Origin of the sequence: Pseudomonas vranovensis DSM 16006 (assembly GCF_000425805.1) — a bacterium.
Classification (GTDB): domain Bacteria; phylum Pseudomonadota; class Gammaproteobacteria; order Pseudomonadales; family Pseudomonadaceae; genus Aquipseudomonas; species Aquipseudomonas vranovensis.
On record NZ_KE384454.1, the window covers coordinates 277673 to 335343 of the forward strand.

The following is a 57671-nucleotide window of genomic DNA, read 5'->3' on the forward strand; positions in this document are numbered from 1 at the left end:
CCTTGGGCAAACGGTCGACCAGGACCAGCGTTGAAAAATCTGAATTAGTGTTGATCTATCTCTCGGCGGGCAGATCGGCACTGGCTTGTGGTGCCCTCTCCCCCTAATGCTTAAGGAGCGTCTTGCAGAATGCGGGCAATTCCATAGGCGAGGAATCTTTCCCGCCGAGAGGCCATTTTCCAGTCCAAGGCACAAGCCAGGGTCATGGCCAGTGGAGACTTGCTCACCTGGTCAAGAGCTGGCAGCGCATCATCGCTGTGCTGACCACCAGGATGAATGGCTGGGGCATGGCTTTGTGGTTCGAATCATCCAATTCGTATTTGGCGGGTAAGCTGCCGAAAGACGTTCTATCCTCGGATCCAGACGCGGTTGTCAACGCCGCTCTGGACGAGATTGGTGGCAGTTCGCATGGGTAGCACTGCTAGGGATTGGAGGTCTGTCCGATGAATGCGCGTCATCGCTAGAACTGAGAGACAAAACCGCATTATTTAGCTACGCCCTCCTCCATCCAGGCTCCAAGCCTGCAGCCTTTCGCCAGTGCTAGTCAGGATTCCTCCACGATTCTCGATACGGTCGCCTAAACAAGCCAATTGAAAAACGGAGAGCAGCGGCGGTGGCCATAGGCATTTGAATGTAGAAGGGGCCACCTTAGCCATGGAATGATCTACGCATGACTACGCTGCTCCCGGAAGCTGGTTCTCAGTGAGCAGCGCGATAGTAGTCGTTTCAGGATGGCATGAACACTATAGCGCTCATTTTGGGCACTGGATCGACCTTCAAGGCTTGAGAGCCTCCTTTTTCACCTGCTTGATCAGCCCGTCTAAGCCAACATCGGGATCTTGGATAAGGTACGCAGACACAATGAGGCTGAGTGGGTGGATACCCATGCGGCTGGCCAGCTCTTCAATTTTTTGAATAGTCGGCGACTTGAGTCCGCGTTCGAGGGAGCTCACGTAGGTTCGGCTACTGACTACGGCGAAATCTTCCTGGGTCAGGTCGTGAAGAATGCGCATGCGCCGCAGTGCCTCACCCAGGGATTCACGGATTTCCATCATCATTCCTCTGAAAAGGAATGATGAAGCGCTATCGAACACGATAGGGCTACAATCTATAGTGTTCATTGTGGGATAATTTGAGTTTTCCAGCCCTGGTGACTGGTCGCCTAGGGATATGCAGCGCTCAGTGGAGCCCGTTTTGATCTATTTGTCCGAATCTCACACCCGTACTGTCCGTATAGGTTCTTATTGTGAAATTGAGGGGATGTGCTTTTGGGTGACCTTGCGGTCGCTTTTCAATGGTGAGAGCGAGCGAGCAGCTGTTGTGGAAGATGCCTACGAACTCAACGTTTTCCTCACCCAGGCAACGGGCGTCGAGATCGCGCAGGTACAAATGCTATGCCCTCCATCCATCAGCGGACGTCCGCACTGGAGCCTGGAAGAGCTTCGTAAGATTGTGATTCACCGTGGGCTTGAGTGCTCGCAAAGCGCGGTGATTTACGAGACTGAGGTGGCCACCTACAAATTAGGAGATCTCGATTTACGCCTGCGGAAACGATCACATGCGTTGTACTCGGCGCGAAGCCTGAATGCGCGAACCACCAGCGTGGCCCTTCCACCTAAACCTGCTGACGAACCGCAGTTGTACGCACACTTTTGATGCAGAAGCGCACACCGTCATTGGCCGTTAAAACCCGGCTGGAATACGGTTTGGGTTCTGCGAGTGTGAGCCTGGCTATTTCGGCACGAGGCGCCCGTAACGGCTGTGCACTTAATAAAGTCAATTCCGATGCCGCTCGCGACCGTTATCCTGACAGGCTTCCCTGCCCCGCGTTAGGGTGATGAATACCCATGGACAACCTAGCAAAAGCCGCTGAGGCACTGCGGTCAGCGCAACATATCATGGTGTTTACCGGCGCTGGCGTTTCTGCCGGAAGCGGGATTCCGACTTTCCGCGACGAACTGACCGGGTTGTGGGAGCGCCAAGACCCGCAGCGTTTAGAAACGGCGCAGGCATTCCGCGAAAATCCGGCGCTGGTTTGGGGCTGGTACCTATGGCGGCGCCAGCAAGTAATGCAAGCCAAGCCCAATGCGGCACATCAGGCGATCCATCGGTTATCTGGCAGCGGCCGGAGTGTCACCGTGGTCACTCAGAATATTGATGATTTGCACGAGCGGGCAGGCAATCAGGAGGTGCTTCATCTCCATGGCAGCCTGATGCGCCCCAAGTGTTTCGCCTGTCATCGATTCGTCGTGGAACCGCTGGTGTTTCCGATCATTCCAGTGGAAGGCGCATTGATAGAACCGCCCCGCTGCCGCCGATGCAACGGCCGCTTGCGTCCAGCTATCGTGTGGTTTGGTGAGGACCTCCCGCCAGGTGCATGGAAAACCGCCAGCCAAGCAGCACGACAGTGTGACGTCCTGCTTTCTATCGGGACTTCCGGTGTGGTCAGGCCTGCTGCTGACTTACCAGATATCGCGTTAGAGTCTGGTGCAGTGGTCATACACGTCAATAACGTAGATGTATCCATGAATGGGCCGAACGAGATCATGCTGATAGGCCCTGCTGAGAAAATACTGCCACAGCTGATTGCTCTGGGGTTGACATGACCATCCACTACCCGGCAAGGAGAAAGTTTTGAAACGCTCTAAGCCTTTATAACTAGCTGTACAAAGGACTAGGTGGCAATGGCATTCACCCCGTACATCACCCAAGATAAGGCCACGGAGGAGCTGCTGGAACAAATCATCCAGATCATGAGGCTCGACGAGACCCTTCACACCGGGATTCCAGCCTCATTACGCGTGCCTATGATGAATCTGGTACAGCTTGTAAATTCGTACTGCAGCAACAAGATCGAGGGGAATTCAAGCGCACCGATCGACATTCTGAGGGCCGAGGATAGTCCTCATGAGATGGAGGGTGACCAAAGCCTGCAAGAGGTCAACCGCCACATTGAAGCCCAGCGCCGGCTCGTCAATGAGCCATTCAACAAGGTCACCGTGTGTGCGAAGGTCACAATCTCACGCCTACATCGCGAACTCTATGTCGGCGTGCCTGAACGGATGCTGGAAATGCAATCATTCGAGCCAGCGATTTCCGCGCGCATGGTCCCTGGTGAATTTCGCAAATGTGAGGTCCGCGTTGGCCAACACATCCCCCCTACTTCGCAACAGATGCATTTGCACCTCAACGACTTTGAGCGGGTGTACCGTCTAGACTGGATCCACGGGCAATCGCGGCTCTTAGCCGCTGCTGCCTCGCACCACCGCCTGATGTGGATCCACCCATTCATGGACGGCAATGGTCGTACGGGCCGCCTATTCACAGACCAGTACCTCAAGGCTGCTGGCTTGAGTGGGTATGGCTTGTGGTCCATGAGCCGTGGGTTCGCTCGCAATATCGCCGCCTATTACGAGATGCTGTGCGCTGCGGATGCTCCGCGCCAAGGCGGATTAGACGGCCGTGGCGAACTATCGGATAGCGGTTTGTTGCGCTGGACTAGATTCTTCACTGAGACAGCACTGGAACAGTTGCAGTACTTCAGTAAGCTGCTGGAACCGGAAAGGCTAAATGATCGGATCGACGGCTATTTTGAGATGCGGAGCCGCAGCGCGCTGTCAGGCAGTAAAGGCGAGCACCTGCCTGAATTGCAGATTAAGTGCCGTGATATCTACAAAACGCTCCTCTACGTGGGTGACCAGCAACGCAACGATATCCGTGCGCGCCTGGGTCTCGATGAGACTACCACGCACAGCCTACTAAGCCAGATGTGTTTAGAGGGGCTGATCACTTTGGACCGCCGTCAGTCGGTATCCCTGAAGCTTTCGCGGCACTCGATAGATTTTCTGTTCCCCTCTCTCTGGTAGTTTGCCCCCCACGAGCATTTTGGTTATCGAGTAGCTAATTCAAAGCTAGGTTCATCAGCGTCCGCTTTTGACCGACTGCTGCATCCCGCGATGGGCATCTATGGGCCGATTCTGTTGAAAAAGTCGAATTTTCAAATGGCCTGAACTCAGGCACGACCACCACTGGAGAACCTACTCAGGTTTTTCGGCCCTTCGGTGACCTTTGCTGCTCTGTTATTGGGTTAATTTGAGGTTTTTTGCTTGGTGCAGGCGCACCTGTCCCGTGACTGGTGGCCCTTAAGATGAAAATTTGGCCAGCCGTCGCAGGTTCTGCACCGCAGCGGCCAGCGTGAATTCATCCGTCGCGCCACTCATGCCACGTAGCCGGAGGCGATCCACTTTCAGGATGCGCTTGAGGTGGGCAAACAACATTTCGACCTTTTTACGTTCGTGGCGAGAGCGCTGATATGCCGGCGTTGTTGCAATGCGCCGAGCCACATCGCGAGCGGCTTCATGGACGCTGCGAGCGATCTTGCGAATCGAAGTGTTCGGGCAGCACTTGGCTTTCATCGGACATGTCGCGCAGTCGGTCTGCCGGGATCGGAAGATGATGGTGTTGGCTTCGGTGACGTGCGAACGCTCGTTTTTGAAGGCTCGCCATTCGCTGCGCAATGGGTTGCCGGCCGGGCAGCGGTATTCCTCAGCCTCTTCATTCCAGTGGAAATCGTTACTCGAAAAGCTGTTGTTCTTACGCTCGGTTTTGTCCCACACCGGCACATGCGGCTCGATGTCTTTTTCCTCCACCATCCAGGCGAGCATCGGCGCGGTACCGTAAGCGGTATCGCCAATGAGGCGCTCCGGCTTGATGTCGAACTGCGCTTCGACCCGTTCGATCATGGTCTTGGTGCTCTCGACTTCTGCGGTTCGATGAGCCGGTGTGGGTTCCACATCCATGATCACGCCGTGCTCGGTATCGATCAGATAATTCGTGGAGTAAGCGTAGAACGCTGGGCCACCTGGAGCGGTCCAGCGAGCCTGAGGATCCGTCAGCGACAGGCGCTTCGGTAGCGTTTCGGCCAAAGCCTCTTCATCGAGGCCCTCAAGGTACTCACGCACGGCGCGGGTGCTCAGGGATGGAACGCTCCAGTTGACCGGTTCATCTCCCGGTACGCCGCGCTGCCGACTCGCATCCGCTTTGATGATGCTGGCGTCCAAGGCAAAGCCTTCGCCCTTGACCAGACCGGCGTCCATGCAGCGACGCAGCACTTCATTGAACAACCAGCGAAACAGATCACTGTCCCGAAAACGGCCGTGTCGATTTTTGGAAAAGGTCGAGTGGTTGGGGATATCGTCTTCAAGGCTCAACCGGCAGAACCAGCGATACGCCAGGTTCAAATGGGCCTCTTCGCACAACCGCCGCTCTGAGCGAATACCGTAGCAATAGCCGACGATCAGCATGCGGATCATCAGTTCGGGATCAATCGACGGACGCCCAATCGGGCTATAGAAATCGGCGAGGTAATGGCGCAGGTCGCTCAGATCGAGACATTGATCAATGCTGCGCAGAAGGTGATTGGCTGGAATGTGATCTTCAAGGTTGAACGAGTAAAACAGCCGCTTCTGCCCACTCGATAACTGTCCCATCATGCTGCGTGCTTCCCTGCTGGCCAATGCAGAAATTTTGCCGCAGGCCAGACAGGAGAGCTACTTTTTCAACAGAATCGGCCAATTGCAGCCCTTCGCGAGAGGCACGGGATCTATGCCTCGACCCAGTCGGCCACCGGCACGGTGGTCCAAGAGCAATCAGCGGATGTTATGGAAGTCCGAGGAGACTTGCTTAGCCATTCTATCGGGAACCATCAAGCAATTGCCAAAGACCTACGTTGTTGGCTTCAAGTGCCGACCTGACTTGTTCTGTATGTTCGCCACGCATCGGTATCGCCCTCGGCGTAACTATTTGCCCATTGAAACGCGGTGCCGGGTGAGCCTGCAGCATGCCGTCGCGCTGGAAATACACCTCTCTATGTACCATGTGAGGGTGCATGGAAGACTCCTGTGGACTGAGGACCGGCGCGAAACACACGTCCGTACCTTCGAACAGCTCGCACCATTGCTCGCGCGTACGGCTAATAAAGATGGTCTCGAACGCCGAACGCATTTCTTCCCAACGACTCATGTCCCATTGCGGGGCGAAGCGAGGGTCGTCGACCAAGTCCAGCTTCTCCAGAAGTATCGCGTAAAACTGTGGCTCCATGGCCCCAATGGAAACGTACAGACCATCTGCACAGCGGTAAGTGGCGTAGAAATGGGAGCCGTCATGCATGCTCTTGCCCCGCTGTTCCTGAATCCCGCCACGAGGTGCCATCGACATCAACAGCTGCATCATGTGCGCCGAACCATCGACGATGGCGGCATCGACCACGGTGCCTTTACCCGTAGTGCGCGCATTGAGGATGCCCGCCAGCAGACCGATTGTGAGATAAAGGGCCCCACCGCCAATGTCGCCGATGAGTGTGATGGGCGAAGACGGCGCTTCGCCCTCAGTCCCGCAGTAATACATCGCCCCTGACAGCGAGATGTAGTTGTTGTCATGACCTGCCGCCTGAGCCATCGGGCCATTCTGACCCCAGCCCGTCATGCGCCCGTAAACCAGCATCGGATTACGTGCCAGCAGAACCTCCGGCCCCAACCCTAGACGTTCCATCACACCCGGGCGCATGCCTTCGATCAGCGCGTCCGCGCTTTCGATCAGCTTTAGTACGGTCTCGCGCCCATCGGGTGTTTTCAGGTCGGCTACCACGGAGCGCTTTCCACGATTCATCGCGCTTTTAGAAGCGTTCTTCTCACCTGTAACACAGACAGCTTCGCCACGCTCAACAGCGATGACTTGCGCTCCCAGATCGGCCAGATGCATGGCACAAAACGGCCCGGGACCGATGCCGCAGATTTCTACAATTTTGATGTCACCAAGCATGGCTATCCTCTTCTCATCCGGTTGTGCATTGCCGGTCAGGGCCAGGGCATTACCTCGTCAGCGCGTAACCCCGCCCGACCATTCACCCGACACTCACTGGTCGAAGACAATCACCGAACGTGCCAGCTCGCCGCGACGCATCTCGTCGAAGGCGATATTGATGTCTTCGAGTTTGATGCGCTGCGAGATCATCTCGTCGAGTTTGAGTCGACCCTGCATATAGAAATCGGTCAGGCTCGGCAGATCGACCGGAAAACGGTTCGAACCCATGATTGACCCTTGAATGCGGCGGGCCTGCAGAAGCTGGAAAGGATCGATCTCTAGCTTGGTGCCCAGTTTCATCATGCCGATGATCGTCGCGCAGCCACCACGTTTGAGCATGCCGAATGCCTGCTCGGCCGTCTGCTTGAGGCCGATACACTCGAATGAGTGATCGACACCGCCTCTGGTCAGCTCGATGACCTGTTGAACCGTATCGCCGTTTTTCGCATTGATGACATCAGTGGCACCAAACTGCCGGGCCAGTTCCAGCTTCGAATCGATCATGTCGATGGCAATGATGCGGCCGGCACCGGCCAGTACCGCACCGTTGATTGCAGCCAGGCCGATACCGCCACAACCCAGAACAACCACGGTCTCGCCGGGGCGCACTTTGGCGGTGTTGAATACCGCACCGGTCCCCGTTGTGACGGCGCAACCGAGCAGCGCGGCGCGATCCAGCGGCATGTCACGGCGAATGGCAACCAGCGCATGTTCGTGAACCAGCATCTGCTCGGCATAGGCGGACAGGTTGGCAAATTGCGGCATGGGTTTTTGCACGTACGTCAGCCGTGGTTCGTTACCCTTGCTGCGGCGGGTTTCCGGCGATATGCACAGCGACAAGTGGCCAGTGACGCAATGGGCGCAATGGCCGCAGTAGACCGACAGGCACGTGACCACATGATCCCCTGGTTTGACGGTGCGGACGTCCGAGCCCACCTGTTCGACGATACCGGCTGCCTCGTGGCCGAGCACCACGGGGGCCGGATGCGGATACATCCCGTCGACGACATGCAGGTCCGAGTGACAGACACCTACAGCGACAGTACGCACCAGGACTTCACGTGGACCCGGTTTGCTGATCCCGACTTCCTCGATGGTCAAAGGGGAACCCGGCGTGTGGAATACGGCTGCTTTCATGATTTACCTCGATAGAAATTGTTGTTTTTGTTTTGGTTACGCAAGCGCTCAGGCTGCTCACGCGATGAACAGGCAAGATCTTCACAAGCTTCGATCGGTCAGCCCTGCCCAGAAGCCCTCGGAACCCGCGGCAATTGCCGCCTGCCCCAGCACCTTGGCCCAATGTGCATCACTACCGAATTCATCTCGCCAGGACCAAAGGCGACGCGTGGCGAAATGCAGAGTGTGTTCATGGGTAAAGCCGATAGCACCGTGCACCTGATGCGCCACCGAAGCGGCCAGAGTCGCGGCCTCGCCGGCACACACCTTGGCGACGGCGATGTCGAACGCCAGGGTGTTGCTGCTGCCTGCCGTCTTGAGGAACAGGTCGCTCGCGCTGCGCAAGGCAACTTGCACAGCCATTCGCGCAGTGCCGGTGGCACCGGCCATCTGTGCCAGGTATTGCTGCAGTACCTGTTGCTTGCCGATTGGCTTGCCGAATTGCACACGTTCATTGGCATACATCACTGCTTTGTCGACGACAGCTTCAAGCGTGCCAACCAGCATGCAAGCGCGTACCAATGCACCGAGATGCCATACCGGCTCGTGCAGACCGGCCAGTTGCAGTTGACCGGTGGCTTGAGTGCTGGCGTTGGCGAAAACAAGGGCATCGCGCTCTTCATCGGCAAAATTGCTACCGGCAGCCAGGGTGATGGTTGCCTGGCGCAAGTCGACCAGCGCCAGGTGTTGGCCATCAGCAACCACAGCCCACCGACAAGTGCGCGCCCATGGCACGTTGACGACTTGGCCGTCGAGGCGCGCCCCTTCTTTATCCAGTTGCAGATCGCCCAAACGGCCGGCCTGAATCAGGGTGATCGGCCCTTCCGGCACTTCCATACCGGCGTGAGCCAGCAACGCTGCCGCAAGCATGGTTTCCGCCAGTGGAAGTGGCGCCTGCCAGTAGCCAATGGCGCGCAGAACCGGGCTGGCATCGAGCCAGTTGGCACCACTTCCGCCGGCGCCTTCCGGTACTAGCGCACCGGGCAGGCCGTTGTCGACGACCATCTGCCATAACGCGTCTGCGCGGTGGCCGGCATCAAAGCGTTCGAGCAATTCACGGGTGACCTGTTTGGCAAACAGACGCTCGACGCTGTCGGCGATCATGGTTTGCATTTCTGAAGGGACGCCGTCGTCCACACCCTGGTGATCAATTGTTGTATTCATCGCAGTCCAAGACCTCCGGCGATAATGCCGCGCAGAATTTCACGAGTACCGCCACGCAACGAGAAGGACGGCGCACTCTGAGTCAGGAAGCGCATCACCTGGTCGAGGTCGGAACCGGGCTCACGCTGATCGCCGAACAGATCGTGAGCTACGTCCGGAATAGCCTGTTCGAGCAAGGCACCCTGGTCCTTGACCACGGTCGCCTGGATGGCCGGATTCTCCCCACGGGCGAGCATGCCGGCGACGCCCAGCGACATCTGCCGCAGCGCGGCGTAGCGTGCCGCCAAGCGACCGAGGCTTACGGCATGCCGACTGTCTTGCGGGTCGGCCTCGTCGAGCATGGCCAGATACAGCTGGGTGCTACTCAGGTAGCGCTCCGGACCACTGCGCTCCAACGCCAGTTCCGCAGTGACCTGCAGCCAGCCATTGCCCAACTCGCCAATGACGAAATCATCGGGAACGAAGACGTTTTCCAGAAACACTTCATTGAAATCATGCTCGCCGAGCATGTTGTAGATCGGGCGCACGGTCACTCCGGGGGCCTTTAGGTCGATGAGCAGTTGCGACAAGCCTGCGCGGCGATTGCCCTCCTCCTTCGGCCCGGTGCGCAGCAGCGTGATCATGTAGTGGGCCAGATGAGCGCCCGAGGTCCAGACCTTGCTGCCGTTGACGATCCAGCCGCCTTCAGTTTTTTGCGCACGGGTGCGCACAGCCGCCAGGTCGGAACCAACGTCGGGCTCACTCATGCCGATCGCCAAAAGCGTTTCACCGCGGGTTATGCCCGGGACGATCTGCGGAGCAAGGACTTCCGGAGAAAACTTGATCAGCAACGGACCGCTCTGGCGTTCACCGACCCAGTGCGCGCCCACCGGCGCACCCGCCGCAAGCAGTTCTTCCAGCACCACGTAGCGCTCCAACGCACTGCGCTCATGACCGCCATAGCGCTTGGGCCAGGTCATGCCCAGCCAACCACGCTCGCCCAGCTTGCGGGTGAATTCCGGGACGAGGCCGACAAGCCCTTTGGCGCGATCGACCGGTGAATAGTGCTTGAGCTCTTCGGCAAGAAATGTACGGACTTCTGCACGCAGCGCCTGCGTCTTGGCGTCCAGCCTACAAGGCCTGATATCGAGTGCCTGCATGGTGTTTGCTCTTTGAATTTTTAGGGACAGGCGACCAATGTCGCTTGTTGGCTGACCAACAAGCGAATAAGCTATCAGCATTCTTGTAAAGGGATCAAGCGCCATCGATCCAGTCTGTTTTCCTGTCCCATTCGGAGTATCTGATGACCACCCTCGCCTCCTTCACTCCCGGCCGTGGCTTGACCCTTGAATTGCAAGGACACATCGCCACGCTCGAATTCAGCCGTCCGCCGCTGAACTTTTTCGATCAGGAACTGATCATGGATCTGCTCGGCGCACTGAAGTATCTGGACCAGCTGCCGAGCTGCCGCGTCGTTATTCTGCAAGCCGAAGGAAAGACCTTTTGTGCAGGTGCCGACTTCAGTGGATTGGCGCAGACCGGTGAAAAAATCCGCCCTCGTCAGCTGTACAAACACGCCGTGGGCCTGTTCCGCACGGCCAAGCCATTGATCGTCGTGGTAGAGGGTGCCGCCATCGGTGGAGGCCTGGGCCTGGCATTGGTCGGCGACTATCGCGTCACCAGCGAGAAGGCCCGTTTTTCTGCCAATTTCAATCGCCTGGGCATGCACCAAGGCTTCGGCATTTCTGTTACGCTGCCGCGCGTCGTTGGCCTGCAGATGGCGTCTTTGTTGATCGCCACCGGACGTCGCATCGATGGCGCAGAAGCCGTCCGTATCGGTCTGGCGGATGTGCTTGCGGCGCATGGCGAAGAACGTCAGGCTGCTCGCGCCCTGGCTGAAGAAATAGCCCTGAGTGCGCCCCTTGCCGTCATGTCGAGCCGCCAAACCCTACGTGCCGGCCTCGCCGACTCGGTGGATGCAATCATCGACCGCGAAGCCACCGAGCAAGAGTGGCAGGTCCTCACCAGCGATTTTGCCGAGGGCAACAAGGCGATGCGTGAGCGTCGCGTTCCTGAATTCACCGGTAATTGATCATTCGTCCATGAACATGTCCGACCAAAGCACCCCGAACACTGCGCGTCGATCCAAAGTGGAAATGCGCGCACAGGCAGAACGTTGCATGCTGGAGGCTGCACGCCAGATCGTCGCGCGCAAAGGCTGGATTGGCATCACCTTGGCCGAAGTCGGTCTGCAAGCCGGTTACAGTCGCGGCCTGGCAGCGCATCACTTCGGCACCAAGGCTGGCCTGCTGCGTGCTTTGGCCGGGTTCGTAAACACCCGTTTCATGGATGTCGTCGAGGACAAGGCGCCCAGACGCGAGCCGGGACTGGATACCTTGCTCGGCTACATCGATGCCTACTTCCTGCGCGACGACGCGGAGTGGACCAACGCCCGCGCTTTGCTCGCCTTGATGGCAGAGGGTGTGACGGTGGAGTCGGAATCGGCAGTGATACTGGCCGAGTACAACCTTTCAGTGCGAATGACCCTGGCCGAACAGGTGGAAATCGGCATCGCCAACGGTGAGATCCCGGCCGACACCGATCCGCTGACAACCGCCACCCTGCTGATTGGAACGATGCGCGGCATGATGCTCCAGCTGCTGCTCGATCCTTCGACAGCCGACCCGGCGCTTCTGCACAAACAACTGCGCCGACTCATCAAGACCTTGCTGACTTCACCCTGCGATTAATCCTCGCACCTTGCTCGCTCCCACAAGGTGCGAGTCTTGACTGGCAGGCCTATCGCTTGATCATCGCATCAACCATTTGCCGCACCTGATCGGTGAAAGGTGGCCGGGTGATGTCCGGACCATCTGCGGCGCGCAGTACCGGCTTCGGATGGCTGAACGTGACAAAGCCCTGGTGTCCCAGATAACTGCCCATACCACTGTTGCCGACACCGCCAAACGGCAGACTGTCAACACTGGCGTGCAGGGCTACGTTGTTAATCGTCACACCACCGGACACCGTGCGCTCAAGGACGAACTTTTCCTCGGCCGCATCGCTGCCGAAGTAATACAGCCCCAGCGGACGCGGATGCGCGTTGATGTACGCCACCACCTCGCGTATGTCCTTGTACGGCTTGATCGGCAACAATGGCCCGAAGATCTCGTCCTGCATGATCTTCAGCTCGTCACCCGGATCGCACAGCAAGGTCGGAATCATCTTGTGATGTGGCTGATCGGCGAAATCTTCCTGCGCCGGATTCAACTCGATCAACTCGACCCCAGCCGCTCGGGCTTCCTCAAGGTAGCCCAGCAAACGCTCGTAGTGGCGGGTGTTGATTACCGAGGTGTAATCCGGGTTGTCCTTGAGGCTCGGATAGGATTTGGCGACCGCCGCCTTGGCATGCTCGATGAATTCTTCCATCGACTCTTCGGGAATAAACACATGATCTGGCGCAAGGCAGACCTGGCCAGCATTCAATAGCTTGCCCGCCATGATCTTGCTCGCTGCTGCCTTGAGGTCAGCGGAACGCGAAACAATGACTGGCGACTTCCCGCCCAGCTCTAGAGTAACGGGCACCAGATTCTCGGCGGCGGCGCGCATTACATGCTTGCCAACGCTGCTCGCTCCGGTGAACAGCAGATGATCGAACGGCAGGCTGCAGAATGCCTGGCCGATCTCGGCACCGCCGGTGACGATGGCTATCTCATCCTCGGCGAAGGTTGCGCTGAACATCCGCTGCATCAATTCAGCACATTTGGGGGTCAGTTCGGAGACTTTGACCATCGCTCGGTTACCGGCCGACAGCGCACTGGCCAGCCCCTGGATCACCATGCCTATCGGGAAATTCCATGCCGTGACAATCCCTACCACGCCCAGCGGTTGGTACTGAATCCAGGCTTCGCCACGGTCGGCAGCACGTTGCTCTGGCTGCATCCACTCGGCAATCCTGGCCTTGGTTTTTTTCAACGACGAAAGTGGACCCAGCAGGTCGATGATGCGCGTCAGGTCGTGGCTGCGATGGCCGAAATCGGCCGCCGTCGCCTCAACGATTTCCTGCTTGTACTCGACCAGCATGCCGATCAGGCGATCGAACAGTTCGCAGCGTTGTTCGGCAGTCCAGATGTCATTCGACAGATAAGCGGTCCGCTGCATGGCGAGGATGCCACGCATGCGCACCACTTCAGGGTATTCGATGTTGCTCATTGGAGGGTTTACCTTCTCATTGTGGGTTGATACGACCCTTCAGGTCGGCGCGGAGTACTGCTTGCGCGCCGCTACAGGTCAATCGAGTTTTTTCATTTTGGTGGTATCCAGACGGACGAGGCCGAAGGCCATGCCGTACTGAATCGCACCGGTTTCGTTGACCTTGATAGCCGAGTACATGCCATTGAAACGCGGGTCACTGCCGGTACGGATCTTCAGCACGGTGTCGCCGCTGTCGAGGTCCATGCCGATGTGATAGCGGTCGTTCCAGTCACGGGTGAAGTAACCATCAATGATTGCCATCCGGCCGCCGCCACTGATCATCGGCACCGTGGAGATCGACGACACGTCGTTGCGCATCCACAACTGTTTCCAGCCATCGCTGCCTTGGTCCCACTTCAACATCGCCACACCCTTGGGCCCCGGACGCGTAGCACCGTTGAGCATGCTCACGTAATAGTTGTCGCGCGCCAGGTAAGGGGCATCCTTGCTGATGATGTTATTGACCACGAAGGCGTAGTCGCCGTAAGTCGACACTGATTGCTCGGACTGAACGGTTTCGACATCACCGCCCATATCCACTTGCCGCTGGTCAGCGATGCGCGCCGAAAGCGTGCCGGGCTTCTGCTTCCAGCCCGCCGGCAACTGGTCGCGCCAAAACGCTACCAGACGCATTTTCTGCGCGCCGTCGGTGATTACCACGAGTTTGTCTTCGTCCGGCCCGAAGCCCATCAGGGTCGGTGTCGAGCCCGTGCCGTCGGCGACTTTCAAGGCGGAAATACGGATGCCTCGGTCATACGCGGCCTTCCAGGCACCGCTGGCCTCATCGCTGTGGATCTTGCCTTTGGCATCCACCACCAGGCGATACATGTTCTGGTTCGAGGCCACGTAGACCGCTCCGCCGCCCGCCTCATCGCCATTGGCAAAACCGTTGAGGAACAGTTCGTCCGCGCCATCGACGGCATAGGTATCAACGATTTCCAGGGTTTTCGGATTGAGGGTAATGACTTTGCCGCCAACCGTGTTGAGCACCAGATAGCCGTTAAACGTCATGCCCATGCCGAAATTGAAGTCGACCGTGAAATCAGTGCCACGCTTGACCTTCTCGTTGTCATAAAGCGTTTCCGGCAGCACACGCACCAGCGGCGTGCCCATGGCTGAGTCAGGCTTTTTCGGATCGACCTGGTCGACCCGGAAAATCTGCCGGCCACCGGCGCCGATGAAGCCATCTTCGCGGGTCAACATCGAATAGAGGGCGCCGCCACGCAGCTGATCGTTGATGCTGCTGATGACTCGATTGGGCTGCCCACGCATGTAATCGAGCAAACCCTGCTCGTCCTTGTTGTCGAGCAAGCGTTTGACATCCTGGGTCTGCTTCAGGCGTTGCTTGTCATCGACCTTCTGGAAATCAGGCAACTTCAGCGGCATTTCGGTGCGAGCCACTTCCACCAGTTTGCCGTCGATCTGGTTGTACTTGCGCAGGCCCAGGCCCGACCACCACCACGTGACCATGGTGTCACCGACCTTGTCGACAAAGTGCGGCATGCCACCCGCATCGCTGGGCAGGTACGTCAACGACTCCGGCGTCAGCTCGTAGGAACCACGCGGTACCGCAATCTCGGTACTGTCGGTCTGGGCGCTGTTCCAATGTGCCTGGTTGCTGAAAGTCTGGGCCAGATAAGGATTCATCGGCGGTGGGGTCTGGGCAGCCGCCATCGCGGATAGACCGGCCAGCGCCAGGCCCGCCCCCAACTGTGCGAAGCGAAGCTTTGTGATTGTTATGCTTCTCATTGTGCAACTCCTTGAAGGAATGAACTCGGTGCCAAGGCGCTAATCGCGCTGACGCAACACCTGCGACGCAGAGCCTACGAAGCCCCGGTCATTCACTCCCCCCCCCATGATGAGTAGGTCCCTCCCCGCGACCTGCCGTTGCAGCACATTCATCCCCCCCCACCGCGGGGAGGGATGCAGCGACAGCCACCCCGGCAGCATTCCTCCAGTCCCTCGGACATATGGCTCCCCCCCCCCAGGAGTCGCCTGCCGATCCTTTTACAGACACTGGAGTCCGTAATGCACATTCAACGATCCATCTTTCGCGAAGATCATGAAATGTTCCGCGAAACCGCGCGCCGCTTCTTCGAGCGCGAATGCGTGCCCCGTCAGGCCGAATGGGACGAGGCCGGCAAGGTCGACCGCCAGACCTGGCTCAAGGCCGGTCGCGAAGGTTTGTTGTGCTCCATGGTTCCTGCGGTGTATGGCGGTGGCGGCGGAGACTTCGGCCACGCGACAGTCATCAACGAAGAAATGCACCGTGCGGGTGTGTCTGGCGTCAGCTTCGGCCTGCACTCGGACATCATTGCGATGTACATCGTGCGTTTCGGTACTGAAGAACAAAAGCATCGTTGGCTGCCGAGCATCTGCAGTGGCGAAACCATCCTCGCCCTCGGCATGACCGAGCCAGGCAGCGGCAGTGACCTGAAAGCTGCGCGAACCACCGCGGTCCGTGATGGCGACGAATACGTCATCAATGGCAGCAAGACATTCATCAGCAGTGGCCTCAACTGCGACATGGTTCTGGTGGCCTGCAAAACCGACCCGACGGCGGGTTCCAAAGGCATCAGCCTGATCATGGTTGAAACCAGTCGCGAAGGTTTTCGACGTGGCCGCAAGCTCGACAAGGTCGGACAGCGCGCATCCGACACCGCGGAGATGTTTTTCGACGATGTGCGCGTGCCCGTCGACAACCTGCTGGGCGAAGAAGGTAAAGGCTTCGCCTACATGATGCAGGAGCTGCCACAGGAGCGACTGGGCATCGCCATCTACGCCGCCATTCGCCTGGAACGTCTACTGGAACAGACCATCGAGTACGTCAAGGACCGCAAGGCATTCGGTGGGACGGTGTGGGATTTTCAAAACACCAAATTCAAGCTGGCCGATGCCAAGGCTGCCTCGGTCGCGGTGCGCACTATGGTCGATTACTACATCAGCGAACACATGCGTCGCAAGCTGACCGTGGAAGAAGCCGCCATCGCCAAACTGTTCGCCACCGAGACCCTGTGGAAACACCTGGACGACATGGTCCAGTTGCACGGTGGTTACGGCTACATGCTCGAGTACCCGATAGCCCGCGCCTTTGTCGACCTGCGCGTTTCACGCGTCTTCGGCGGCACCAACGAAGTCCAGCGCGAACTCATCGCCCGCAAACTTTAACCCCCCTTTCTTTTACCGAGAGCAAAGACATGAGCGACAAAGTCATCGTTGCCGGCGTCGGCATGATTCCCTTCAGCAAGCCGGGTGCCAGCCCGACCTACACCGAGATGGGCGCAGAAGCGCTGCGCCTTGCGCTGAAGGACGCAGGGATTGGCTACGACAAAATCCAGATGGCCTTCACCGGCTATGTGTTCGGCGATTCCACCAGTGGCCAGACCGCCCTGTACGAGGTGGGCCTTACCGGTATTCCCGTGGTCAACGTCAACAACAACTGCTCCACCGGTTCTACGGCCCTGTATCTGGCCCGCGCCGCCGTGGCCAGCGGTCAGGTCGAGTGCGCCCTGGCGTTGGGCTTCGAGCAGATGCAGGCCGGCGCGCTGAGATCGCATTGGGATGACCGCCCTCGCCCCCGCGCACGCTTTCTGCACGTACTTGAATCGCTCACAGCCGATGCTGCCGACATCCCTCAGGCCTTGCGCGGTTTCGGCGGTGCCGGTCGCGAGCATATGCAACGCTACGGCACCTCGATGGAGGCCTTCGCCGCGATCCGCGCCAAGGCCAGCCGCCACGCCGCCAACAACCCGCTGGCGCTGTTCAAGAACGTGGTCACCACCGAAGAAGTGATGAATGACAAGGTCATCTGGCCGGGCGTCATGACTCGCCTGATGGCATGTCCGCCGACCTGCGGTGGCGCTGCCGCGATTGTTTGCAGCGAAGCCTTTGCCAAAAAACACGGTTTGCGCACTGACGTGGCGATCCTTGCCCAATCGATGACCACCGACGTGGTCGAGTCCTTCGACCCGCCGTCGATGATCAGCTTCGCCGGTTTTCACATGGCCCAGGCTGCCGCCAGCCAGGTCTACGAACAAGCAGGCATCGGCCCCGAAGACATCCGCGTGGTGGAACTGCACGACTGCTTCGCCCACAACGAATTGCTGACCTATGAAGCTCTGGGGTTTTGCCCGATCGGCGAGGCCGAACGTTTCATTCTCGATGGCGACAACACTTACGGCGGGAAGGTCGTAACCAACCCGTCCGGCGGTCTGCTCTCCAAGGGCCACCCGCTCGGCGCCACCGGCCTTGCCCAGTGCTATGAGCTGACCCACCAGCTGCGCGGCACCGCCAACAAGCGCCAGGTGGAAGGTGTGGAGATTGCCCTGCAACACAACCTGGGCCTGGGTGGCGCCTGCGTCGTCACGCTGTTTGGTAAAAATTGATCGCCCTGTTCAGGCGCGTTTTGACATAGGAGCCAAGTGAACATGGCAGATAAAAATCTGATCGGGCACAAAATCGGCGCGTACAGCGTCGATGTTGAAAAGGGTCGCCTGCGCTTCTTTGCCAAGGCCATCGGCGAAACCGATGCGGTCTACATCGACGAAACCGCCGCGATGGCGGCCGGCCACAAATCCTTGCCGGTCCCTCCGACCTTCCTCAAGTGTCTGGAAAACGAAGGCCGCGATGTGGTGGAACTGCTCAATCTGGTTGGCTTTGACCTCGGTCGCGTCCTCCACGCCGAGCAGTCCTTCGTCTACTACAAAATGGCCTACGCCGGCGATGTACTGACCTTCGACGGTTTCATCTCCGACCTTTACGAAAAGAAAGGTGGTGCCCTTCAGTTCGTGGTCATTGAAGCACGCGTCACCAATCAGGATGGCGCCCACATCGCCGATATCCGCTCCTCCCTTGTGCAGCGCTAAGGAGTCGTCATGAGCGTTCAATTTTCCGATATCCAGGTCGGTGACGAGATCCCGCTGCTCAAGCTGCAGCCGGTTAACCGCACCACCCTAGCCTTGTATTGCGGCGCGTCGGGTGATCACAACCCGATCCACGTCGACCTCGACTTCGCCCGCAAGTCGCGAATGGACGATGTGTTCGCCCACGGCATGTTGTCCGCGGCTTACCTCGGACGCCTGCTGACTGCCTGGGTGCCGCAAAGCCAAATGCGCAGCCTGTCGGTGCGTTTTACCGGAATCACCCAGCTCGGACACATCCCGACCTGCACCGGCAAGGTCATCGAGAAGTTCGAAGAAGCTGGCGAGCGACGTGTGCGCCTGGCGCTTCGCTGCGCCAATCAGTACGGCGAAGAGAAGCTGGCCGGCGAAGCCGTTGTCGCCCTCGCCTGATATTTAAACCCAAAGCCTAAGGAACAATTTCAATGAAAAAGCTTGAAGGCAAAGTCGCCCTGGTCACCGGTTCCGGTCGTGGTATCGGTCGTAGCGTCGCACTGCAACTGGCAGCCTACGGCGCTAAAGTTGTGGTCAACGATCTGGACTCGGCGCCTGCCGAAGAAGTCGTGGCTGAAATTCGCCAGGCCGGTGGTGAAGCCGTTGCCTGCGTCGGCAGTGTGACCGCCGCCGATTTCGCCGAGCGTTTCGTTCAGACTGCCGTCCAGAACTACGGTGGTATTGACATCATCATCAACAACGCTGGTTATACCTGGGACAACGTCATCCAGAAGATGACCGACGAACAATGGTACGCGATCATCGACTGCCACTTGACCGCACCGTTCCGCATCCTACGTGCGGCCCAGCCGATCATCAGCGCCCAGGCCAAGAAAGACGCCGCCGAAGGCCGCGAAGTGTTGCGCAAGATCGTCAACATTTCCTCGGTCGCTGCTGGCGGTAACGCCGGTCAATCCAACTACTCCGCTGCCAAGGCCGGCATCATCGGCATGACCAAGACCCTGGCCAAGGAGTGGGGTCGCCTGAAGGTCAATGTCAACGCTGTGGCCTTCGGTTTCATCGATACCCGACTGACCCAGGCGCTGGCTGGAGACGAGAGCAAGACCATCAATATTGAAGGTCGTGAAATCAAGGTCGGCGTTCAACAGGAGCGTATCGATACGGCCAGCTCAGCCATTCCCCTTGGCCGCCCTGGCACAGCCGAAGAAGCCGCCGGTTCGGTGGTGATGTTGTGCCTGCCGGAAGCCAACTACGTCACCGGTCAAGCCCTGGTTTGCGGCGGCGGCTACGGCACTCTGTAAATCACCGTTCGTCTTGCCGGGCACTCTTCTCTCCCATGGTGGGAAGAATGCCCGGACAATGAGATTACGGCCTGGCGCTTCGCAAGTGCGACTCCCTACAAAAACAATATTGGAGGTTTCGATGTACATGACCCAAGGGCTGCAGCGCCATCGGCAGCAGCGTCCCAATGCCACGGCAATCCGTTATCAGGGCCGCAGTGTGACCTTTGCCGAACTGGGTGATCGTGTTGCCCGGCTGGCGGGCGCGCTCAAGCGTCTGGGAGTGACCAGTGGCGAGCGTGTAGCGATGCTCGCGCTCAACTCCCAACGCTACATCGAGTATTACCAGGCAGTGCCGTGGGCAGATGCCGTGCTCAATCCGGTGAACATCCGCTGGAGCGCGGCAGAAATCGTCTACTCCCTGGATGACTCGCAAACCTGCGTGCTGATCGTTGATGACGCCTTCCAGAAACTGGGGACCCAGGTGGCTGTCGAGGCCAAGAGCATCCGGTTGGTGATTTATGCCGGTGACGGCGAAACGCCCGAGGGCATGCTCAACTACGAAACCCTGATCGCCGAGAATGAACCGGTTGAAGACGCGCACCGTTGTGGCGATTCCCTTCTCGGAATTTTCTACACCGGCGGCACCACCGGTTTCCCCAAGGGCGTGATGCTCAGCCATAACAACATCGGCATCTCCGCCCTCGCCAACCAGGATCGTGTGGGCTATGGCGCACAGACGCGCTACCTGCATGCCATGCCGATGTTCCATCTGGCCGACTTGGCTGCGATGGTCGTACTGTTCCTCAGCGGTGGCATGCATATCGTGCTGCCCACCTTCAAAGCGCAAGAGGTCATCGAGCAGATCAGCCGGGAGCAAGTCACCGACACCTTTCTAGCGCCCACCATGCTGCAGATGATCCTCGACTGGCACCAGGCAAATCCGCCCCTTACGGCACTGGACCTGAGCTCGCTTCGGGAAATTACCTACGGCGCCTCGCCGATTACCCCCGTCCTGCTCGAACGTGCCCGTCAGACCTTCCCTTCGGCCCAATTCGCCCAAGGCTATGGCATGACCGAAATGGCCCCCGGCATCACCATGCTGGGCGCCGAGTACCACTGCGAAGAACATCAGCGCAGCGGCAAGATGTACTCAGCCGGGCTGCCCATCAGCTGTGTGGAAATCCGCATCGCCGATACCGAGGATCGCGAAGTGCCCCGTGGCACGGTCGGCGAAATCCTGGTGCGCGGCCCCAACGTCATGCTGGGTTACTGGAACAAACCGGAGGCCACCGCCGAGGCGCTTCGCGGCGGCTGGATGCATACCGGTGACGGCGGCTACATGGACGACGATGGCTTCATCTACATCTGCGATCGTCTCAAGGACATGATCGTCAGCGGTGGCGAGAACATCTTCACTGCCGAAGTCGAGAACGCCATCGTCAGCCATCCGGCCGTTGCTCAAGCGGCTGTAATTGGTATTCCCTGCGTTAAATGGGGGGAGACAGTGCATGCGGTGATCATCCTCAAGCCTGGTGCCAGCGTTGCCGAAGATGAAGTGGTCGCCCATTGTCGGGCAATGATTGCCGGCTACAAGGTGCCCCGCAGCATCGAGTTTCGCACTTCCTTGCCGATGTCCAGCGTCGGCAAGGTGCTGAAAAACGAACTGCGCAAACCGTTCTGGGAAAACCGTCTGAGCAACGTAAACTGACGTTCGATGCCTGTAGGAGCGTCGAACGGCTGCTCCTACAAGGTATTCAGGTCGCGCCATTTGGCAATCGCTTCTTCCCTGCCTGTGGCGTCGAGCTTGGCGAACAGATTCTTGATGTGCCATTTAACCGTTTCAGGTGACACACCAAGGGTGCGGGCAATTTTCTTGTTAGTCATGGCTTGTGCCATCAACTGCACGACCTCGGTCTCCCGCTCACTCAAGTTCGCAACCGATGAATTCACTGTGCGCCCGGTTTTTTCTGCCGGCCTGCCCGCTGCGATCAGGCGCTGGGCATAAAACGCAAGCACCGGATCAAGCGCATTGGCTTGCAGCAAATCGTTCAGCATTCGAGGCAGTTGTGGCGCAACATCGAGCAGACTGCGTACCAGGCCCAGGCGATGTCCCAGACGCAAGACTTCAATCAATTGTTCGAGCGCTTGCTCGTCACATCCTCGCCCCTTTTCAGCGATGGACAGTTGAAGCCGTGCGATGGCCACCCACTGCCAATGCGTGGCCGTTTCACACTCATTGATCAGCAATGCGATTTGCTCGATCGCCACACTGAATTCGCGCTGATACAAACACAATTCGATCGCCGCCCGCAGGGCCAAAAGCCGGATGATCAATGGCGTACCGCGATGGATGCCGGCCTGCTTGTCGGCAAGTTCCTGCAGCTCGCTCAAAAGGGCTTCGGCCTGCGAAGTATGGAGTTTTTCGAGACACCAACGCATACGCACGTACAGTGTCCAGGCGAGCAGACGGCCCAGGTCATAGCGCTGTGCGTAGTCTTTCAAGCGATCCAGATAGAGCACCGCCTGGGTTTGCTCGCCCTTGAGCCAACAAGCGCGGCTCAGCGACAGAAGACTGTGCAAGACGATGTTGGGCATGGAAATCCGCTCAAGGATGTCGAGGCGAGGCTCAAGCAAATGGCAGACATCGGCCAGATTGTGTTGTTCGTACAACAGGCTGGCGAGAAAAGCGGCAGCCGCATGGCCAGCGACCGCGGCACTGCTGCCGTGCGATTTTGCGGCTTCCAGTGTGTTGCGAAAGATATTCTCCGCTTCACTGATGCGCCCCTCATGCACAAGGCTCATGCCGTAGATGCATCGACCAACGAGGGTCCGACGCGGCGAGGTATTCGGGCGATCGCTGTGCTGGATGATTGCACGCACTCGCTCGTGATCACCGCTGAACAAATACAACCAGGCAAGAATGGAGGCGCGACCGGTCAATATCAGATCGTCGGCATCGTCAGGTATCGCTTCCAGCTCCGGAGCGAAGCACCATGCGGCCTCGGTCAGGTCACGCTGCATGGCCAGCGTGCCACGCGTCACCAGCAGGCCTTGACGCTGTTGAACATTCAGTCGGTACTGTTGCGCCTCCAGCTGGTCAAGTATCTCTTGCCCTTCTGCGAAGTTATGCGCATGCAGCTGTAACTGCGCCATCACCAATTGCAGGCTATAGCGCTCGCGCATCTGTTCCATGGGCAGCCTGCGCAGCAGGTTGGGCAATTGACTGAGGGAACCACGCGCCATCAATTCGTGCGCACAGGCTTCGACAATCTCGGCCGCAATCTGAAAATCGCCGGCCAGTACGGCGTGGCGTACCGCCTCGTCGATATGCCCCTGTTCGAGCAGCCAGTCGCGCGACACTGCATGGAGTTTTTTTTGTTCCTCCTCGGGCTGACGGCTCAGATGCTCGCGCAATACCTCGCGCAACAACGGGTGGAGGCGGTACCAGGTTTCCCTGTCGTGGCTCTTGATCTGGGTGATGAACAGGTTATCGCTGTCGAGGCGGGTCAATTGGCTCATCATCCCGGCAATCGCGTGCGGCTTGCCAACAAGCCTGGCGCACAAAGGGGCGGTGAAGCGATTGCAGATCGAAGAATGCGTCAGCAACTGCCGGTCTTCGACTGGCAAGTGGATCAACACCTCCTGCTCGAAGTACTGCGCAAAGGCCCCGGCGCCTCGTACCTGCATGCGATTGAAGCCACTGCCGTGCCTGGTTTTCAAGTCGATCGCGAACAATTGCAGGCCAGCCACCCAACCGTCGGTCAAGTCATGCAAGGCCTCGGCATCGTGAGTGCTGATCTCGCCAAACTGTCGCAAGTATCGTTCTGACTCTTCGACACTGAAACGCAAGTCCCGCAAGTCATACTCGCTCAACTGACCCTGGGTGCGCAGACGCGCAAGCGGAAGCGTTGCAGGTAACGCGCTGCGCGTGCCGAGCACCAGGTGAAGGTTCGGCGGTGCATAGTCAAGCAGCCAACCCAGCACCTTGAAGTTATCGGCATCATTGAGGTGATGCACATCATCGATCATCACCACCAGCTCAGAACCGTGTCGAGCCACAGACTGAAGCAGGACGATGACCCAGTGTTCGAGCGCCAACTCGCCACCACCTTCCCCGAGCAACAAAGCGGCTTCTCGTGCCAGCGCGCCGTCGACCTCGGCAACGCTGGCCAACAAGCAGTTGGCCAGTCGCGCCGGCTCATTGTCCTCGCCCGTCAGTGACAGCCAGGCGACGTCGAAATCGATCGCTATCAATTCCCGGCGCCAGGCCAGCAAAGTGCTGGTCTTGCCGCTTCCGGCAGGCCCCTGGATAGCGATACAGCGCTGCCGGCGGGCCTCCATCAGACGGCTCATCAGTGTCGCTCGGGGCATGAGCTGGCGTGCACCGCGAGGTGGAATGACCTTGGTGTCAGGGATGAGTTGAGGCACTCGATCGACTGACAGGTGGCGCTTGGGATCTTGGGGTGGCATAGCCATCGACTGAATTCCGGAGACTATCTTCTTCAAGTACAGACCAACAGTCTAATACAGGAAGTACGCCATGCTGATTCACGGCGTTCGGTGCAAAAAACGCGTGCGCCTTACCGGCGCACGCGAACGACATCAAGCGCGGCCGTAGAGCGTGACGACGCAGGCACCGCCCAGGCCGAGGTTGTGTTGCAGGGCGAGATTAACGCCTTCGACCTGGCGCTTGTCAGCGGTTCCGCGCAACTGGTGTGTCAGTTCATAGCATTGAGCCAGACCTGTGGCCCCCAGCGGGTGGCCCTTGGAGAGCAGCCCACCGGATGGGTTGGTCACCACGCGCCCGCCGTAGGTGTTATCGCCATCGAGCACGAATTTTTCGGCGCCGCCTACCGGGCACAGACCCAAGGCTTCGTAGGTCAGCAGCTCATTCTGGGCAAAGCAGTCATGCATTTCGGCCACCAGGATATCCCGCGGCCCGACACCCGCCTTCTCGTACACCTCGTGAGCGGCACGCTGGGTCATGTCGAAACCGACCGTCTGGATCATCGATGCCGGTTCGAAGGAAACCCCACGATCAGTGGTCATCGATTGCGCCATGATCATCACGTCAGTGCGCAGACCATGTTTTTTGGCGAACGCTTCGCTACAGATGATCGCAGCGGCTGCGCCACAGGTAGGCGGGCAAGCCATCAGGCGCGTCATCACACCCGGCCAGAGCACTTGATCGTTCATCACATCTTCGGTGGTGACGATTTTACGGAACAGCGCGAGCGGGTTGTTCGCGGCATGACGGCTGGCCTTGGCGCGAATCGCGGCAAAGGTGCTCATCTCGGTGCCATAACGCTGCATGTGTTCACGCCCCGCACCACCAAACTGGCGCAGCGTCATCGGAACGCCGATCGCGCCAGCGTCAGCGGTCAGCTCGTCCGAGACCTGAAGGTGCTTGCCCATGCAGGCCGGACGATCGGTAAACACCGCACCCAGGGCGCCGGGCTGCATTTGCTCGAAGCCCAGGGCCAAGGCGCATTCCACCGCCCCGCTTTCCACGGCCTGGCGAGCCAGGTACAGGGCAGTGGAACCCGTGGAGCAGTTGTTATTGACGTTCACTACCGGTACGCCACTCATGCCCACTTCGTAGAGTGCCGATTGGCCGCAAGTGGAATCGCCATAGACGTATCCGACATAAGCCTGTTGAACTAGGTGATAGTCCAGCCCTGCGTCTTTCAATGCCTGGCGAGTGGCTTCAGCGCCCATTTCGATATACGACCCACTGGCCCCGGGCTTCAGGAACGGGATCATGCCAACCCCGGCAACGTACGGTTTGTGCGACATCACATTCTCCATAAAAAATTCAGCCCATTGCGGCTTCTCGCTTTGCCCGATACCCCGAGCAATCCAGGCTGTCATCGTTACGAAGTCATCGGCAGGCTGTACCCGCGTCCTGCGGGGGGGATTGGGGTGGCCCCCCCTGTCTTCGCCCGATTGCGCTTGCCTCGGCGAATAATTTAGTCGTTGCATAAACGTGCTCTAATCGGCCTAGAATCTTTCAAAAGCCTTTGAAATCCGCAGCAGACTGGATTAGCCATGCTTCCGAGCTCCCCGCCAATTACCACCCGCTTCTCGCCGCCTCGCATCAGCAGTCACGCCGTGCTGAGGGAGACGCTGTTGGCCCGCCTGCAGGCGGCTCGGGATTGCCGACTGACCCTGATCAATGGCAGCGCGGGGTTCGGCAAGACCACACTGATGGCGCAGTGGCGACAAGGCCTGATCAAAGACGGCAGCATTGTCGTATGGCTCTCTCTCGCCCAGGAAGATGGCGCGCTGGAGTCGTTCTGCGCCAACCTCATCTGCACCCTCCAGAATGCCGGTGTCCCCCTCGAAGACGATCTCTTGCTGTTGATCGAGCGCGAGTCACTGGACGGCCTGCTCGCGCTGGCATCGGTGATGATCAACACCTTGGCGCGGGTCAGCAGCCCGCTGTACTTGATGATCGATGATTTCCATTTCGCCACCGACCCACGCATTTCCCGCCTGATTCAACTGATCGTGGATGGTGCTCCGGCGCAGCTTCACATTGTCCTGGCCTCACGGGTAAACCCCAACCTGAAGCTCGGTAGGCTGCGAGCGATGGCCGAACTCTGCGAGATCACCGCCACCGAGCTTGGCTTTGATTTCAACGAGTCCCTGGCCTTCCTCAAGGCCTATCTGGACGAAGGCATCGATATGCAACTGGCGCACTCCATACACGACAACACCGATGGCTGGCCCATTGGCCTGCAATTGATGTCCATCTCGCTCAAGGCCAACCCGCGCAAGGAAGCGAAGGTCCATCGGCTGCTTCCCGGCAACAGCGATTTGCGCGATTACCTGGCCGAAGACGTGGTGAACGGGTTACCTACGGAGATCATCGGATTTCTCGAGAAAATCTCGATTCTGCGCCGCTTCAATGCGCAGGTAGCCGAGCATGTCAGCCAGGCATCGCAAGCGGCCGAACTGATTGCCAGCATCGAGACCCGCAACCTGTTCATCCTGCCTGTCGACATGGAGAGCCAGGAGCAGTGGTACCGGTTGCATCCGCTATTCGCCGAATACCTGCAACAACGCTTGACCGCGTCGGATGCCGACCTGACCCGACTGCACCTGCGTGCGGCGCATTGGTTCGAACACGCCGGGATGGTCAGCGAAGCGACCCGTCATGCGGTGCTCAGCGAAGACCTTGAGGAGCTGGTCTGGCTGCTGGAGCGCAAGCAGCCGACCTACCACAGCCTGAGTCACCTGGGTCAATTCATGCGCTGGCTCGATTGTGTGCCTCTGGAACAATTGACACAGCACCCCAAGGTGCTGCTTCAAGGTGCCTGGGGCTGCTTGTTGACGATGCTGACCAGCAAGGCGGAAACCTGGATCGACGTGCTCGAAAAAAGCCCGGCGACCAAAGCCAACTGGAAGCCGCAAATCGATCTGGCCAGGGCCGCGATCGCTTTGCAGCACGATGACCTGGCACGTTGCAGCGAGCTCGTCCAAGGCTTGCCGGAGCGCAGCTTCACACACCCGTTCAATGAGCGGATGCGTGTCTGCCTGTACATCAACTGCCTGATCTACCTCGGCCATCAGCAACAAGCCTGGGAGTATCTCAATAGCCCCGAATGCGCAACGCTGCGCACCAGCCATGACGAGTTGGCGCTGATGATCGTCGCCACCATCGCCCATGGGGTATTGCTCAATGGAAACGTCATGGAGGCCTCACGGCATCTCATTGATGTTCTACTCCTGGCCGAGCGCAATCACGGTCGTCGTTCAGTCAGCGCATGCACCTGTGCGGTGGCGGTCGCCGAAGCGCATTACGAGTTGAATCGCATTGACGATGTACGCGAGGCCTTGAGCAATCGACTCGATCTTTTGCGATTTGCTCCGCCATCGGTGACCATCTCCGCGATGATCAGTGTCGCTCGCATGAATTACTTGCAGGAGTCAGCGGCCAGTGCGCTGACTTACCTGGCCAAGATGGCGATGGAGTTTCGTGCTCGCGGATTCGATCGCGTGCTGGCCCATAACCTGACCGAGCAAATACGCTTCCTGCTTGGCAACGGCGATTGGCGACAGTGCGAAAGTCAGAGGGCCGGCCTCGACGCGCTGACCCATCGCCACTCGGACGACACGCCGCTTGCGCGGGAAATCAGTGCCCTCGCGGCCCTGTCACGCGCGCGCATCTGCCTGGCCAGGCAAGAGCCGGAGCGTGCCCTCCTGGCCCTGGACATCGTCGAGCAGTTCGCCAGTCGCTACTGTCGAGGTAAATGGCGAATCCAGTCGGGCTTGTTGCGTGCCGTTGCGCTGAATGATCTTGGACGCCCGGCAGAAACCACCGCGCTGTTGCGTAAAGTCGTCGGTGAAAGCTATCGGCTGGGCCTGGTGCGCACGCTGCTGGATGAAGGCCCTTCCCTGCTGACCCTGCTGGCCAATCTGGATTGCCGTGACGATCCGGTCCTGGACAGCTACCGCAGTCGGTTGGCAGCCGTGCCGTTGAATTGCGCCAGCACTGGTCCTGCATCGTCACGTGCAATGAAAGATTCGGCGGCGGGGGAATCCTCGCTGTTTACCAAGCGGGAGCTGGAAATCATCAGTTTGCTGGAGCAGTCGATGCCCAACAAACGCATCGCCCAGACCCTGAATCTCAGTCAGGAAACCATCAAGTGGAACTTCAAGAACATCTACACCAAGCTGGGGGTTTCGTCCCGGTATGAGGCACTCACTGCGTTGAGACAAAGGGCTGAACAATAAGAGACGTTGTAAGAGCGAGCTTGCTCGCGATGGACGTCTGGAAAACGCGGTCACTCAGGCCGCACGCGTTATCGTTGACGTTTATCGCGAGCAAGCTCGCTCCTACGGGGAATCGCTCGAAACAACAGGAGTGATCAGCGAATACCCGCGTTGCGCAAGGCCGCCGGAGTGAATTCAGCCGGGTTTGGTTTGACCCCGTACTCGATCCCCTCCTTGTATTCGTTACCCAGCGCCATGGCCAGATAGCGTCCCGCGACCAGGTCATAGAGCACTTGGCCGGCATAGGTCCCAACGCCTTGTTCATAGTCGTTCATGGCCAAGCCTTCACCGACACGCCACAGCTGCCCGCGACCGTCGTAATGGTCGACCTCGGCCAATTGCCAGGTGTCTTCATCGAAGTACATATGGCGCTTGGCATAGATGTGACGTTGACCCGGCTTCAGGGTGCCCTCAACTTCCCACACACGGTGCAGCTCGTAGCGCGTCAGGTCCTGGTTGATATGCCCGGCCTTGAGAATGTCGGCGTACTTGAGCGAAGGCGAAGCCAGGCGATAGTTGTTGTAAGGAATGTACATCTCCTTCTTGCCGATCAACTTCCAGTCATAACGGTCCGGGGCGCCATTGAACAGGTCGCCGTTATCCGACGTCCGCATGCCGTCCGAGGCGGTACCTGGGCCATCGTAGGCAATCTGTGGCGCACGCCGTACACGGCGCTGACCGGCGTTGTAGACCCATGCCAGACGCGGTTCCTTGACCTGGTCGATGGTCTCATGGAGTAGCACGACGTTGCCGGCCAAACGTGCCGGAGCTATCACGCGTTGTTTGTAGTAGGCAAAAATGTTGGCGGTGCTTTCCTTATCGTCCCCGGCCATGTATTGCGGAAACGCCATTTCATCTTCGAATTCGACGATGGTGAACGACCCGTCGACCTGCGGCGTGGCCTGGACCATTTGGCGTCGCTGGTTGTGACCGCGATAGCGCGTCAGGTGATTCCAGAGGACTTCGACGCCGCTCTTCGGAATCGGGAAAGCGAAGCTGCGACTGTCGCTGAAATTGCTCAGGCCATTGCCACCGTCGACCGGCTGAGTATTTAACGCACTCTTTTTCGTGGCGTCATAGATATCCTGTGGAGCTGCCGCTGTGCGGTGGGTCTTGTACACCGGAATCTTGTAGGTATTGGGATAGCGCTTGAACAGGGCCAACTGACCGGCGCTGAGCTTGTCCTTGTATTGTTCGACATTGACTGGCGTGATGATGAATAGCGGCTTTTCAGCGGCGAACGGATCGCCCAGGAATCGATTGGTGACGGGCGCCGCACCGGGCTTTAACCCACCCGTCCAGGCTGGAATGCTGCCATCGGCATTGCCTTCCTTCTGCGCACCGAGCGGGGTCAGGGTGGTTCCCAGTTTTGCCGCCTCTTCCTGGGAAACGGCCGCCATCACCTGGCCGGCCAGCAGGGTCAGCGTGAGTGCGCCTATATGCATCATTGTTGTTGTTTTCATGCTTGCTTTCTCTCGTCTGTCTTCTGTTTAGAAGTTCACGCCAAAACTGAGCGCGACGAAGTCACGGTCACCATTGGTGTTGAAATGACCACCGAAGAAGTCGGTGTAACTGAGGCTCGCGGTGTAGCTGTTTTTGTAATCGGCATCGACGCCGAGGCTGACGGCCTTAAGCCCTTCTTCGAAGTTCGGGCCGGTGCCATCGACGTCATGCGACCACGCCAGGTTCGGCGCCAGGTTGATGCCGGCGAATACGTTCGGATAGTCCAGACGAGCGCGGGCGCGATAACCCCAGGAACTGGTGGTGTAGAAGCCCTTGTCGTTGCATTCCTGTTGTGGGTTGTTGGTGGTGTTCAAGCACGCAGCATTCGCAGTCCCCGGTTGGACGCCGACGCCGAAAATCCCGCTGCGACCGAAGCGCAGATCGGTGCCGTCGGCATCGCTCAGCCCATTGATGCGGTTGTAGCCCACCTCACCCACCAGGGTGAGGCGACTGGCCCCCATGACCTGCTCGAAAAACTGCGTGGCGGACATCTGCGTCTGCAGCACCGGCATGCGTTTGTACCCGTTGATCTCGCCGCCCAGGGTCGTGGTGGCATAGCCGATACGGTTCAACAGCGCCGTTGGGTTACCGGTCGTGGCGCCCGCCATGTCGATGGTGTTGATCTGCAGCGGCATGTTCGGCCGGTAACTGATTTCGCCGCCCAGTGAGGTGCCGTTGACGTTGGTCTGGAAACTCAGGCCATACAGGCGGATATCTTCGGGGTAATCGACGAAATAGCGCGAAGCGCGAACCGCCGGGATCGGGTTGGCGGGATTGAAGGTCACGCTCGAACGCAGGGCGCTCAAATAAGGGCCACGGCTGTGGTAATTCATCACATACGCGCCGAACTCGGTGTCGTTGAGCTCTGGCACGAACCAGCGCAACGCCAGGCCGTACTGACCGCCGTCACGGGCATCGTTATCCTTGACCCGCGGCGTGTAGGCGTCGTCGGTATTGTTGTTGAAACCTGGCGGGTTGGCCGTGTTGTTGGCCAGCCCCGGTGCCAGATCCAGCCCCGCGCCGACCTGACGGTCATTGCAACCTTTGGCCAGGGGATCGGCGCCGAAGAAGGTCCCGCAGTTGTCAACGACGGTGCTTTCCCATTCCAGCTGATAAAAGGCCTCGGCACTGAAGTTATCGGTGATGTTCTGCGACATGTAGAACATGTTGACCGGGATCAGACCTTCCTTGACCTCGGCACCGGGACGACGCAATGCAGCCACATCGATCGGGTTGATCGAGTTGATGCTGTTGCCGATGAAGGTGCTTTCGCCCCAGCTCACCACCTGCTTGCCCAGGCGTACGTTGCCTGGCAACTCACCGATGTTGTAGTTGTGATAGACAAACGCGTCGAGGAATTCGGCACCGGAGGCCTTGGCCATGTCATTGCGGCCGCTGTCGTCGATGTCATAAAACAGCCGGTGTTCGTCTTTCAGTTCGAAGTCGTACCAGTACTTGCCACGCACGAAGATGCCGCTGTCGCCATACTTCAATTCGAGGTCATGGATACCCTTGAATATCTTCGAGAAGGTTTCGCCCTTCTTGAAGTTCAGGCGGTTGTCGTCTGACAGCCGGGACGACGAGTTGCCGCGCTCACCCTGCGAGTTGAAAGGCGAAATGAAATCAGGGTCTCCCCCGCGCAACGCCCAGCTGGCGCCCATGGAAAGCGACGTATCGAACTGTCCCTTGATCTCACCGATTTCGAAGTTGACGGCATTGGCTTGGGTGCTCATGCCGAGGGCAACAGCGGCCGCCAGCAGTTGGGGGCGAAAGCCACCCTGCATTATTGTTTTTGTCATGCGGCACTCCGATAAATGTTTTCTTGTATTTTTTGTGTTTAGAGCGGTTCGATCCTAAGAGTCGGGCTGGTCAACACGCCCACCCGCGGAAGGGGGAATAAGGGGGGGATGGATGAACAAGCGACGAGGTGCGCGCGAAGGCTGATGGGCTTTACCCTTCGAAGCGGTTCAATATGCGGTAGTGATCAAAGGGGATATAGCGCGAACGGCGGTCACGCATGATTTTGACCATTGCCACTTCCGGGTCACGCGCGAAGAACAAGCGTCCACCCCGCGCCACCAGATGGTCGAGCAGGTGCTCTTTCTCGTCGATCACCCGCTCAGCGTTACGGTCCCGGCCGCTGGTCACCTCCAGATCCAGCCAATGCGTGCCTGGAATCAGGTCGCCGCAAAAAACCACCGGGCCGCCTGGCAATTGGATTTCAGGCAGGAGTTGGCCCGGGGTAAAACCCTCGCTTATGTGAAAACACCAGCCATCGCCGAGTGACTCACATCGGCCGCTTTCGATCAGGGTCAAACGCCCACTGCTTTCCAGCCCGTGCACCAAAGGTGCGACCAACACTTCCCGATCCCGCGGATGCGGACGGCGTGCGCGGTGCCAATGCCGCTCGCCACACACATACCGCGCTCGCGGGAACAACAGGCGCGGCATGTCGCCTTCCCTGACCCGTTCACGCATGGCCTTGGAGAGGTGCGCATGCACGTGTGTCAACACCACCGAATCGATGTCGGCTTCTTTCAGCCCGCGCCGCGCCAGGCTTTCCAGCAAACCTGGTGATTGCGGTTGGCAACCGCAGGTGCGCGCAAGCGGCGCCAGAAGATTATCGGCCCCGGCCATGACCAGGATGTTCTTGCCTTGCTCTTGCACCAACAGCACCCGCGCAGAAATCTCTACCGTGTTGTCGTGAGCGGGTTTCATCCAGTCGGACCAGAGCGCGCGCGGCGTATGTCCGAACAACATGCCGCCATCCAGTCTGCAACCCGTGCCCGTCAGTGTGGAAATGCTACGGCTCAATTTCTTCCCCTTTTGGTGATACGAACCTGTGGCGAGGGAGCAAGCTCCCTCGCCACAGGTTTATCCGCACAGGTCGATCTACTCACTGATCGACATTACGAACGTTGCCACCGTTTCTCAGTCGACCTGCAGCAGCCGGCTGTAGGTCTTGAGGTGATGGTCGTCGTTGCCGAACTGATGGCTGAGCATCAGCAAGTGTTTGGCGTGGTGCGACAGCACGTATTCCCAGGTCAGGCCGATGCCACCGTGCAGCTGGATACCCTGTTCGGCGATAAAACGGCCGGCGCGCACGATCAGTACCTTGGCGGCGGCCAGCGTTCGGCTGCGCTCGTCACTGTCTGGCGCATCGGCGGCACACGCGGCAAGGATGGCCATGGAAGTGGCCTGGTCCAGTTCGATGCGCATGTCCACCATGCGGTGTTGCAGCGCCTGGAACTTGCCGATCACCTGGCCGAACTGCTGGCGGGTCTTGAGATAGTCGAGGGTCAGGTCGCACACCGCCTCCATGCTGCCCACGGCTTCGGCGCACTGCGCAGCAATCGCGCGACCCTGCTGATAACGCAGCGCGGCCAGGGCCTGGCCGGGTTCCCCGAGCACTCTGGCGGCACTGACGAAAACATCGTCCAGGTACAGCTCGCACGCATTGCGGCCATCCATGGTCGGGTAGGCGCGGCGGCTGACGCCCGGCGCACGCGGATCGAGCAGGAACAGGCTGATGCCGGTTTCGTCGCGATCGCTGCCAGCGGTACGTGCCGACACGAGAATCAACCCGGCACTGTGCCCGGCGACCACCACCGATTTACGCCCGTTGAGCCGCCACCCCCCGTCCTGGGCTTCGGCGCGGGTGCGTACATCATGCAGCTGGTAATGGCTGGTCGGCTCATCGACAGCCACCGCCAATTGCAATTGCCCGCTGGCAACCGCCGGCAACAATTCACTGCGTTGCTCGTCAGTGCCTGATTGGGTCAGCAGGCCACCGGCGAAAATCACCGAATGCAGATAGGGTTCCAGGCACAGACCACGCCCCAGCTCGGTCATGATCAGCAGCGTCTCCACGCCGCTGCCATCAAAGCCACCCATGTCCTCGGCAAATGGCACGGCGGTCAGGCCCAGTTCCCCCAACTGCCGCCAGAAGGCGAGGCTGTAGCCCAGCTCGCTCTTGGCGAACTGCTCGCGCGCTTCGAACGCGTAATTGTCACGCACCAGGCGAGCGGCGGTGTCCTGCAGCATTTGCTGCTCTTCAGATAGTTTGAAGTCCATGATCGCTATTCCCCTTACAGCTCTAGAATCATCTTGGCGATGATGTTCTTCTGGATTTCGTTGGAACCGCCGTAGACCGAAGTCTTGCGCATGTCCAGATATTGGCTGGCAGGTGTGGTGCTGTAGTCGCGGTACAGGTCTGCTTGCTTGCCATAGCCCAGTTCCTCTTCTACGAAGGGCATGGCATAGGGGCCCAGGACCTTGCTCATCAGGTACGTGATGGCCTGGCGGATTTCACTGCCCTTGATCTTCAGGAACGAGCTTTCAGTACCCGGCACCCCGTCGTCCCGGGCGGCGGCAACAATGCGCAGGTTGCTCATTTCGATAGCCATCAGCTGGATTTCCAGTTCGACGATCTGCATGCGCAACTGGATGTCATCGATCAATGGCAGGCCGTCGCGCTGTTCCTGGCTGGCGATGCGCTTGAGCCGCGCCAGCATCTGCTTGGCCTGGCCGATGCCGGCAATGCTGGTGCGCTCGTGGGTGAGCAAGTACTTGGCGCAGGTCCAGCCCTTGTTCTCCTCACCGACCAGGTTTTCCACCGGCACGCGTACGTTGTCGAAGAACACTTCGTTGACTTCGTGCTCACCATCGAGGGTGATGATCGGGCGCACGGTGATGCCCGGGGATTTCATGTCGATCAACAGGAAACTGATGCCCCGCTGCTGTTGGGCCTCAGGGTCGGTGCGCACCAGGCAAAAGATCCAGTCGGCATAATGGGCCAGGGTGGTCCAGGTCTTCTGGCCATTGACCACGTAGTGGTCGCCATCACGTACGGCGCGGGTCTTGACCGCGGCCAGGTCAGAACCGGCGCCCGGCTCGGAATAGCCCTGGCACCACCAGTCCTCGGTGCTGAGAATGCGTGGCAGGAAGCGCGCCTTTTGTTCAGGTGTTCCGAACTTGATGATCACCGGGGCGACCATGTTGACGCCAAAAGGCACGACCCAAGGGGCGCCGAACGCAGAACATTCCTCATCGAAAATGTGTTTCTCCACCACGCCCCAACCCGTACCGCCATACTCCACAGGCCAACTGGCGGCCAACCATCCTCGCTCGTTGAGCAGGCGCATCCAGATGACCTGGTCTTCTTTGTTGAAACGCTTGCCGTGGCGGCCACGCGCGGCGATATCGGACGGCAATCTGTCACGTAAAAATGCCCGCACTTCCTCTCGGAAAGCCAATTCGGCAGGGGTGAATTGAATATCCACTGATCTACTCCTCACATTCGGCTGAAAGTGGGAAAGAACAGCTCGGCTAACCCACTGGCAGTCACGGTAGAAGAATGATCGGTGTGACCTCCCCCCCCGCGGAAGGGGGGCTTGGCAGGCAATCGGCATTCGCCCTCAAACAATCGCGCCGACGTTGCGCAGTGCGTCGATCTGCTCGTTGCTCAAGCCGAGCTGTTCAAGAATTTCGAGGGTGTTTTCGCCGTTCTTTACAACTTTTCCTGCCTTCACTGGCGTGCGGCTCATGCGGGGCGCGGGTGCCGGGTGCAATACACCGGCGGTTTCCATGAATAGGCCTCGAGCCCGGTTGTGCGGATGGGTGAAGGCTTCGCTGAAATCCAGCACCGGGGCAAAGCAGGCATCGGTGCCTTCCAGCAGTTGGCACCAGGCATCCCGGGTGCGAGTCATGAACAGGGTTTCGAGTTTCTGTCGAAGAGCCGGCCATTCCTGCTTCTGCCATTGCGCCTTGAAGTCCGGATCGTCGATACCGCAGAGCTCCAGCAGCAACTGATAGAACTGTGGTTCGATGGCGCCAATGGACACGAACTTGCCATCGGCGCAGGTGTAGCAACCATAGAAAGGCGCACCGCCGTCGAGCATGTTGTGCTGGCGCTGGTCGTCCCACTGTCCCTGATGGCGCCAGTCGTAATACATGCTGCCGAGCAACGTCGCGCCGTCGCAGATGGCAGCGTCCACCACCTGACCCAGACCGGATTTCTGCGCCTCGAACAGAGTCGCCAGAATGCCCGCGACCAAAAACATTGCCCCACCGCCCATATCACCCACCAGGTGCAGTGGCGGAGTCGGTGGGCGGTCGGCGTACCCCATGGCATTGAGTACGCCCGACAAGGCGATGTAATTCAGGTCATGCCCCGCCGCATATGACAGTGGCCCGCTCTGGCCCCAACCGGTCATGCGCCCGTAGATCAACTTCGGATTGCGTTCAAGGCAGACTTGCGGCCCCAGGCCAAGACGCTCCATGACGCCGGGGCGGAAACCTTCGATCAGCACGTCGGCGCCGTCGATGAGCTGCAACAACACTTCAGTAGCGCCGGGTTTACGCGGATCAATCGCAATGCTGCGTCGCCCGCGCCCAAGCAGACTGCCGTCGGAATTGAGAAAACCGGCCGCATGACGGTCAACGCGAATGACCTCCGCGCCCATGTCCGCCAGAATCATGGCGGCGAACGGCGCGGGGCCGATCGCATTCATTTCCACTACTTTCACACCTGCCAAAGGTCCGGGCATCTCAGGGTTCTCTTTTGTGATAGGGAGGCTGTTCGCTGCGACTCAAGACACTAAACGCACGGGACCATGCCGGCCCCACTCCCTATGGGTGGGTCTCCCACACCCTACCCACTCACTCCCTCCGCCACCGCCTTGAGATGTTCATACGGATCGTACCCCCAGCCATTGATCGAGCCTGGGCCACATCCGCTTGACCGCGGCCGGCCCCGCTACCAGACTGACATGCCCGCCTGGCAGCATCAGCTCTTCCTTGTCGCGCGACCCCACGCGTGCCACCAAAGGCTGCGCGCAGTCTGGCGGCACTAGGGAATCGTATTGCGCGATGATGTGCAGCAGCGAAGCCTCTAAGTTCTTCAAATCGACCTCTTGGCCACCGATGCGCAAGCCGCCTTCGTACAGCGAATTCTTTAGCCCTAACTCTTGGTGGATCTGCCGGAAGTACTCGCCGGGAAGCGGCAAGGTTTCGTCATTGAAACGCGCCATCATGCGGTGCCTCCTGACGTAGTCGTCGTTCCACATGTTGTCCCAGAGCCGCGCTTGGCCGGCAATATTGCCTGCGGGGCGATGCAATTCTATCGCCTTGATGATAGCCTCTGGCGGGACCATCCCCGTCGTATCGATCAAGCGCTCGGCCTTGTACTGACGCTGTTTGGCCAGGGGCATCTTCGTCCAGTCGATGGGCGTTGTGAAACACACCAGGTTCTTCAGCGGGCCGTCGGGATGCAGCGCGGCGTAAAGCGTCGACAGTACACCGCCCATGCAGTAGCCAATCAGCGTGATGTCTTCCACGCCAGAGTCTTGCTGCACGCGGCGAATGCAATCGGGAATGAAGTCGAGTACGTAGTGCTCAAGCTTCAGGAGGGACTCTTCCCGGCTCGGCGCATTCCAGTCCATGACATAAACGTCATAACCCTTTGCGAGCAGAAGCTCGATCAGGCTCTGCCCCTTCATCAGATCAAAGATGGCAGCCTTGCTGGTCGTCGCCATGACGATCAACAGCGGCACGCGATAAATCTCGTCCGATGTTGCGTGATAGTGGTACAGGCCCAAGGTGCCGCGACGGTGCACGAGGGTCTTGGGCGTCAAGCCCACCGCTGGCGGCGGAGTGCTCAGGTACTCAAGGCCCTTGAGGCCGCGCTGGACCATCATGCTGACCTCCGAACGGAGTCTGTCGGTCAACGACATGTCAGGAATCTTGTTGTTATGCGGCTGGCTCATCGTCACCTCCTGCCTTTCGTTTGCGCTTGGATGCCGGCTTGAGCGGTGCCGGGCGCACTTCAGCCAGTGGGCGTCGCGTGCGTAGTGGTCGGCGCAGGAAGCAATTGATCGAGCTTGTCCTCCACCCGCCGCAAAGAGGCGGCCAGGGCGTCAACTTCGGCGCGGCTGGGCAAGCCCATGCGCTTGTGCAAGCGCTCCAGCGATGTCTGCGACAGGTGCTGCAGCCCCAGCGTGATCTTCGAATATTGGTCGATCACAAGACCGACTTCTTTCGAATCGATATTACGGGCGGCCAGGGCATTGACGCCGTTTTCGAACCTGGTGATGGCCTCGCGATACAATCTAAACGGATCTGGTAATGCCATGACGTAGTCCTCGTTCAAGGTTTCACAGTGCAGTTTTTCTCTGTCGGCCAGATTTGGCGCGCGGCCAGCCGGTCAAGGCCGGAAATGGCTTTGCGTCGGATGATTACGGTGGGCAGGAGCCAAGGCCTGATCAACAACCGGCAGGCACCGGCCGCTTTTGGCGATAGCAGCCGCAGCAAGGCGATGCTCCACCGTTCGGTGACAACCCAAGTGGTCAAGGTAGCGGTTGACAACTCGTTGGCGGTGGCGCGCACGCGCGAATGCCTGCGTGGTCCCCTGTCGGCGATCTCGATCGTCCTGTCCGCAGCCGGTTGTCGGGCGAGCGCCGTCGTCAGTGCATTGCCGATGCGCTGCAATGCATCGCGGCTGGCACTGTTGACCGAATCAAAATTGAGGAATCCGTGGAGCTGGCCCCCGTAGTGCAGCAGCTCCACCGGCACGTCGGCTGCTCGCAGGCGGGCGGCATAGTCCAGGCCGTCATCGCGGATAGGATCGAACCCGGCACTGACGACGACTGCCGGCGCCAGGCCGCGCAGGTCCGGGCTGCGGCGCGGGGAATACCAGGGATCAAGCAGGTCCAGCGTGTCGAGCGAAGGCGCCAGGGTCCGCTCGATCCATTGCATCGCATGATCGGTCAGCAACGCACGCCCGTAGGCGTTCTCCGCGTAGGAAGGGAATTTCTCCAAAAGTTCGGTGGCCGGGTACACCGCAGTTACTGGCGCAGAGCTTTTATGCCCTGCGCCGCGATGCCGCAGTGGGCGTGGACGGCATGTCGTGGCGAGAATATGAGAAAGGTCTTCTCCAGCGGGTGAGCGATTTGCACGCAAGGTTTCACAGTGGAGCCTATCGGGCAACGCCGTCGCGGCGGGTCTATATTCCCAAAGCCGACGGCAGGCAGCGTCAGCTGGGCATTGCCTCTCTTGAGGACAAGATCGTACAGCAGGCGGTCGTTACCGTTTTGAATGCGATCTATGAAGAAGACTTTCTAGGATTCTCGTATGGGTTTCGGCCGGAACGTAGCCAGCACGATGCGCTGGATGCGTTGACGGTCGCGCTCAAGGGCCAGAAGGTGAACTGGATATTGGATGCGGATATCACGTCGTTCTTTGATGAGATCGACCATGAATGGATGCTGATGTTTCTGGGACACCGGATTGCAGACCGGCGCATGCTCGGACTTATCTGCAAATGGGGTGTTATGGAGGATGGCCGTAGGATAGCTGCGACCAAGGGGACGCCCCAAGGCGCAGTGATCTCGCCGTTGCTGGCGAATATCTATCTTCACTACGTGCTGGATTTGTGGGCAAGGCAGTGGCGCCAGCGGCATGCCCGTGGCGATGTGATTGTTGTGCGCTACGCGGACGACAGCGTGGTGGGTTTCAGGACGCAATGGCAGGCTCAGCAGTTTCTGGTGCGGTTGCAGGAACGCTTGGCCAGGTTCGGTTTATCCCTAAACGCCTCGAAGACACGGCTGATTGAGTTTGGTCGTTTTGCTGCGAGAAATCGTAGTAAGCGAGGGTTAGGTAAACCGGAGACGTTTGACTTCCTGGGCTTCACGCACTGTTGCAGTACCAACAGAAGCGGTGGTTTTCAAATACTGCGACTGACGGTCAAGAAGCGAATGCGTGCGACGCTGCTGGCTATTCGGGATGAGCTGAAGCGCCGACGGCATGAACCCATCCGGGCTCAAGGGCAATGGCTCACTCGGGTGGTGAGTGGTTACTTCAACTACCACGCGGTGCCGGGAAATCTGATACGTCTGGGTGGTTTTCGTCTGGCGGTATGCCGTCTATGGCGGCAAGCCCTCAAAAGTCGCAGCCAGCGTAATCGGCTTCAATGGTCACGCTACGGACGCCTTGCTGACCTCTACATACCTAGACCCAGAAATGCACATCCTTACCCTGAGGATCGCTTCGCGTCACATACCTGAGGCAGGAGCTGTATGCGGTAGTTCCGCACGTACGGATCTGTGCGGGGGGCAGCAGGTAACTGCCGTCCCTACCGCGACCTGTCGAATCGCGGCGCGTACCATACGAGCATGGCGTGCGCGCATTTGCAGCAGTTCTGCACGAGCCAGCCCTAGGTACTAGATGCTGGCTTCACCTTTGCGACTTGGTGACCCATCTATCAATCGCGCTTCCACGCGCCCATCCTCCAGGAACACAAGATGGTCAGCAGGATCATCAATACAGGGATTCAGTAGCAGCGGTTCTTCCCTGAGCACAAGCCAAGGCCCGGACGCTCGCTTTGTCTCATCAGCAAGGGGAAAGAAATTAGCTTTGCCGATCACCCGGGCATTCTGGAGGGGGTTTCGCGGAGATGAGCTGACTAAGCTCACGATCGAGAACACGTATGCCGAGCGCTACGTCGAGATCAGGTTCTATCTGGGGTCGAGCAAAGGAGACCGGCAGAACATCGGCGCGAGTACAAGACGCCATCGTTGAGCAAGCTCTGCCCGGTGGAGGCGTACCTGAACTGAATCGAAGCTGCCGGCCTAACACGCGGTGGTGTGTTCAGGGGCATTGATCGCTGGGGTAACATCAGCGATCGCCCGCTTGCGGCCCATAGTCTGATTCCTCTCCTTCGCGACACCCTGGATCCAAGCCTCATAATTGGCTTGGAGGTGTCTAGGAAACCAGGGGCGATTCACAGGGGCCCTACTTGCAGCAAGCAAGACCCCTAACGACAGGTTAGCTGGAGGTCAATTTGGTGTAGCTGGTGATCAGATTGCGGTAGTCGGGTATATGGTTGGAGAACAATGCCCCCAAGCCTTCGATGTCATTACGCCAATCGCGATGCAGCTCACATGCCAGCCCAAACCAGGTCATCATTTGCGCGCCGGCTTGTGACATGCGGTCCCACGCAGAATCGCGCGTCAGCGCGTTGAAGGTCCCCGAGGCATCGGTGACTACAAACACATCAAAGCCTTCCTCCAGCGCTGACAGTGCTGGGAATGCCACGCACACTTCAGTCACCACACCAGCAATGATCAGTTGCTTCTTCCCGGTTGCTCTCACTGCCTTGACGAAGTCTTCGTTATCCCAGGCATTGATCTGACCAGGACGGGCGATATAAGGCGCATCTGGAAACTGTTCCTTGAGCTCGGGCACCAATGGGCCATTGGGGCCGGTTTCAAAACTGGTGGTGAGGATGGTGGGCAGGTTGAAATACTTGGCCAAGTCACCCACGGCCAATACGTTGTTCTTGAACTTGTCCGGGTCGATATCTCGCACCAGCGACAGCAATCCGGTCTGATGATCAACCATCAGCACGGCGGCGTTATTTTTGTCCAAACGTTTGTATTGAAAAGCCATGATGGATCTCCTTGGAAATACGGCCCTGCACAAAGGTGCGAGGCCAGGTGAACTCTGTAGAGCACCGGAATGCGACCAGGCCATTAGCCCCCCATTTGACCAAACAGCCCTCCCTGGAAGTCATCCACAGCCTGGCGAATCTCGTCATCCGTATTCATCACAAAAGGGCCATAGCCTACGATCGGTTCGTTCAGAGGCTCACCGCAAAGCAGCATGATGCGTGCTTCATTATTGGCCTCCAGCGAAATTTCGTTATCGGCTCGGTCAAAGAGCACTGTCTGCGCCTCCCTGACCAACTGAGTGTTGTTCACTAATACCGTGCCTTGTAGCACTACTATGAGTGTTGTGCGCCCGACCACCACCGGCAAAGAAATTGGTTTTTCACGCTTGAGCTGAAGATCCCAGACATCAATCGGTGTGAATGTCTTGGCGGGCCCTTTTTGACCGTCGAACGCGCCGGCAATCAGTCGCAAGGTACTACCGCCGGCTAGAGGAATGACGGGGATCGACTGGTCAAGGATGGTCTGATATCGAGGAGATGACATTTTCTCGCGAGCAGGTAAGTTCACCCACAATTGAACCATTTCCAGGACGCCGCCGCTGCGCGCAAAATCTCCGGAATGGAATTCTTCATGGAGAATGCCAGCCGCCGCTGTCATCCATTGCACGTCACCCGGGCCGATCCGTCCCCCGGCACCTGTAGAGTCACGGTGTTCAAGCTCACCACGGTATACGATGGTCACCGTCTCGAAGCCTCGGTGTGGGTGCTCACCTACACCACGACGTTCAGTGGTCGGTGGAAAATCCTGCGGCCCCGCAAAGTCGAGTAATAAAAAAGGGCTGATGTGCTCACCCAGACTGTCGTAGGAAAACAATGTGCGAACCGGGAATCCATCACCAACCCAATGGGGTCTTGGACTGGTGTAGACACCAAGAATCTTCTTCATCACCGATCTCCCGAAGTCGATAGCGAATAACCATAGATGCAGAATCCGGAGTCCGACAGGCTAAAATCTGAACCTCAGCGTTCCATTCTGTGAACATTCCATGCAGAAAGAACAAGGAGACTAGGCAAAACGCAGCCGGTCAGCCTGTACTGAACACCGTCTGGCGGAGTAGAGCGCACAGAGGCATATTTGAATCAGAACGGGAGCAGGTAACGCAGGGTAAGTTGATTACCTTCCGAACGATTTCTAGCGCCTTGCTCAACGTAGTAATTAGCGAAACAATTCTGGTTACCGTGGCGATACATCACCCCCGGCCCTAGTCCCAGCACCCGTTCCATTGAGTCGGACTGCCGTCGCCCATCGATTCGATCAGCAGAAATCTGCTGCAAGTGATAACCCGCAACACCAACCCGCCAGGTATCCGAGACGTCATATGACACAGCAAAATTGCTGTGAAATGCTTCTCCCGGTTGGATGCTACTCGCCTGTAAGCGTGGCGACGGGTCTTCATTACGGCTAGACCAGGCATAGTTAAGGCGGCCGCTGACCTCTAGTCTATCTGTCAGCTCCCAAGTAAAAGCGTAGTGAGGGCTGACTACCCAGAGATTGCTACCCACGTTGATACTGGCGTCACTATCGTAGTCACCGGTTGGGGCCGTTATCACTAGGGAAACTCCGAACAAGTTGCTCATCAACCGAAAACGGGCGACTTGGGGATGCCGAAAAGCCCGACTTTCAGCCGCTGATTATTGGATAACCAAGGCGAAGCCTTGGTTATCTGCCCTCACGGGCGCACCTCTCCCGCAGCAGGCAATAATTGCCGGCGCACCATCCACAGATTCGACAGCGCAAACAACGTGGTCAATTGCGCCGTGTTCTTGGCCAAGCCACGGAAGCGGGTTTTCACATAACCGAACTGACGCTTGATCGCGCGAAAGGGATGTTCGACTTTCGCTCGCGCCTGCGCTTTGACATTCTCGATCCTGCGTCTGGCTTTGTAGAGCACACTGCGTTTGCTCAAGTGCTTGTAGGTGCTACGGCGAGCCGCAATCTGCCAGATCACCGGCCGTCCGTCATGCTCCGGCCGTTTCTCCACGCCGGTATAACCCGCATCGGCACAGATAACATTTTCTTCGCCATGCAACAGGTGAGCGACCTCCGTTACATCAGCCACATTCGCCGCTGTGCCGTGGACATGGTGCACCAGGCCCGACTCAGCATCGGCACCAATATGCGCCTTCATGCCGAAGAAATACTGATTACCCTTCTTCGTCTGATGCATTTCAGGATCGCGTTTGCCTTCCTTCTTCTTGGCCGAACTGGGGGCGTGAATGATGGTGGCGTCGACAATGGTGCCCTGGCGCAACGACAGGCCCTTGTCTCGCAGGTAATTGTTGATGGTTTCCAGAATCCCCGAAGCCAGTTGGTGCTTCTCCAGCAGGTGCCGGAAATTCATGATTGTCGTGTCTTCGGGAATCGGAGCGCTGAGCGTTAGATGAGCAAACTGGCGCATCGAAGTGATCTCGTACAGCGCTTCTTCCATGGCTGGGTCGCTCAACGAAAACCAGTTCTGCAGCAGGTGAATACGCAGCATGGTTTCCAGTGGGTAAGGCTTGCGGCCACCGCCAGCCTTTGGGTAATGCGGCTCGATCAATGCCACCAAACCGCTCCACGGCACCACCTGCTCCATCTCGGCCAGGAAACGTTCGCGACGGGTCTGCTTGCGCTTACCGGCGTACTCGAAATCGGAAAAGCTCATCTGACTCATGGGATGGAGGGCTTGTGGGGGGTAATTGACGGGAGGGCTATTTCAGCACAGCTCAGATGGCTTGTGCTGACTTGATCGGAGAATCCTTAGCGAGTCCAGTGTGATCGAGCATTGCCGCAGCAATCTGGCCAGCTATAAGTGCGTAAAAGCCGTGAAGGTGATCGATGCGCTGCCGCGTAACGCGGTCGGGAAAGTGCTGAAGCGCCAATTATGCGAGTAAGTGTGCGTTGCATTTCAGGGGCTCTCGAGCCCCATATAGACAGTAAGTCCAATCGGCTCCGCAGGTTTCTGAATCCTTACCTACGTGCTTTTCATGCTCGTTGCGCGTTACCACAAAGCACCTGAATCCCAGCAATCTGAACTACCCCGTGCCCAAGAAGTGTCATAACGCTTTCGCCAAGCTTCATATTCTAAACATTGAATTGTTGCAGCAGCGGAACGCTGTGGTGCAGGAGGTTAGCTTGTGGCTGAAATTTGCTGATCTATTCTTGTTCTCGCATCAAAACTAAACACTTGCGAAAGGATCAAGCAATGAGCACACCTGCAAACTTCAATGGCCAACCTCCTGCCATTGACCCAAACAACGTGGCCATGCTGCTGATTGACCATCAAAGCGGACTCTTTCAAACCATTGGTGACATGCCCATGCCCGCGTTGCGTGCACATGCCACCGCCCTCGCTAAAATCGCATCGCTGTGCAAGATCCCGGTGATTACCACCGCCTCTGTACCTCAAGGCCCTAACGGCCCCCTGATCCCTGAAATTCACGAAAACGCACCACATGCGAAGTATGTCGCCCGTAAGGGTGAGATCAACGCCTGGCACAACCCTGAGTTCGTTGCCGCGGTCAAAGCCACAGGCAAGAAACAGCTGATCATTGCCGGCACGATCACCAGCGTGTGCATGGCATTCCCAACCATCAGCGCAATTGCTGATGGATACCAAGTGTTTGCCGTGATCGACGCCTCCGGCACTTACAGTAAAATGGCTCAAGAAATCACCCTTGCACGAGTTGTCCAGGCAGGTGCCGTGCCTATGGACACCGCGGCAGTAGCTTCCGAGTTGCAAAGGACCTGGAATCGTGATGACGCACAGCAATGGGCCGAGGTCTATACCAAAATTTTCCCAAGCTACCAGCTGCTCATCGAGAGCTACATGAAGGCTCAAGACGTCGTGAACAATAACGAAGTCTTGGACTCCTCTAGAAAGTAAGCAGAGCTGAAATGCGGCTCGCTTCTACTCGGGCCGCATCACTCCATTGGACTGCCCCCGGAAAGGTCAGTGGAAGCAGCCGCAGCCGGTACTCCGGCTGCAGGCCCAGCGTATCGCTCGCGGCACGAATTTATGGCACCCTGCCGTCACTGCTTTAGCTTCTTTTCTTTTGCTATCTCAAAACAACCTAGGAACGGATCAAGCATGGAACCAGCCATCCACGATCGGGAGTCGTGTCATTCGGCGCGGCTAAGTGCTATAACCATGCCCCTGACCAAGCCCAATCAAGCCTCAGCAATATTCGCATTATTCTTCACCGCCCTCCTCGCTGGCTGCACTACACAACTGACGGCTGAAGGGTCGAAGGTAGGGCTTGTCACCGCCCCTCAAGCGTCTGATTGCAACATCATGAGTTTGCCGCTCAAGGTTCATCTGCTGACGACGCCTTGAATATTGCCCTCAATGAAACCGCAACGATGGGAGGTGACAGTCTGGGTGTTGAGTCGGTCAATGAAGTCGGTGGCGACGCTGAGATCAAAGCGGTCGCCCTGAAGTGTCGGTACGGGAAATAGCAGAATCAAGGTGGCGGCAGAGAGATGTCCCGATCCGCTGAGCAAGTACGTCAGCCGTTACGCCTTTGCTTACCAGATCGGTAACGTGTAACTGATGATCAAGCGATTTTCATCGAGATCGCTGCCAAAGTTTGTCGAGCGCACGGTCGCATTTCGCCATTTCACCCCGATGTTCTTCAGCGGTCCGCTCTGCACGACATAACCAATGTCGGTATCGCGCTCCCATTCCTTTCCCTCGTTACGGTTGCTGCCCAGGTCAATATTGGAGCCATTGAGGTAGCGGGTCATGAAGGTCAGGCCGGGTATGCCGATGGCCGCGAAGTTGTAGTCGTAGCGGACTTGCCAGGACTGCTCATCCTTGCTGGCGAAGTCGCTGATCTGCACGAAGTTCACCAGGAACGCATCGGTACCATTGATGTAGGCGAAACCTGTGTCGCCGCTCATGTCTTGATAACCGAGGCCGAAGGCGTGACCGCCGAGGCCATAGGTGAACATCGCGCCAAACGCCTTGTTATCGACGTTACTGCCGCCATCGTCTGTAGAACGGGCGAAGCGCAGATCCGACTTCAGTGACTGGCCGGTGGCTACTGGCAACACGTAGGTCAGGTTGATCATGTGCTGGTCGTAGACGTTATCGAGGTGGCCGTAGGCGTATCCGGTCGCAAGGTTGCCCGTCCATTTGTAATTCAGGCTGGCAAAATCAAAGCTGTCGCTGGTCACCTGGCGGCTCGTGAAGCCCTTGGCACCGGTGCGGGTGATGGTCATGTTTTCATAGTCCGAAGAGTCGCGCTGGTTGACCTGCGTCAACCGCCCGACATCCACGACCAGCGCGTCGATGTCGAGCGAGGTCAACTGGCCGCTCTCGAAGGTTTGCGGCAACAGCCGTGAGTCATTGGCCAGCACTGTTGGTAGCTTTGGCATCAGCGTGCCAATTTTCAGCACACTTTTAGACGCGCGCATTTTCGCGGTTAACCCCAGCTCGCCATATTCGTCCTGTGTGCCCTTGCGGGTGTCACTATGACGCTTGAGCAGGCCGGACCCGGCACGATCCGGGCTGGAATCGAGTTTGACGCCCAGCAGACCGATGGCATCGAAACCGACACCGATCAAACCCTCGGTATAGCCCGACTCATAACGCAACAGAAAGCCCTGCGCCCATTCTTCTTGCTTGGATTGCGCAGCGTTGGCCTGGCGATAGTCGCGATTGAAGTAGAAGTTGCGCAATTCCAGGCTAGTTTTACTGTCCTTGATAAAGTCAGCAAACGCGGGGGCCGAGAGGCTGATCAATCCAACCGCGAGCAATAGTCGGGTAGCGAACGTTCGAGTGTTGCGTTTCATGCTGAAGTCCTTGTTTTTATTTTTAAGTTTTTGTCTTTTAGCGCTGCCGAACTCACACAGGGCGACGGAGTCCTGGTGTTCAGGCGTGCGTAGAACAGGTGCGAAATGACCCTTGCCAGCGGGCAGATGAGATAAACACGCGGATGGCGAATAAACTCAGGTAGATACCGTCGCCTCACGCGACGGTATCCGTGATGGACGTTGGTCAACTGAGTCCATCTTCATGACATCCTGTTCCACAGAGCACGATTCAGTCGCGGTCGATCAGGGACGTATTGCGGGTGTCCTGCATAAAGAAATAGACCAGCAGGGAACACCCGATGCCAGCGGCGATGTACCAGAAGAAGCCCGATTCCATGCCGATGCTTTTGAACCACAGCCCTACGTATTCAACGGTTCCACCGAACACTGACTGCGTAAATGCATACGGAAGGCCAACCCCAATTGCACGGATTTGCACGGGGAACAATTCAGCCTTCACTACCGCGTTGATCGAGGTGTAGCCGCAGAGAATGAACAAGGCGAAGGTGACCAAGCCAAAGGCAGCCCAGAAACTAGCGATCGACTGCAGCAAGAGCATGATGGGCACTGTGCACAGGGTTCCGAGGATGCCGAAGAACATCAGCACCGGCCGCCGACCAATGCGGTCAGAAAGGGCACCGAAAACGGGTTGCATGAACATGAACAACACCAGTGTGCCCGCGGATATCAGCGTGGCGTCATTGCGGCTGAAGCCCACACTGTTGACCAGGTACTTCTGCATATAGGTGGTGAAGGTATAGAAGGCCAGCTAGCCGCCCATGGTCAGGCCGATGACGGTCAGCACCGCTTTGGGATGTCGCATCAAGGTCACCAGCGTATTCTCTTTGCGCACCGCCGCGGTTTTTTGCGCCTTGGCAAAGCTTTCGGTCTCTTCCATATTGCGGCGCAGATACATGGCGACCACTGCGGCGAAGCCACCGATGAAAAACGGTACGCGCCAACCCCAGGTTTCCAGCTCGGTCTGGGTCAGGGTGTTTTGCAAAATGATCAAGGTGGATAGGGCGAGGAGTTGGCCCATGATCACTGTCACATACTGGAAGCTGGCAAAAAAACCACGATGCCCCTTCCCTGCCATTTCCGATAAGTACGTTGCAGAAGTGCCGTACTCTCCGCCGACGGACACCCCCTGCAGCATACGGGCGAAAACCAGAAGCGCAGGTGCCGCATAACCAATGCTGGCATAGCCAGGGATCAGGGCAATAATCATGGAACCGGTGCACATCAACACCACCGATAACATCAGGGCGGCCTTGCGGCCTTTACGGTCGGCATACAGGCCCAATAGCCAGCCGCCAATCGGGCGCATCAGAAAGCCCACGGCGAAGATCGCAGCGGTGTTCATCAACTGCGCGGTCTGGTCGCCCTGAGGAAAGAACGCCTTGGCGAAGTAAATCGAAAAGGTCGCATAGACGAACCAGTCATACCACTCCACAAGATTGCCGACACACCCGCCCCACTATCAGTGCACGCAGGCGGTATTCACGAATCCCAACAGGTGCTCCGTGACGGTTCGTCGCGATAATTACCATCAAGTGGCCGGCAGGCCGCAATGTGCGAATGAACTCCGCTAACATCCAACTCCCAACAAATTTTGCTTGTCGAGCGAAATCCAGTGGGGGTATTCATCAATCAGGTTGTTTGTCTTACCTACAGCCTGCTTGAGTAAATAACTAAGAGAAGAATGAGGTATGGACATCGTTGAGTCAAGCGCTGAGACAAAATCTTCACTCCAATCATAAAGATGATGCATCACTAATGAAGCGAATGAACTCTGAGTTATGAAGGTCAATCGCCGACACCCTCGATACGTCGGCAAAACTGACGGACTGTCTACATCGCAACTGATGTCCTGCACCTGGCTTATAAAGCTAGCACCTCGTGCTCGCAACAAGTCACACGAAGTAAATGGACTGCCCGCTTTTGAGGAGTTCACTGCTCGTAGGCTTAACAGTGCACGTGCATACAAATCGACAGTGGGCTTCCCCAATGAAAAGGCTAGACTTAATATTTTACCGCTACGCGCATCTGCTACAAAACAAATGAACGGATGGCGCTTCACATAAGCTCCTTGGGACTTAATGTAAAAGCCTAAGGTCACATACAAAGGAAATAAATAGGTGTACATTCAATAGGCTCATACAATGTTGGAGGACGGAATCAATAGAGCGCGAGTTTCAAACCTGCGTAAATTTTCACACAGCCAGGAAAAAATCTTTGGATCAAATTCATAAACTGACCGCCAAACCTGGTCAGGTGTGCTCGGGGCCCAATAGTCGTTCTTGAGTGACGCGGTAGCTTCTCGTCTGCCGATCCAACCTATCAACACCCCTATAAAAAACAGAGCCCGCGCGCGACAGGCTGCCGAAGCCCTAAATGGCTGTAGATAGCAACTGACATACAGAGTCTCTCCTTCGGTAGATTTAATGTCTAACAGTCGCCTACTCCCTGCATGACCATACAACACTGTTCCTGGCGTCAACAATACACGCATCAAGCACATAAGCGTATTATCGATAAGATACGCGCCACCTGCTCCTTGTGATTTGCGTAACTTCACAAATTTCTTCTGCACTCTGCAGGCAGCCTGTAGTAGGCAGCTCCAGTCATTGACATAGTCTTCGTAGCGTAATTCTCTAGCCTGAACAGAATGATGCCATTTGAATATAGCCCGTGGGGCATCCAAGGCATCACTTACGTGTCGTGGTGCATCCCACAGTAAAGTGTTATGCACCGCGCAAAATGGCTCCAGCACTTGCCTCCACACACACTTGAGAATTGGCGCCCGAGTATATCTCATCGCCTCAACCATGCACGACTGACAATAAGACCTCCGATATACCCATGGAATGATAGGCGAAACATGGCCTGTCGGCTTCGAAAATTTCTCTAAATCATTACCGATAACAGATTTTAGTACAGCGCCCAGCTGATTAGGGCTGACAAAATCCAGGTCCGAGCCGGTTTCAAGATGCTGATCAAACTCAAACAAAGACAAAAATAATGGACACTGGTTAGATCCTTTCCAAAAATGCTCCATGAGATGCTGCTGGACTTCGGGAAACTGACACAGCCGATAACACCATGAGGAAAGCGCCTCCCCTTTTAAATATTTACCGGTAGAGCATTTGAAAATTTTCAACATTATAATCTCCTCGTGCCCAGCGCTCGATAAATGCTGTAGTCATTTCAATTCTACTTGATGCCTCCAGAGTGGCGTATGCATAGCCAGATTCTAGCAATCCGAGAAACTCATGAATTTGCAGAGGCCGTTTCGCTATGTGTACAAGTGCCTCCCTATCGACTTGAATAGTTTGATTTGTAGCACGGTTAGCAGCTCTGCAAAAACCTTCAGCGACTTCATATAGATCGATTAGCTCAAGAGAATTATTGAGCCACTGGTATTGCGCTCGAGGCCCTAACAGCTTTTCTATCTTCCGACAAAGCCCTTGGTCTTGCGTCGTATAAAGGACGGTTAAGCCCCCTCCACATTGCGTTACGGATGCTAATTGCTTAGCCAGAGAGTCGCCAGGCGCTGTAACAAAACGATCCAGATCATCCACAACTACCAGCTTCAGACCAATGTACTTCACGTATTCATGCATATACGTTGGGGCTGATTTTAAGTGCTCATACGGAGACCGGATTTTCATGGAAATGGCAAATTGATCCAGCAATGTCAATCGACCCAAGCTAAAATTAAAATCAACCTTAATTGCCTCGTGACTAAATTCAGCCATTACCACATCGAGAAAAGTTGTCAATCCACACCCAGGGATTCCTTTTAGGTGAATGACGCCCCCTCCGACAAAGCCCTCCATCGTACAGCGCAGTTTGCTGACCACCTCAGGGAGGCGCGGCCATGCATATTCGTATGAATACTGGCCTTGCAGGACCTTCACCGCTTTGTGACGACGAGCATTAGCAGTCATGCGAAGCTAGTTCCACGCTCAACCTGATCGACATCGCGTAATGCAATACATAAGTCATCCATAATATATTCTATATTGTCGAGATGCTGATGACCAATATGCTCGGTGCCGTCTGCAATGGCTGCCATCGCAGACGCTTGCAAAACCTTGACAATGTTATCAGTCAGCCCCTGCCCTGCTTCCATGATTTTTAGAAATAACTTCTGGTCCTTGAAATTAGTCGGGAGCTGCAATGGAAGGCGAGAAATGTATGAGGCAACGAAACTCCTAAATTCTCCATCATTCCCCCATTGCTGTAACGACCGCACGGCATAACGGCGCGCCAACTGCGAATCCCGCCTCAATACTCGTGCGGCATCGGGAACTCCAAATGCAAATACACACAAGCCGTAATTAGAACCAGCAAGGTTCTTCAATAACGACAAATTTATTCGCTGCTGGAAGTCAGTCAATGTTAACGCATCGTGGATCTCATCAATCACAATTGCACGTATATTCCGACTTTGTATTAAATACTGTAGTTCAGGCGATACATTCTCATTGAGGCGCGCACGCCGGGAAATCTTTACTCCAATTTCTTGCAATATCAATTCCTTTAGAGAATAACCATTCGGGCTTTGGTGCATGGTTACGAAAACCATTTTCTCTGCAGAAGAACAGTTTCGCTGCTTCAACTCCTCAATCATACTGGTTTTACCTGAACCTCCAGGCCCTATAACTAGCATGCTTGGTGCATTAATCTTATTTTTCATCTGCATCATTAGCTGCATGCGACTAATGAGCCTTTCAGCTGAAGGGTGTGGAATCCAGATATCTTGAGAGCATGTCAACATACGCTCATGATTGGATAACGCGAAGTATTCCTGACTGTCGGAATGAACGTGTTGAAGCTCGGACATATATTGCTCGTCAGATAAATTCTATTATTGATTACAGACGACTTATGGGCTGCTTTCATACCAAATTTGTCTAGTACAGAATGGGATCTTCGCCGTAGTCTACATTTGATTGTGAGCGCAATGTCACCATGAAATCAGACATTGAGAAGTTGTTGCTGACGTCGTCCTTATCGCTAGTCCGTGGGCGTTTCGTGCTCGAGCCCTTCACACTGGTTTGGTCATCCCCCCGGGAGGGCTTTGCCGTTACGCCGTCAAGAATATCGCTATAAGCATTATGCACTGCTATGCCCCGCTCTTTTTTCACTCGTTTGGCTTTCATCGTGGCCGTTATCTCATCTTTCACCACACGTTTAGCCTTGAGCGCAGCTAGCCCTCCAAGCTGCGTCATGGTGCCACTCGGTGCCGTTTTCCTCTGTCTTTGATGCCGATAAAGTTCGTAGTGTGAGTCTCGGTTGAAAGTATTTCGCACGCAAGGAATCAAAAGCCATTCCTCACCAACTTTAACTCTGATATTACCAAGGTTATAGGGGTCGTATTTAACAAGGACCTTCTTCCGAACATGATCTTTGAGGCTCGGCGCGTAGTAGAATCTGCGAAATAATTCGATTCCTTCAGGAACGATTTGTTTTGCAGGAAGCTCTGGATAGAATCTGAATCGGAATCCGTCCATATCTGACTCAGGAACCACTTTAGGCTCCACACCATCACTGTAGTAATCATTCCAAGCTTCGATTGGTGTCTTCCCGATACCTGAATGCTTGGTTTCGTGATACACGCACACTTGGTAAATCATGAACTCTCGCAGCCCCCTAAACGTCATCGCCGCTCGTGCTTCGCTCTTGTACGCCTTTCTGGCGATAACATTAGATCCGGTAGTGCCTGGCAGAAAGTGGACTTTGGTGGTCATGAACGTACCAATGAGGCTTTCGATATGCCCTCCTTGGTGTTTTTTGCCGACGTCACGGTGTTTGACATCGATACCGTAATCCTTGCAATTTAACACCAGCACGTCCGATATAAATTCTTTAGCATTATCAGTATGGATGGTTTCCATCAGTCCATGCACTGGCCACAGCTTCTTTTCCAAACCAAGCGCTTGCAACATTTTATCTTTGGGCAAAACACAGTTTTCGATCAACATTGCAACGCTTACAGCACTTGGCGGTAATAGTGACAGATAGAACCCTAGAATCACTCTCGTATGGAGGCAGATAGCCATGCTGATCCAAGGTCTACCGATAATTACCCTTCGGTCATTTTCATCAACCAACAATAGGTCAACAACTGTATGGTCGAATTGAACCCATTCCAAAGGCCGCTCAGTTTTCTTATGCCCAGGTCTAGCTCCATACCGCTGATTAGCTGCCTCTTTACCATGCTTTTTTTCGTAGAGTAATCTCGGGTCTTTAGCTTGTATCCGCCTTCTGACCGTATAATAAGATGGTCGAACAATTTTTCTTGCATCCGCCTCTGCCTGGCAGGCTGACCAGACATTTTTATATGAAGCAGATGGTCCGGTATAGCATTCTTCAAAAACCTGCTCAATCAACCTCTCCACACTGCGATCTAAATCCGTACTACCTCTTTTCCGCCCGCGCTTGCTTGGGACTAATCTCTTATAGCTAGCTGCACCACGGCAACTCGCGACCAATTTATAGAAATAGGGCTTACTTAACCCCAACAACTTCATCCCTTCGGAAGCTTTGATTTCTCCTTTAACAACACGACTTATTATTGTAAAACGCTCGCTGCCGAGCTTATGCCTGTTTATCTCCTCAGGCGGGCTGCAGCTATCAACTCCACCAGAGGTATCGGTTCCTATATCGGACATAGCACCTGACCCGAACTCAAAAATGGGACCGGCATATTTACGCAGCACTCGTGGTTATGAACATTGATTCAATACCGCGGGTGCACAACGCACGACCGGCTGCCTTTTTCATTTTTAACTTCCATTTTGCTTTGGTGTCAACCTGCTGTTGTCGCCGACTTCACTTGATGGACCAGACTACGCGCATCCCAAAACACCCTTGTCAAAAACGACTCCAAACCCCGTCGGCACACATCTCATTATCAACATCAAGCTTAAGCCTTCATCGCAACTAAGTGGACTATGTAAACACCCCACTCTTGTTGCAGGATCGCCAAATTGTGAGGTTGGAAGCCTAGCAAATCACGGGCAGCAACCCGCCGTAGCCGATGACATCAATCGCCTTCAAGTGGACGGGCTTGTTGTTCCAGCACTTGCTGCGGAGCGCAGCGTTTCACCATTCAAAACACGCTCATAAAAACGAGTCGATTTAGGATGACCATCGAAAAATCTCTCACAATTTCCTGGAAAATCTCTTTAATCATCGAATATTTGAGTCACTGAAATTTTGTCAGGAAGAAGTTTCATTTTGTGAAAGCTGCCTTTTTTCGCTTCGGATTAATCATTGCCTTCATAGCTTCGCCTCCTCTCCTTCTCGAAACCGTTTGCACGGTAAGAAGTTCTAGCAGCAACTGCAAAATGCCTTGAGCGTTTCCAAGGTGGCGATACCGGTACCGATGCTGCCACGCAGCGCCAAGATTCTTAGGAAGAAGGTAACTCCGCTAATCACGGTCTTGGATTCGATCAAGTCGCTCAGTGCAATGGTCGAATCGATTGCAAGCGAAACAGCCTGAATGTCTGCAATCTCCTTGAGGCTGTCGTGGCCTTAGTGCTGTCGATTATTGCGTTGCAGTGGCGAAGGGTTTCAGTATTGCTAAATTAGGAGACTTTCCATGGGGAAAATTCTTAATAAGGAGACTATCCCTAAAAAAGTATCTTTATTTCGCAGCGTATTCGCTGCAGCCCCTGTAGTCCGCGCCTTCCGGTTTGTCTCCTAATTTCGCGATTGCAGCACCGGTCGCTGTTCCACAAAATCCCGTTCCTCGAAATATCAGCACCTTGCCGTATCATCCTCACACCTTCCTTTATGTTGCCCTGTCACGAAACTGCGTTTGAAGAGCTCACGCTTCGAAAACTGGCTAACGCTTCGCCTGTCTGCTAGACGTAGATAACTAGTCGAAGATTTTAGCGCGCAGGTTGCCTCATGACTCGGCCATTCATCCCATTTCCGATTTTTCCTCCATACAGCCACTGGCGACCTAATCGCGAATCCGCCTTCCTTGGAAACCTCCAAGTTTCGGCCCGCTTGCGTGCAGTCACCGAGTCATGCCGGCCCTTCGTTAGCACTTGGTACGCCGACCGGTTCGTCAATTGGATTGCTCATAACTGGAGCCCATTGAACCCCCATAAGCAGTACAACATCTGCGTCCAAGGCCTGGAAAAGATGCTCAACTGGAGCTTCGCGAACGATGTTTGTTTGCTGGACTGGACTCGCGCCGACTTTGAGCGCTATTCGGAGTTTATTCGAAGCCCACTCAGCGCCTGGGCCACTTCCAGTAAACAGACACGGTTCTGGGGCGACGCCGCCACGGACTTTAAATATTGGCCAATCAATCCGAACTGGAAGCCATTCCAAGATACCCGTACTTGTAAATTTTTCGAAGAAATCGATAAAAATGTGTGGAAGCGTGAGATCCGATGCGTTAAGCAGTTCATGGATTTCTACCTTAACGACGTATCCTCCAAACGTGAAAATGTAGCCTCGGCAAAACTGGATTGCTTGATGTTCAAACCCTCGAAAGCCCGAGGCACTATTTCGGATGAAGTCTTGGAATGGGTTCTCTTAATGCTCCCGAGCCTTACGCTGAGTACGCATCAATCGAACATGATTGCAATGTTTTTAATGATCGCGAGATATTCAGCTCGGCCTCTGTGGCAGGTGCTGGGCAGTGCCTCAAGTCCAGGGCGTGTCGATCAGTTCAGGCGAGATGTGCATGGGACATGGCTTGAGAACCATCCCAGGGACGGCAGTTCTGTTCCGCTACCGGCGACGTTTGGTCGGGTCTTAGAGCGATATCTTATTCACTTGAATATTGATGCCAAGAAGCCGTTGCCTGCAGTGATCCTGTTTCCTAAGGAAGATTCGGTCGGCTGTTACACCCTTAAATCCTTCCGGCGCATTATTAACTCGATTAGAGAGAACCTAGCAGTTTTGGCAAAGACATCGGGCAAACCGGCTATTTTACACGCGTCCCAAGAGCTTCGACGGTTGACGGCAGCCTTGGTAGCGAATCGTTCGATGGACGATTGCTAGGACTATTTTGGATTTGGTCGCATGCGCCCTCTCCCATTCTTTTCTGAAACCTTTCATAACTCAAATCCGTCGACTGATGGCTTATGCACGATGTACATCAGACTCTAGGGGAGCTGTCAGTCGGATCATCAACATCAGGGTCAAGACGTGGGTCTTCAGGCGGTGATGGTTGAATAAGAGAGTCTTCCTCATCATCTCGGATCAGGATGTCGATCTTAGTGCGGTCAACTTCTACATACTCGATGGATGGATTGGTTGGGTGTGCCAATTCCTTGAGCCAGTCATTAATCTCGATCATTGACTTTGGATTGTTGAATCGCCCCTAGTTTTGTAGACACCTCCAAGCCTCATAATGAGGCCCAGATAGGAGGTGCCATGAGTCGTCAACGTTACCCCGAAGAATTCAAGATCGAAGCGGTCAAGCAAGTGACCGAGAAAGGCAAACCTGTTGCGGATGTCGCCGAGCGTCTGGGGATGTCCGTTCACAGCCTCTACGCCTGGATCAAGCTCTACAGCAAGCCCCAAGAACAGCGTCAGCAAGATGATGACCAGCAAGCCGAGCTGCGTCAGCTTCGGGCCGAACTCAAGCGCGTGACAGAAGAACGAGACATCTTAAAAAAGGCCGCCGCGTACTTTGCCAAGGAGTGCGGCTGAAGTACGCCTTTATTAAGCAGCTTGCGGGTAACTACTCCATTCGAAGGCTTTGCCTGACGCTGAAGGTTCATCCCAGCGGCTACTACGCCTGGCTGGCCGAGCCCCAATCTGCCCGAGAAAAAGAAGACCAACGCCTACTCGGCTTAATTAAACATGCTTGGTTAGAGAGCGGAGGCGTCTACGGCTATCGAAAAATTCACGATGACCTACGAGAACTGGGAGAGACATGCGGTCGAAATCGAGTCGGTCGCTTGATGCAGGTAGAGGGACTGCGTTCGCAAACGGGCTATCGCCGTCGCCCAGGGTTTTATGGTGGAAAGCCAACGGTAGCTTCACCCAACCACCTTGCCCGGCAGTTCAAGGTCAGTGAGCCGAACAAGGTCTGGGTGACAGATATCACTTACATCCGCACCTACGAAGGGTGGCTCTACTTGGCAGTAGTGCTGGATCTGTTTTCTCGCCAAGTGATCGGTTGGTCAATGAAGCCCAGGATGAGCAGTGACCTGGCTATCGACGCGATGCTGATGGCGGTGTGGCGGCGTAAACCAAAACAGGAAGTGATGATTCACTCAGACCAGGGTAGTCAGTTCAGCAGTTCAGACTGGCAAAGCTTCCTGAAGGCTAACAATGTGGTCAGCAGCATGAGCCGGCGAGGAAACTGCCACGACAACGCCGTTGCAGAGAGCTTTTTCCAGCTGTTAAAGCGGGAGCGAATCCGACGAAAAATCTACGGAACACGCGAAGAAGCCCGGAGTGATATTTTCGATTACATCGAGATGTTCTATAACTGTCAGTACCGATGCAAAACTGACCCACCCTACCGGTTGAAA

General features: G+C 56.6%; 45 protein-coding genes and 2 pseudogenes. 17 read left to right on the top strand and 30 right to left on the bottom strand.

Annotated elements, in window-relative coordinates:
- Positions 1 to 776: 776 nt before the first annotated feature.
- Positions 777 to 1052 (bottom strand): helix-turn-helix domain-containing protein, encoded by a 276-nt coding sequence (locus H621_RS0120775; protein WP_028945213.1) that lies wholly within the window; start codon positions 1050 to 1052, stop codon positions 777 to 779.
- Positions 1053 to 1194: 142 nt separating this feature from the next.
- On the opposite strand from H621_RS0120775, the gene H621_RS27425 reads away from it, so the two are divergent.
- From H621_RS27425 to H621_RS0120790, 3 genes are all read left to right on the top strand, one after another.
- Positions 1195 to 1656, top strand: coding sequence for a hypothetical protein (locus H621_RS27425; protein WP_209420958.1), 462 nt, complete (start codon positions 1195 to 1197; stop codon positions 1654 to 1656).
- Between the two features lie 191 nt (positions 1657 to 1847).
- Positions 1848 to 2606, top strand: a complete 759-nt coding sequence (locus tag H621_RS0120785; RefSeq protein WP_028945214.1) for an SIR2 family NAD-dependent protein deacylase — start codon at positions 1848 to 1850, stop codon at positions 2604 to 2606.
- Positions 2607 to 2684: 78 nt separating this feature from the next.
- Complete coding sequence (locus H621_RS0120790) at positions 2685 to 3866, top strand: Fic family protein (protein WP_028945215.1); 1182 nt, start codon at positions 2685 to 2687, stop codon at positions 3864 to 3866.
- 276 nt (positions 3867 to 4142) lie between these two features.
- Here H621_RS0120790 and H621_RS0120795 read toward each other — a convergent pair whose 3' ends face one another.
- The 5 genes from H621_RS0120795 to H621_RS0120815 all read right to left on the bottom strand — a co-directional run bounded on the left by H621_RS0120795 (position 4143) and on the right by H621_RS0120815 (position 10340).
- The gene (locus H621_RS0120795) at positions 4143 to 5492 is read right to left on the bottom strand and encodes an IS1182 family transposase (RefSeq protein ID WP_028945216.1); all 1350 of its coding nucleotides are present in this window, start codon (positions 5490 to 5492) and stop codon (positions 4143 to 4145) included.
- A gap of 199 nt (positions 5493 to 5691) precedes the next feature.
- Positions 5692 to 6819 carry a CaiB/BaiF CoA transferase family protein gene (locus H621_RS0120800; protein WP_028945217.1) on the bottom strand — a complete coding sequence of 376 codons (1128 nt, stop codon included), beginning with the start codon at positions 6817 to 6819 and terminating at the stop codon, positions 5692 to 5694.
- 93 nt (positions 6820 to 6912) lie between these two features.
- Positions 6913 to 7998, bottom strand: a complete 1086-nt coding sequence (locus H621_RS0120805; protein ID WP_028945218.1) for a Zn-dependent alcohol dehydrogenase — start codon at positions 7996 to 7998, stop codon at positions 6913 to 6915.
- Between the two features lie 81 nt (positions 7999 to 8079).
- Complete coding sequence (locus tag H621_RS0120810) at positions 8080 to 9201, bottom strand: acyl-CoA dehydrogenase family protein (protein ID WP_028945219.1); 1122 nt, start codon at positions 9199 to 9201, stop codon at positions 8080 to 8082.
- Positions 9198 to 10340 (bottom strand): acyl-CoA dehydrogenase family protein, encoded by a 1143-nt coding sequence (locus H621_RS0120815; RefSeq protein WP_028945220.1) that lies wholly within the window; start codon positions 10338 to 10340, stop codon positions 9198 to 9200. The genes H621_RS0120810 and H621_RS0120815 overlap by 4 nt, the downstream gene beginning before the upstream one ends.
- Positions 10341 to 10483: 143 nt before the next feature.
- Between H621_RS0120815 and H621_RS0120820 the strand changes: the two genes are divergently transcribed.
- Together H621_RS0120820 and H621_RS0120825 are read left to right on the top strand one after the other, a co-directional pair.
- A complete protein-coding gene (locus tag H621_RS0120820; protein WP_028945221.1) occupies positions 10484 to 11272 on the top strand; it encodes an enoyl-CoA hydratase/isomerase family protein in 789 nt (262 codons plus the stop codon).
- 10 nt (positions 11273 to 11282) lie between these two features.
- Entirely contained in the window at positions 11283 to 11930 is a 648-nt protein-coding gene (locus H621_RS0120825) for a TetR/AcrR family transcriptional regulator (RefSeq protein ID WP_028945222.1), read from the top strand.
- A gap of 49 nt (positions 11931 to 11979) precedes the next feature.
- Here H621_RS0120825 and H621_RS0120830 read toward each other — a convergent pair whose 3' ends face one another.
- Positions 11980 to 13392: a coniferyl aldehyde dehydrogenase gene (locus H621_RS0120830; protein ID WP_036990210.1), complete on the bottom strand. Its 1413-nt coding sequence runs from the start codon at positions 13390 to 13392 to the stop codon at positions 11980 to 11982.
- A gap of 78 nt (positions 13393 to 13470) precedes the next feature.
- On the bottom strand, positions 13471 to 15183 hold the full coding sequence (locus H621_RS27430; protein WP_209420959.1) for a hypothetical protein: 1713 nt from the start codon (positions 15181 to 15183) through the stop codon (positions 13471 to 13473).
- Positions 15184 to 15462: 279 nt separating this feature from the next.
- Between H621_RS27430 and H621_RS0120845 the strand changes: the two genes are divergently transcribed.
- From H621_RS0120845 to H621_RS0120870, 6 genes are all read left to right on the top strand, one after another.
- Positions 15463 to 16602, top strand: coding sequence for an acyl-CoA dehydrogenase family protein (locus H621_RS0120845; protein WP_028945224.1), 1140 nt, complete (start codon positions 15463 to 15465; stop codon positions 16600 to 16602).
- Positions 16603 to 16631: 29 nt separating this feature from the next.
- Positions 16632 to 17819, top strand: coding sequence for a lipid-transfer protein (locus tag H621_RS0120850; protein WP_028945225.1), 1188 nt, complete (start codon positions 16632 to 16634; stop codon positions 17817 to 17819).
- Positions 17820 to 17861: 42 nt separating this feature from the next.
- Entirely contained in the window at positions 17862 to 18299 is a 438-nt protein-coding gene (locus tag H621_RS0120855) for a MaoC family dehydratase N-terminal domain-containing protein (protein ID WP_028945226.1), read from the top strand.
- Positions 18300 to 18308: 9 nt separating this feature from the next.
- Complete coding sequence (locus H621_RS0120860) at positions 18309 to 18725, top strand: MaoC family dehydratase (protein WP_028945227.1); 417 nt, start codon at positions 18309 to 18311, stop codon at positions 18723 to 18725.
- A 32-nt stretch (positions 18726 to 18757) separates the two neighbouring features.
- Positions 18758 to 19588, top strand: a complete 831-nt coding sequence (locus H621_RS0120865; RefSeq protein WP_028945228.1) for an SDR family NAD(P)-dependent oxidoreductase — start codon at positions 18758 to 18760, stop codon at positions 19586 to 19588.
- A gap of 121 nt (positions 19589 to 19709) precedes the next feature.
- On the top strand, positions 19710 to 21278 hold the full coding sequence (locus tag H621_RS0120870; RefSeq protein ID WP_028945229.1) for a long-chain-fatty-acid--CoA ligase: 1569 nt from the start codon (positions 19710 to 19712) through the stop codon (positions 21276 to 21278).
- Between the two features lie 35 nt (positions 21279 to 21313).
- On the opposite strand, the gene H621_RS27435 is transcribed toward H621_RS0120870, so the two are convergent.
- Together H621_RS27435 and H621_RS0120880 are read right to left on the bottom strand one after the other, a co-directional pair.
- Positions 21314 to 24076: a winged helix-turn-helix domain-containing protein gene (locus tag H621_RS27435; protein WP_209420960.1), complete on the bottom strand. Its 2763-nt coding sequence runs from the start codon at positions 24074 to 24076 to the stop codon at positions 21314 to 21316.
- A 96-nt stretch (positions 24077 to 24172) separates the two neighbouring features.
- Positions 24173 to 25366, bottom strand: coding sequence for a lipid-transfer protein (locus H621_RS0120880; RefSeq protein ID WP_028945230.1), 1194 nt, complete (start codon positions 25364 to 25366; stop codon positions 24173 to 24175).
- 252 nt (positions 25367 to 25618) lie between these two features.
- On the opposite strand from H621_RS0120880, the gene H621_RS0120885 reads away from it, so the two are divergent.
- Positions 25619 to 28309: a winged helix-turn-helix domain-containing protein gene (locus tag H621_RS0120885; RefSeq protein WP_028945231.1), complete on the top strand. Its 2691-nt coding sequence runs from the start codon at positions 25619 to 25621 to the stop codon at positions 28307 to 28309.
- A 134-nt stretch (positions 28310 to 28443) separates the two neighbouring features.
- On the opposite strand, the gene H621_RS0120890 is transcribed toward H621_RS0120885, so the two are convergent.
- The 9 genes from H621_RS0120890 to H621_RS27805 all read right to left on the bottom strand — a co-directional run bounded on the left by H621_RS0120890 (position 28444) and on the right by H621_RS27805 (position 38809).
- Positions 28444 to 29811: a DUF1329 domain-containing protein gene (locus H621_RS0120890; RefSeq protein WP_028945232.1), complete on the bottom strand. Its 1368-nt coding sequence runs from the start codon at positions 29809 to 29811 to the stop codon at positions 28444 to 28446.
- 27 nt (positions 29812 to 29838) lie between these two features.
- A complete protein-coding gene (locus H621_RS0120895; protein WP_028945233.1) occupies positions 29839 to 31650 on the bottom strand; it encodes a DUF1302 domain-containing protein in 1812 nt (603 codons plus the stop codon).
- Between the two features lie 151 nt (positions 31651 to 31801).
- The gene (locus tag H621_RS0120900; protein WP_167332134.1) at positions 31802 to 32611 is read right to left on the bottom strand and encodes an MBL fold metallo-hydrolase; all 810 of its coding nucleotides are present in this window, start codon (positions 32609 to 32611) and stop codon (positions 31802 to 31804) included.
- 171 nt (positions 32612 to 32782) lie between these two features.
- A complete protein-coding gene (locus tag H621_RS0120905) occupies positions 32783 to 33925 on the bottom strand; it encodes an acyl-CoA dehydrogenase family protein (protein ID WP_028945235.1) in 1143 nt (380 codons plus the stop codon).
- Between the two features lie 14 nt (positions 33926 to 33939).
- Positions 33940 to 35133: an acyl-CoA dehydrogenase family protein gene (locus H621_RS0120910; RefSeq protein ID WP_028945236.1), complete on the bottom strand. Its 1194-nt coding sequence runs from the start codon at positions 35131 to 35133 to the stop codon at positions 33940 to 33942.
- Positions 35134 to 35268: 135 nt separating this feature from the next.
- Positions 35269 to 36399, bottom strand: coding sequence for a CaiB/BaiF CoA transferase family protein (locus tag H621_RS0120915; RefSeq protein ID WP_028945237.1), 1131 nt, complete (start codon positions 36397 to 36399; stop codon positions 35269 to 35271).
- A 141-nt stretch (positions 36400 to 36540) separates the two neighbouring features.
- Positions 36541 to 37617 carry an alpha/beta fold hydrolase gene (locus tag H621_RS0120920; RefSeq protein ID WP_028945238.1) on the bottom strand — a complete coding sequence of 359 codons (1077 nt, stop codon included), beginning with the start codon at positions 37615 to 37617 and terminating at the stop codon, positions 36541 to 36543.
- Positions 37618 to 37676: 59 nt separating this feature from the next.
- Positions 37677 to 37982: a hypothetical protein gene (locus tag H621_RS0120925; protein WP_156905641.1), complete on the bottom strand. Its 306-nt coding sequence runs from the start codon at positions 37980 to 37982 to the stop codon at positions 37677 to 37679.
- Positions 37983 to 37996: 14 nt separating this feature from the next.
- Positions 37997 to 38809: an alpha/beta hydrolase fold domain-containing protein gene (locus H621_RS27805; protein ID WP_156905642.1), complete on the bottom strand. Its 813-nt coding sequence runs from the start codon at positions 38807 to 38809 to the stop codon at positions 37997 to 37999.
- Between H621_RS27805 and ltrA the strand changes: the two genes are divergently transcribed.
- Entirely contained in the window at positions 38698 to 39912 is a 1215-nt protein-coding gene (gene ltrA, locus H621_RS0120935; RefSeq protein ID WP_274071961.1) for a group II intron reverse transcriptase/maturase, read from the top strand. The genes H621_RS27805 and ltrA overlap by 112 nt on opposite strands.
- Positions 39913 to 40672: 760 nt before the next feature.
- Here the strand turns inward: ltrA and ycaC are convergent.
- From ycaC to H621_RS0120955, 4 genes are all read right to left on the bottom strand, one after another.
- Positions 40673 to 41296, bottom strand: coding sequence for an isochorismate family cysteine hydrolase YcaC (gene ycaC / locus H621_RS0120945; protein ID WP_028945242.1), 624 nt, complete (start codon positions 41294 to 41296; stop codon positions 40673 to 40675).
- Between the two features lie 83 nt (positions 41297 to 41379).
- Positions 41380 to 42243 (bottom strand): pirin family protein, encoded by an 864-nt coding sequence (locus tag H621_RS0120950; RefSeq protein ID WP_028945243.1) that lies wholly within the window; start codon positions 42241 to 42243, stop codon positions 41380 to 41382.
- 194 nt (positions 42244 to 42437) lie between these two features.
- A complete protein-coding gene (locus H621_RS28230) occupies positions 42438 to 42935 on the bottom strand; it encodes a SphA family protein (RefSeq protein WP_084168015.1) in 498 nt (165 codons plus the stop codon).
- 92 nt (positions 42936 to 43027) lie between these two features.
- Entirely contained in the window at positions 43028 to 44011 is a 984-nt protein-coding gene (locus H621_RS0120955) for an IS5 family transposase (protein ID WP_028945244.1), read from the bottom strand.
- Positions 44012 to 44111: 100 nt separating this feature from the next.
- On the opposite strand from H621_RS0120955, the gene H621_RS28235 reads away from it, so the two are divergent.
- Both H621_RS28235 and H621_RS0120960 read left to right on the top strand, forming a co-directional pair.
- Entirely contained in the window at positions 44112 to 44231 is a 120-nt protein-coding gene (locus H621_RS28235; protein WP_245219110.1) for an AMP-binding enzyme, read from the top strand.
- 311 nt (positions 44232 to 44542) lie between these two features.
- Positions 44543 to 45223 carry a hydrolase gene (locus tag H621_RS0120960; protein ID WP_028945245.1) on the top strand — a complete coding sequence of 227 codons (681 nt, stop codon included), beginning with the start codon at positions 44543 to 44545 and terminating at the stop codon, positions 45221 to 45223.
- A 641-nt stretch (positions 45224 to 45864) separates the two neighbouring features.
- Here the strand turns inward: H621_RS0120960 and H621_RS0120970 are convergent.
- The 6 genes and pseudogenes from H621_RS0120970 to H621_RS28245 form a co-directional block, all read right to left on the bottom strand.
- The gene (locus tag H621_RS0120970; protein ID WP_028945246.1) at positions 45865 to 47133 is read right to left on the bottom strand and encodes an OprD family porin; all 1269 of its coding nucleotides are present in this window, start codon (positions 47131 to 47133) and stop codon (positions 45865 to 45867) included.
- A 250-nt stretch (positions 47134 to 47383) separates the two neighbouring features.
- Positions 47384 to 48631, bottom strand: a pseudogene (locus H621_RS27445) (MFS transporter); the annotation flags it as partial.
- A 678-nt stretch (positions 48632 to 49309) separates the two neighbouring features.
- Positions 49310 to 50317, bottom strand: coding sequence for a hypothetical protein (locus H621_RS28580; RefSeq protein WP_156905643.1), 1008 nt, complete (start codon positions 50315 to 50317; stop codon positions 49310 to 49312).
- Positions 50286 to 51104, bottom strand: coding sequence for a hypothetical protein (locus H621_RS0120980; protein ID WP_028945247.1), 819 nt, complete (start codon positions 51102 to 51104; stop codon positions 50286 to 50288). The genes H621_RS28580 and H621_RS0120980 overlap by 32 nt, the downstream gene beginning before the upstream one ends.
- The gene (locus H621_RS0120985) at positions 51101 to 52003 is read right to left on the bottom strand and encodes a TniB family NTP-binding protein (protein ID WP_245219111.1); all 903 of its coding nucleotides are present in this window, start codon (positions 52001 to 52003) and stop codon (positions 51101 to 51103) included. Before H621_RS0120985 ends, H621_RS0120980 begins: the two co-directional genes overlap by 4 nt.
- 70 nt (positions 52004 to 52073) lie before the next feature.
- A complete protein-coding gene (locus H621_RS28245) occupies positions 52074 to 53834 on the bottom strand; it encodes a Mu transposase C-terminal domain-containing protein (RefSeq protein WP_084168017.1) in 1761 nt (586 codons plus the stop codon).
- A 1435-nt stretch (positions 53835 to 55269) separates the two neighbouring features.
- Between H621_RS28245 and H621_RS0120995 the strand changes: the two genes are divergently transcribed.
- Entirely contained in the window at positions 55270 to 56187 is a 918-nt protein-coding gene (locus H621_RS0120995; RefSeq protein WP_245219112.1) for an integrase, read from the top strand.
- A 97-nt stretch (positions 56188 to 56284) separates the two neighbouring features.
- On the opposite strand, the gene H621_RS28585 is transcribed toward H621_RS0120995, so the two are convergent.
- Positions 56285 to 56485: a hypothetical protein gene (locus tag H621_RS28585; protein WP_156905644.1), complete on the bottom strand. Its 201-nt coding sequence runs from the start codon at positions 56483 to 56485 to the stop codon at positions 56285 to 56287.
- A 77-nt stretch (positions 56486 to 56562) separates the two neighbouring features.
- Here H621_RS28585 and H621_RS28250 point away from each other — a divergent pair.
- Positions 56563 to 57641, top strand: a pseudogene (locus H621_RS28250) (IS3 family transposase); the annotation flags it as partial.
- Between the last annotated feature and the right edge of the window lie 30 nt (positions 57642 to 57671).

Coding starts and splice junctions, on each gene's coding strand:
- H621_RS0120775 (WP_028945213.1), bottom strand. CDS start 1,052: ATGGAAATCCGTGAATCCCTGGGTGAGGCACTGCGGCGCATGCGCATT.
- H621_RS0120785 (WP_028945214.1), top strand. CDS start 1,848: ATGGACAACCTAGCAAAAGCCGCTGAGGCACTGCGGTCAGCGCAACAT.
- H621_RS0120790 (WP_028945215.1), top strand. CDS start 2,685: ATGGCATTCACCCCGTACATCACCCAAGATAAGGCCACGGAGGAGCTG.
- H621_RS0120795 (WP_028945216.1), bottom strand. CDS start 5,492: ATGATGGGACAGTTATCGAGTGGGCAGAAGCGGCTGTTTTACTCGTTC.
- H621_RS0120800 (WP_028945217.1), bottom strand. CDS start 6,819: ATGCTTGGTGACATCAAAATTGTAGAAATCTGCGGCATCGGTCCCGGG.
- H621_RS0120805 (WP_028945218.1), bottom strand. CDS start 7,998: ATGAAAGCAGCCGTATTCCACACGCCGGGTTCCCCTTTGACCATCGAG.
- H621_RS0120810 (WP_028945219.1), bottom strand. CDS start 9,201: ATGAATACAACAATTGATCACCAGGGTGTGGACGACGGCGTCCCTTCA.
- H621_RS0120815 (WP_028945220.1), bottom strand. CDS start 10,340: ATGCAGGCACTCGATATCAGGCCTTGTAGGCTGGACGCCAAGACGCAG.
- H621_RS0120820 (WP_028945221.1), top strand. CDS start 10,484: ATGACCACCCTCGCCTCCTTCACTCCCGGCCGTGGCTTGACCCTTGAA.
- H621_RS0120825 (WP_028945222.1), top strand. CDS start 11,283: ATGAACATGTCCGACCAAAGCACCCCGAACACTGCGCGTCGATCCAAA.
- H621_RS0120830 (WP_036990210.1), bottom strand. CDS start 13,392: ATGAGCAACATCGAATACCCTGAAGTGGTGCGCATGCGTGGCATCCTC.
- H621_RS27430 (WP_209420959.1), bottom strand. CDS start 15,183: ATGAGAAGCATAACAATCACAAAGCTTCGCTTCGCACAGTTGGGGGCG.
- H621_RS0120845 (WP_028945224.1), top strand. CDS start 15,463: ATGCACATTCAACGATCCATCTTTCGCGAAGATCATGAAATGTTCCGC.
- H621_RS0120850 (WP_028945225.1), top strand. CDS start 16,632: ATGAGCGACAAAGTCATCGTTGCCGGCGTCGGCATGATTCCCTTCAGC.
- H621_RS0120855 (WP_028945226.1), top strand. CDS start 17,862: ATGGCAGATAAAAATCTGATCGGGCACAAAATCGGCGCGTACAGCGTC.
- H621_RS0120860 (WP_028945227.1), top strand. CDS start 18,309: ATGAGCGTTCAATTTTCCGATATCCAGGTCGGTGACGAGATCCCGCTG.
- H621_RS0120865 (WP_028945228.1), top strand. CDS start 18,758: ATGAAAAAGCTTGAAGGCAAAGTCGCCCTGGTCACCGGTTCCGGTCGT.
- H621_RS0120870 (WP_028945229.1), top strand. CDS start 19,710: ATGTACATGACCCAAGGGCTGCAGCGCCATCGGCAGCAGCGTCCCAAT.
- H621_RS0120880 (WP_028945230.1), bottom strand. CDS start 25,366: ATGTCGCACAAACCGTACGTTGCCGGGGTTGGCATGATCCCGTTCCTG.
- H621_RS0120885 (WP_028945231.1), top strand. CDS start 25,619: ATGCTTCCGAGCTCCCCGCCAATTACCACCCGCTTCTCGCCGCCTCGC.
- H621_RS0120890 (WP_028945232.1), bottom strand. CDS start 29,811: ATGAAAACAACAACAATGATGCATATAGGCGCACTCACGCTGACCCTG.
- H621_RS0120895 (WP_028945233.1), bottom strand. CDS start 31,650: ATGACAAAAACAATAATGCAGGGTGGCTTTCGCCCCCAACTGCTGGCG.
- H621_RS0120900 (WP_167332134.1), bottom strand. CDS start 32,611: ATGTTGTTCGGACATACGCCGCGCGCGCTCTGGTCCGACTGGATGAAA.
- H621_RS0120905 (WP_028945235.1), bottom strand. CDS start 33,925: ATGGACTTCAAACTATCTGAAGAGCAGCAAATGCTGCAGGACACCGCC.
- H621_RS0120915 (WP_028945237.1), bottom strand. CDS start 36,399: ATGCCCGGACCTTTGGCAGGTGTGAAAGTAGTGGAAATGAATGCGATC.
- H621_RS0120920 (WP_028945238.1), bottom strand. CDS start 37,617: ATGAGCCAGCCGCATAACAACAAGATTCCTGACATGTCGTTGACCGAC.
- H621_RS0120925 (WP_156905641.1), bottom strand. CDS start 37,982: ATGGCATTACCAGATCCGTTTAGATTGTATCGCGAGGCCATCACCAGG.
- ycaC (WP_028945242.1), bottom strand. CDS start 41,296: ATGGCTTTTCAATACAAACGTTTGGACAAAAATAACGCCGCCGTGCTG.
- H621_RS0120950 (WP_028945243.1), bottom strand. CDS start 42,243: ATGAAGAAGATTCTTGGTGTCTACACCAGTCCAAGACCCCATTGGGTT.
- H621_RS28230 (WP_084168015.1), bottom strand. CDS start 42,935: ATGAGCAACTTGTTCGGAGTTTCCCTAGTGATAACGGCCCCAACCGGT.
- H621_RS0120955 (WP_028945244.1), bottom strand. CDS start 44,011: ATGAGTCAGATGAGCTTTTCCGATTTCGAGTACGCCGGTAAGCGCAAG.
- H621_RS0120960 (WP_028945245.1), top strand. CDS start 44,543: ATGAGCACACCTGCAAACTTCAATGGCCAACCTCCTGCCATTGACCCA.
- H621_RS0120970 (WP_028945246.1), bottom strand. CDS start 47,133: ATGAAACGCAACACTCGAACGTTCGCTACCCGACTATTGCTCGCGGTT.
- H621_RS28580 (WP_156905643.1), bottom strand. CDS start 50,317: ATGTTGAAAATTTTCAAATGCTCTACCGGTAAATATTTAAAAGGGGAG.
- H621_RS0120980 (WP_028945247.1), bottom strand. CDS start 51,104: ATGACTGCTAATGCTCGTCGTCACAAAGCGGTGAAGGTCCTGCAAGGC.
- H621_RS0120985 (WP_245219111.1), bottom strand. CDS start 52,003: ATGTCCGAGCTTCAACACGTTCATTCCGACAGTCAGGAATACTTCGCG.
- H621_RS28245 (WP_084168017.1), bottom strand. CDS start 53,834: ATGTCCGATATAGGAACCGATACCTCTGGTGGAGTTGATAGCTGCAGC.
- H621_RS28585 (WP_156905644.1), bottom strand. CDS start 56,485: ATGATCGAGATTAATGACTGGCTCAAGGAATTGGCACACCCAACCAAT.